The 43,385-nt window shown below is 71.4% G+C and carries 47 protein-coding genes and 1 pseudogene (1 of these 48 only partly in view); 30 read left to right on the top strand and 18 right to left on the bottom strand.

The window, feature by feature from the left end:
- The first annotated feature begins 238 nt into the window (after window positions 1-238).
- Entirely contained in the window at window positions 239-1,027 is a 789-nt protein-coding gene (locus ACFY3J_RS31695) for a hypothetical protein (RefSeq protein ID WP_384175894.1), read from the top strand.
- Between the two features lie 100 nt (window positions 1,028-1,127).
- A complete protein-coding gene (glmS, locus tag ACFY3J_RS31690) occupies window positions 1,128-2,975 on the top strand; it encodes a glutamine--fructose-6-phosphate transaminase (isomerizing) (protein ID WP_384175892.1) in 1,848 nt (615 codons plus the stop codon).
- On the opposite strand, the gene ACFY3J_RS31685 is transcribed toward glmS, so the two are convergent.
- Window positions 2,936-3,151, bottom strand: coding sequence for a DUF397 domain-containing protein (locus ACFY3J_RS31685; protein ID WP_384175890.1), 216 nt, complete (start codon window positions 3,149-3,151; stop codon window positions 2,936-2,938). The two genes, glmS and ACFY3J_RS31685, sit on opposite strands and share 40 nt — an antisense overlap.
- 8 nt (window positions 3,152-3,159) lie before the next feature.
- Window positions 3,160-3,963 (bottom strand): helix-turn-helix transcriptional regulator, encoded by an 804-nt coding sequence (locus ACFY3J_RS31680; RefSeq protein ID WP_390842268.1) that lies wholly within the window; start codon window positions 3,961-3,963, stop codon window positions 3,160-3,162.
- Between the two features lie 191 nt (window positions 3,964-4,154).
- Here ACFY3J_RS31680 and ACFY3J_RS31675 point away from each other — a divergent pair, with 191 nt between their 5' ends.
- The 9 genes from ACFY3J_RS31675 to ACFY3J_RS31635 all read left to right on the top strand — a co-directional run bounded on the left by ACFY3J_RS31675 (window position 4,155) and on the right by ACFY3J_RS31635 (window position 11,556).
- Window positions 4,155-4,568: an ATP-binding protein gene (locus tag ACFY3J_RS31675; RefSeq protein WP_384175888.1), complete on the top strand. Its 414-nt coding sequence runs from the start codon at window positions 4,155-4,157 to the stop codon at window positions 4,566-4,568.
- Between the two features lie 272 nt (window positions 4,569-4,840).
- Window positions 4,841-5,410: a hypothetical protein gene (locus tag ACFY3J_RS31670; protein WP_384175886.1), complete on the top strand. Its 570-nt coding sequence runs from the start codon at window positions 4,841-4,843 to the stop codon at window positions 5,408-5,410.
- 221 nt (window positions 5,411-5,631) lie between these two features.
- Window positions 5,632-6,159: a type II toxin-antitoxin system VapC family toxin gene (locus ACFY3J_RS31665; RefSeq protein ID WP_384175884.1), complete on the top strand. Its 528-nt coding sequence runs from the start codon at window positions 5,632-5,634 to the stop codon at window positions 6,157-6,159.
- Complete coding sequence (locus tag ACFY3J_RS31660; RefSeq protein WP_225077975.1) at window positions 6,156-6,527, top strand: holo-ACP synthase; 372 nt, start codon at window positions 6,156-6,158, stop codon at window positions 6,525-6,527. Before ACFY3J_RS31665 ends, ACFY3J_RS31660 begins: the two co-directional genes overlap by 4 nt.
- Before the next feature lie 69 nt (window positions 6,528-6,596).
- On the top strand, window positions 6,597-8,033 hold the full coding sequence (locus ACFY3J_RS31655) for an NAD(P)H-hydrate dehydratase (protein ID WP_384175882.1): 1,437 nt from the start codon (window positions 6,597-6,599) through the stop codon (window positions 8,031-8,033).
- Between the two features lie 126 nt (window positions 8,034-8,159).
- Window positions 8,160-9,368, top strand: a complete 1,209-nt coding sequence (gene alr / locus ACFY3J_RS31650; protein ID WP_384175880.1) for an alanine racemase — start codon at window positions 8,160-8,162, stop codon at window positions 9,366-9,368.
- 119 nt (window positions 9,369-9,487) lie between these two features.
- On the top strand, window positions 9,488-10,741 hold the full coding sequence (locus ACFY3J_RS31645) for an alpha/beta fold hydrolase (RefSeq protein ID WP_384175878.1): 1,254 nt from the start codon (window positions 9,488-9,490) through the stop codon (window positions 10,739-10,741).
- Window positions 10,710-11,228, top strand: coding sequence for a tRNA (adenosine(37)-N6)-threonylcarbamoyltransferase complex ATPase subunit type 1 TsaE (gene tsaE, locus ACFY3J_RS31640; protein ID WP_384175876.1), 519 nt, complete (start codon window positions 10,710-10,712; stop codon window positions 11,226-11,228). The genes ACFY3J_RS31645 and tsaE overlap by 32 nt, the downstream gene beginning before the upstream one ends.
- 130 nt (window positions 11,229-11,358) lie before the next feature.
- The gene (locus ACFY3J_RS31635; RefSeq protein WP_390842267.1) at window positions 11,359-11,556 is read left to right on the top strand and encodes a hypothetical protein; all 198 of its coding nucleotides are present in this window, start codon (window positions 11,359-11,361) and stop codon (window positions 11,554-11,556) included.
- A 275-nt stretch (window positions 11,557-11,831) separates the two neighbouring features.
- Here ACFY3J_RS31635 and ACFY3J_RS31630 read toward each other — a convergent pair whose 3' ends face one another.
- On the bottom strand, window positions 11,832-12,389 hold the full coding sequence (locus ACFY3J_RS31630) for a hypothetical protein (protein WP_384175872.1): 558 nt from the start codon (window positions 12,387-12,389) through the stop codon (window positions 11,832-11,834).
- 113 nt (window positions 12,390-12,502) lie between these two features.
- Here ACFY3J_RS31630 and tsaB point away from each other — a divergent pair, with 113 nt between their 5' ends.
- Genes tsaB through ACFY3J_RS31610 form a run of 4 tightly spaced genes read left to right on the top strand, consistent with a single transcriptional unit; the run spans window position 12,503 to window position 15,045 of the window.
- Window positions 12,503-13,156, top strand: coding sequence for a tRNA (adenosine(37)-N6)-threonylcarbamoyltransferase complex dimerization subunit type 1 TsaB (gene tsaB, locus ACFY3J_RS31625; RefSeq protein ID WP_384175870.1), 654 nt, complete (start codon window positions 12,503-12,505; stop codon window positions 13,154-13,156).
- A gap of 44 nt (window positions 13,157-13,200) precedes the next feature.
- Window positions 13,201-13,683: a ribosomal protein S18-alanine N-acetyltransferase gene (rimI, locus tag ACFY3J_RS31620; RefSeq protein ID WP_384176324.1), complete on the top strand. Its 483-nt coding sequence runs from the start codon at window positions 13,201-13,203 to the stop codon at window positions 13,681-13,683.
- Window positions 13,676-14,782 carry a tRNA (adenosine(37)-N6)-threonylcarbamoyltransferase complex transferase subunit TsaD gene (gene tsaD / locus ACFY3J_RS31615; protein ID WP_384175868.1) on the top strand — a complete coding sequence of 369 codons (1,107 nt, stop codon included), beginning with the start codon at window positions 13,676-13,678 and terminating at the stop codon, window positions 14,780-14,782. The genes rimI and tsaD overlap by 8 nt, the downstream gene beginning before the upstream one ends.
- Window positions 14,779-15,045: a hypothetical protein gene (locus tag ACFY3J_RS31610; protein WP_390842266.1), complete on the top strand. Its 267-nt coding sequence runs from the start codon at window positions 14,779-14,781 to the stop codon at window positions 15,043-15,045. The genes tsaD and ACFY3J_RS31610 overlap by 4 nt, the downstream gene beginning before the upstream one ends.
- Before the next feature lie 454 nt (window positions 15,046-15,499).
- Here the strand turns inward: ACFY3J_RS31610 and ACFY3J_RS31605 are convergent, their stop codons facing one another.
- The 4 genes from ACFY3J_RS31605 to ACFY3J_RS31590 form a co-directional block, all read right to left on the bottom strand.
- Window positions 15,500-17,812, bottom strand: coding sequence for a glycoside hydrolase family 3 N-terminal domain-containing protein (locus tag ACFY3J_RS31605; protein WP_390842265.1), 2,313 nt, complete (start codon window positions 17,810-17,812; stop codon window positions 15,500-15,502).
- A gap of 65 nt (window positions 17,813-17,877) precedes the next feature.
- Window positions 17,878-18,777 carry a carbohydrate ABC transporter permease gene (locus ACFY3J_RS31600; RefSeq protein WP_373996167.1) on the bottom strand — a complete coding sequence of 300 codons (900 nt, stop codon included), beginning with the start codon at window positions 18,775-18,777 and terminating at the stop codon, window positions 17,878-17,880.
- Window positions 18,778-18,781: 4 nt separating this feature from the next.
- Entirely contained in the window at window positions 18,782-19,678 is an 897-nt protein-coding gene (locus ACFY3J_RS31595; RefSeq protein WP_384175861.1) for a carbohydrate ABC transporter permease, read from the bottom strand.
- Window positions 19,675-20,985, bottom strand: a complete 1,311-nt coding sequence (locus tag ACFY3J_RS31590) for an ABC transporter substrate-binding protein (protein ID WP_384175858.1) — start codon at window positions 20,983-20,985, stop codon at window positions 19,675-19,677. The genes ACFY3J_RS31595 and ACFY3J_RS31590 overlap by 4 nt, the downstream gene beginning before the upstream one ends.
- Before the next feature lie 154 nt (window positions 20,986-21,139).
- Between ACFY3J_RS31590 and ACFY3J_RS31585 the strand changes: the two genes are divergently transcribed.
- Window positions 21,140-22,168, top strand: coding sequence for a LacI family DNA-binding transcriptional regulator (locus ACFY3J_RS31585; protein ID WP_141359310.1), 1,029 nt, complete (start codon window positions 21,140-21,142; stop codon window positions 22,166-22,168).
- A gap of 94 nt (window positions 22,169-22,262) precedes the next feature.
- Entirely contained in the window at window positions 22,263-23,348 is a 1,086-nt protein-coding gene (locus ACFY3J_RS31580) for an LCP family protein (RefSeq protein WP_390842264.1), read from the top strand.
- Between the two features lie 14 nt (window positions 23,349-23,362).
- Here the strand turns inward: ACFY3J_RS31580 and ACFY3J_RS31575 are convergent, their stop codons facing one another.
- Complete coding sequence (locus tag ACFY3J_RS31575) at window positions 23,363-24,571, bottom strand: methyltransferase domain-containing protein (RefSeq protein WP_390842263.1); 1,209 nt, start codon at window positions 24,569-24,571, stop codon at window positions 23,363-23,365.
- Between the two features lie 90 nt (window positions 24,572-24,661).
- Here ACFY3J_RS31575 and ACFY3J_RS31570 point away from each other — a divergent pair, with 90 nt between their 5' ends.
- The 6 genes from ACFY3J_RS31570 (at window position 24,662) to ACFY3J_RS31545 (ending at window position 29,605) form a co-directional block, all read left to right on the top strand.
- The gene (locus ACFY3J_RS31570; protein ID WP_384175850.1) at window positions 24,662-25,606 is read left to right on the top strand and encodes a polysaccharide deacetylase family protein; all 945 of its coding nucleotides are present in this window, start codon (window positions 24,662-24,664) and stop codon (window positions 25,604-25,606) included.
- Window positions 25,603-26,439: a polysaccharide deacetylase family protein gene (locus ACFY3J_RS31565; RefSeq protein WP_384175848.1), complete on the top strand. Its 837-nt coding sequence runs from the start codon at window positions 25,603-25,605 to the stop codon at window positions 26,437-26,439. The genes ACFY3J_RS31570 and ACFY3J_RS31565 overlap by 4 nt, the downstream gene beginning before the upstream one ends.
- Window positions 26,440-26,811: 372 nt before the next feature.
- Complete coding sequence (groES, locus tag ACFY3J_RS31560) at window positions 26,812-27,120, top strand: co-chaperone GroES (protein ID WP_100569792.1); 309 nt, start codon at window positions 26,812-26,814, stop codon at window positions 27,118-27,120.
- 130 nt (window positions 27,121-27,250) lie between these two features.
- Complete coding sequence (gene groL / locus ACFY3J_RS31555; RefSeq protein ID WP_141359302.1) at window positions 27,251-28,876, top strand: chaperonin GroEL; 1,626 nt, start codon at window positions 27,251-27,253, stop codon at window positions 28,874-28,876.
- A gap of 196 nt (window positions 28,877-29,072) precedes the next feature.
- Window positions 29,073-29,351: a type II toxin-antitoxin system Phd/YefM family antitoxin gene (locus tag ACFY3J_RS31550; protein WP_100569794.1), complete on the top strand. Its 279-nt coding sequence runs from the start codon at window positions 29,073-29,075 to the stop codon at window positions 29,349-29,351.
- Entirely contained in the window at window positions 29,348-29,605 is a 258-nt protein-coding gene (locus ACFY3J_RS31545) for a Txe/YoeB family addiction module toxin (RefSeq protein WP_112469145.1), read from the top strand. Before ACFY3J_RS31550 ends, ACFY3J_RS31545 begins: the two co-directional genes overlap by 4 nt.
- Window positions 29,606-29,666: 61 nt before the next feature.
- On the opposite strand, the gene ACFY3J_RS31540 is transcribed toward ACFY3J_RS31545, so the two are convergent.
- From ACFY3J_RS31540 to ACFY3J_RS31530, 3 genes are all read right to left on the bottom strand, one after another.
- Entirely contained in the window at window positions 29,667-30,224 is a 558-nt protein-coding gene (locus tag ACFY3J_RS31540; RefSeq protein WP_390842262.1) for an ATP-binding protein, read from the bottom strand.
- A gap of 174 nt (window positions 30,225-30,398) precedes the next feature.
- Entirely contained in the window at window positions 30,399-30,839 is a 441-nt protein-coding gene (locus tag ACFY3J_RS31535) for a hypothetical protein (RefSeq protein ID WP_384175842.1), read from the bottom strand.
- 155 nt (window positions 30,840-30,994) lie between these two features.
- On the bottom strand, window positions 30,995-31,327 hold the full coding sequence (locus tag ACFY3J_RS31530) for a hypothetical protein (RefSeq protein ID WP_384175840.1): 333 nt from the start codon (window positions 31,325-31,327) through the stop codon (window positions 30,995-30,997).
- Window positions 31,328-32,204: 877 nt separating this feature from the next.
- On the opposite strand from ACFY3J_RS31530, the gene ACFY3J_RS31525 reads away from it, so the two are divergent.
- Entirely contained in the window at window positions 32,205-33,050 is an 846-nt protein-coding gene (locus ACFY3J_RS31525; RefSeq protein WP_384175838.1) for a Scr1 family TA system antitoxin-like transcriptional regulator, read from the top strand.
- Window positions 33,047-33,253, top strand: a complete 207-nt coding sequence (locus ACFY3J_RS31520; protein WP_384175836.1) for a DUF397 domain-containing protein — start codon at window positions 33,047-33,049, stop codon at window positions 33,251-33,253. The genes ACFY3J_RS31525 and ACFY3J_RS31520 overlap by 4 nt, the downstream gene beginning before the upstream one ends.
- A gap of 101 nt (window positions 33,254-33,354) precedes the next feature.
- On the opposite strand, the gene ACFY3J_RS31515 is transcribed toward ACFY3J_RS31520, so the two are convergent.
- From ACFY3J_RS31515 to ACFY3J_RS31495, 5 genes and pseudogenes are all read right to left on the bottom strand, one after another.
- Window positions 33,355-33,795, bottom strand: a complete 441-nt coding sequence (locus ACFY3J_RS31515) for a DsbA family protein (protein ID WP_390842261.1) — start codon at window positions 33,793-33,795, stop codon at window positions 33,355-33,357.
- Window positions 33,796-33,917: 122 nt separating this feature from the next.
- Window positions 33,918-34,031 (bottom strand): annotated as a pseudogene (locus tag ACFY3J_RS31510) (hypothetical protein); the annotation flags it as partial.
- Between the two features lie 48 nt (window positions 34,032-34,079).
- The gene (locus ACFY3J_RS31505; protein ID WP_390842260.1) at window positions 34,080-35,291 is read right to left on the bottom strand and encodes an MFS transporter; all 1,212 of its coding nucleotides are present in this window, start codon (window positions 35,289-35,291) and stop codon (window positions 34,080-34,082) included.
- Window positions 35,292-35,411: 120 nt separating this feature from the next.
- Entirely contained in the window at window positions 35,412-35,804 is a 393-nt protein-coding gene (locus ACFY3J_RS31500; RefSeq protein ID WP_384176322.1) for a MerR family transcriptional regulator, read from the bottom strand.
- Window positions 35,805-36,020: 216 nt separating this feature from the next.
- Complete coding sequence (locus tag ACFY3J_RS31495; RefSeq protein ID WP_384175830.1) at window positions 36,021-37,376, bottom strand: MFS transporter; 1,356 nt, start codon at window positions 37,374-37,376, stop codon at window positions 36,021-36,023.
- Window positions 37,377-37,655: 279 nt separating this feature from the next.
- On the opposite strand from ACFY3J_RS31495, the gene ACFY3J_RS31490 reads away from it, so the two are divergent.
- The 5 genes from ACFY3J_RS31490 (at window position 37,656) to ACFY3J_RS31470 (ending at window position 41,751) form a co-directional block, all read left to right on the top strand.
- Window positions 37,656-38,348, top strand: coding sequence for a GntR family transcriptional regulator (locus ACFY3J_RS31490; protein ID WP_384175828.1), 693 nt, complete (start codon window positions 37,656-37,658; stop codon window positions 38,346-38,348).
- A gap of 127 nt (window positions 38,349-38,475) precedes the next feature.
- Window positions 38,476-39,318 (top strand): urea carboxylase-associated family protein, encoded by an 843-nt coding sequence (locus ACFY3J_RS31485; protein WP_390842259.1) that lies wholly within the window; start codon window positions 38,476-38,478, stop codon window positions 39,316-39,318.
- A gap of 14 nt (window positions 39,319-39,332) precedes the next feature.
- Complete coding sequence (locus ACFY3J_RS31480; protein ID WP_384175824.1) at window positions 39,333-40,112, top strand: LamB/YcsF family protein; 780 nt, start codon at window positions 39,333-39,335, stop codon at window positions 40,110-40,112.
- Window positions 40,109-40,810 carry an allophanate hydrolase subunit 1 gene (locus tag ACFY3J_RS31475; RefSeq protein WP_384175822.1) on the top strand — a complete coding sequence of 234 codons (702 nt, stop codon included), beginning with the start codon at window positions 40,109-40,111 and terminating at the stop codon, window positions 40,808-40,810. The genes ACFY3J_RS31480 and ACFY3J_RS31475 overlap by 4 nt, the downstream gene beginning before the upstream one ends.
- Window positions 40,807-41,751, top strand: a complete 945-nt coding sequence (locus tag ACFY3J_RS31470) for a biotin-dependent carboxyltransferase family protein (RefSeq protein WP_384175820.1) — start codon at window positions 40,807-40,809, stop codon at window positions 41,749-41,751. The genes ACFY3J_RS31475 and ACFY3J_RS31470 overlap by 4 nt, the downstream gene beginning before the upstream one ends.
- A 6-nt stretch (window positions 41,752-41,757) precedes the next feature.
- Here ACFY3J_RS31470 and ACFY3J_RS31465 read toward each other — a convergent pair whose 3' ends face one another.
- Together ACFY3J_RS31465 and ACFY3J_RS31460 are read right to left on the bottom strand one after the other, a co-directional pair.
- The gene (locus tag ACFY3J_RS31465; RefSeq protein ID WP_384175818.1) at window positions 41,758-42,465 is read right to left on the bottom strand and encodes an ester cyclase; all 708 of its coding nucleotides are present in this window, start codon (window positions 42,463-42,465) and stop codon (window positions 41,758-41,760) included.
- 156 nt (window positions 42,466-42,621) lie between these two features.
- Window positions 42,622-43,385: the 3' portion of an SDR family NAD(P)-dependent oxidoreductase gene (locus ACFY3J_RS31460; protein ID WP_384175816.1), read on the bottom strand. 10 nt of this gene lie beyond the right edge of the window; only the last 764 of its 774 coding nucleotides appear in the window; its start codon lies beyond the right edge, outside the window; its stop codon occupies window positions 42,622-42,624.

Genomic DNA, 43,385 nt, shown 5'->3' with positions numbered 1-43,385 from the left:
CGCTGGAACAGCTCCCACAACTCGTCCGGCACCAGCCGCTCAACGATCACTGTCACAGCCAACAGCCTAGCGAGCCAAATGAGATGACCTCTTAGGCGGGGAGCGGAGGTCACGTCGGCGTCACGGTCGGATACCGGGCGGCCGATTCATGATCATCTCTGGGTCCGCGGCACGTAGGGTGCGCGGTAACCCGCCCCGGAGACCGTCCGCCGGTCGTGAAGAGAAAGAGTGCCCTTCCGTGAGTTCCCCCGTGGTCCGCCGTACCGCGCTCGCCGCGTCCACCGCCGCTCTGGTCCTGCTCGCCACCGCCTGCGGCGGTTCCTCCGGCAGCGGAGACGAGAAGGCCGGGGACGGCAGGACCGCGCAGGCCGACAAGACCGCCTCCGCCGCCCCGGCCAAGGCGCTGGGCGCCGCCGAGCTGGAGAAGGCCGCGCTCACCCAGGCGGACGTCAAGAGCGGCAAGGTCACCACCAAGTTGCCGGCGACGGACGACGTCGCGCAGGACAAGGTGAAGACCGGCGACACCGCCTGCACGCCGCTCGCCCTCCTCCAGGCCGGCAGCTACGTGGGCACGCCCGCGGCCACCGTGAAGCGGTCGTGGCTGGGCGACGCGAAGAAGCCCCCGGCGGGCACCGACCCCCAGGTCGTCCTGCTGGCGGGACTCGACCGGTCGAAGGTCGTCGTGACCCTCGCCTCCTACGACGACGGCGGCGCCGAGCAGGCGATGAAGGACCTTCGGACGGCCGCCGAGAAGTGCGCCGGCGGGTACTCCTACACCGCGGCCGGCACCAAGACGGGGATCGACAAGGTGGCCGTGACCCAGGCGCCCGCGGGCGCCGACGAGGCGTTCGCCGTGACCCAGACCGTGAACGCCGAGGGCGTCAAGGCACCGGTGAAGGCCGTCGTCGTCCGCAAGGACGCCACCCTGGCCTACTTCCCCGCCGTCAACCTCGCGTCGGCCGCCTCGGGCAAGGACTTCGACTTCCCCGCGGAGCTCGTCGACGCGCAGCTCGCCAAGCTGAAGTGATCCGGAGGCCCACCGGGGCCCTTCCTGCCCCGGTGGGAATTTCCGATTTCGGGCACGAAGTAGCGACTTTCGTCGGGTGTGGGCCCGTAGGCTGCCGCCCATGTGCGGAATCGTGGGATACGTGGGGTCGCAGTCGGCACTCGAAGTCGTGATGGCCGGTCTGAAGCGGCTGGAGTACCGGGGTTACGACTCGGCCGGTGTCGCCGTGCTCGCGGACGGCGGGCTGGCGGCGGCGAAGCGGGCCGGGAAGCTGGTCAACCTGGAGAAGGAACTCGCGGACCGGCCGCTGCCGACCGGTTCCACGGGTATCGGGCACACCCGGTGGGCCACCCACGGCGGGCCCACCGACGGCAACGCCCACCCGCACCTCGACAACTCGGGGCGGGTCGCCGTCGTCCACAACGGCATCATCGAGAACTTCGCGGCGCTGCGGGCCGAGTTGGCCGAGCGCGGGCACGAACTGTACTCCGAGACCGACACCGAGGTCGTGGCGCACCTGCTCGCCGAGGAATTCTCGGTGAGCGCCGATCTCGCGGAGGCCATGCGGCTGGTGTGCCGGCGCCTGGAGGGCGCGTTCACGCTGGTCGCCGTGCACGCCGACGAGCCGGACGTGGTCGTGGGCGCCCGTCGCAACTCCCCGCTGGTCGTGGGCGTCGGTGAGGGCGAGGCCTTCCTCGCCTCCGACGTCGCCGCGTTCATCGCCCACACCCGCTCCGCGATCGAGCTGGGCCAGGACCAGGTCGTGGAGCTGCGCCGGGACGGGGTGACGGTCACCGGGTTCGACGGTCGGCCCGCCGACGTCCGCTCCTACGACGTCGACTGGGACGCGGCGGCCGCGGAGAAGGGCGGCTACGACTACTTCATGCTCAAGGAGATCGCCGAGCAGCCCAAGGCGGTCGCCGACACGCTGCTGGGCCGTATCGACGCGGGCGGCTCCCTGACGCTGGACGAGGTCCGCATCTCCGCCTCCGAGCTGCGTGAGATGGACAAGGTCGTCATCGTCGCCTGCGGTACGGCCTTCCACGCGGGCCTGATCGCCAAGTACGCCATCGAGCACTGGACCCGGATCCCCTGCGAGGTGGAACTCGCCAGCGAGTTCCGCTACCGGGACCCGATCCTGGACGCCCAGACCCTCGTCATCGCCATCTCCCAGTCCGGCGAGACCATGGACACGCTCATGGCGCTCCGGCACGCCCGCGAGCAGGGCTCCAAGGTGCTGGCCATCTGCAACACCAACGGCTCCACCATCCCGCGCGAGTCGGACGCGGTCCTCTACACCCACGCGGGTCCGGAGGTCGCGGTCGCCTCGACGAAGGCCTTCCTGACCCAGCTGGTGGCCTGCTATCTGGTGGCGCTGTACCTGGGTCAGGTCCGCGGCACCAAGTGGGGCGACGAGATCCAGGTGGTGATCCGCGACCTGTCGCAGATCGGCGGCGCGGTGGAGCGGGTCCTGGAGACGATGGAGCCGGTACGGGCGCTGGCGCGCTCGCTCGCGGACAAGAACACGGTGCTGTTCCTCGGGCGGCACGTGGGCTATCCGGTCGCCCTCGAAGGTGCCCTGAAACTCAAGGAGTTGGCGTACATGCACGCCGAGGGCTTCGCGGCGGGCGAGCTGAAGCACGGGCCGATCGCGCTGATCGACGAGGACCTGCCGGTGGTCGTGGTGGTGCCGTCCCCGCAGGGCCGGTCACTCCTCCACGACAAGATCGTCTCCAACATCCAGGAGATCCGCGCGAGGGGCGCCCGCACGATCGTGATCGCGGAGGAGGGCGACGAGGCGGTCGCCCCGTACGCCGACCACCTGATCCGCATCCCGGCCACCCCGACGCTGCTCCAGCCGCTGGTCGCCACGGTGCCGTTGCAGGTCTTCGCCTGCGAACTCGCCACCGCGCGGGGCAACGAGGTGGATCAGCCGCGGAACCTGGCGAAGTCCGTCACGGTGGAGTGACCCTTCAGGGCTTCAAGGAAGCTGGTGAAGGCCTCGGCCGGAAGTGTGACGATGGCTCCGGCCGGGGCCTTGGAGTCTCGGATGGCTATGTGGGTGGGGGAGTTGGCGATCTCGACGCAGTTGTTGCCATCGCCCTCGCCGGAGTAGGACGACTTCCGCCAGTCGGGGGTGGACATGGGGTGCCTCACAGCTCTCCTGCCAGCTCGTGGATGAAGTCACGCGACCGCTCGGGCTCAAGTGCCACGGCCTCCACTTTACGGAAACGTGCTCGATATGCGTTGAGCTGAGCTTCGGAATCGATGAAGACCGAGCCATGAGGCGCGTCACGTACCACCGTGTCCAGCTTGCGCAGTGGACCACCCACATAAGTCATGGTGCTTGAAGCCCGGGAGAAGCCGTCCAGGTCCAGGGGGATGACCCGCAGAGTGATGTGGTCCGCTTCGGAAAGCTCTGCCAGACGGGCAAGTTGAGCCCGTGAGACCGCACGGTCGCTGACCCTGATGCGCAGCGCCGCCTCGTGGATCACCGCCTCGTAGGGAACGGTGGCCTCCTGGCGTGCCATTCGGTGACGGACGCGCAACTCAATCTCGTCGGAGGTGAGTTCGGGAACTCTGGACGAGAAGACCGCGCGAGCGTAGTTCTCCGTCTGCAGAAGGCCCGGTACGAACAGGATGGCCACTTCGCGCAGGAACGAGCTGTGGTGATCCAGCTCGGACAGGTCCAGGAACGACGTGGGCAGCAGTCCCCGGTACTCCTCCCACCAACCGCGCGTCCGGTCGGTGGCCATCCCCACCAAGGCGTTGACGAACTCCTCGTCCGTACATGCGTAGTGGGACGCGAGGCGGCGAAGCCGCTGCTCACTCACGCCTGCGAGTCCGGACTCGATGTGGGTGATCTGGGCGGGGTTCACTCCGAGCAGCGCCGCTGCCTGGCGGGCATTGAGGCCTGCTGCCTCGCGGAGTCTGCGCAGTTCAGTTGCCAAACGCATCTGGCGTGCCGTTGCTTCGCGCCTCAAGGTCGACCGCTCCTCGGTTCAAGGGGCCCACAGGGACGACTCGTTCGGGGTCAGGTTACGGGATCGACTTGCGACATCTCTAGATTTAGATCTACCGTCGGTGACGCACCGTTCACGCTGCGGAATTGCGCCGCAACCGGCCGCCGACAGATCGGAGTTCAGGCATGCCCGAAACTGCTGCCGAACCCTGGGAATACTGCCTCTACATCCCCAACGACCTCCGCGCCGTCACCGTCAGTCGGCGTACGCTCCGGCTGATTCTCACCATGCATGGGCTGATCCGGCTGGTCGACGTGGCCGAGTTGCTCGCGACCGAGTTGGTGTCCAACGCCGTACGGCACACCAAGGGGCCCGCCGCGCTCCGACTGCGGTGGGCCGCGGGGGTGTTGCGGATCGGGGCGTGGGATGCCGACCCCGCGCCCCCCGAGCCGCCCGTGCCACTGGAACGGGTGGGCGAGGGAGAGGAGGGACGCGGGCTGGCGCTCGTGCGGGCCTGTTCCGACCTGTGGGGCTGGCAGCCCCTGGCCAGGGAGGGCAACCGCGGCAAGATCGTCTGGTGTGAACTGGCCGCCGCGTAGTGAAGGCTCAGCAGCGTGCGCTCAGGTGTCGTACGCGCTCACCCGGGAGCGCCATGAGAGGTGCTTCGGCAGGTACTCGGACCTGGCCTCGATCGGGATGCCGCCCGCTGAGGTCGCTGAGCGCACTGTCTGCACGGCTCGCCACTCTGTGGGAATGCGCGGGTGATCATGTGCGTCTCTTCCGGGTCAAAACGTCGGGGGTGAGCGGCACCATGGAGTCGGGCTCTGAGTACCGTGACGTCGCTAGCCCATGAGGGGGGAGGAGGTGCGGCATGAGCGTTGAGCTCGAACTGAGGCTACGGGGCCCGCACGCCGGCATGGACGCCCAGGAGTCGCTGCGCACCGTGCAGAGTGTGCTGTCGCTGCTGCGCGAGCTGGAGAACAGCGAGACCGCGCGGTCGAGCCGCCATGGCACCCGCTGGTCCTTCAATGAGCTCAGGCTGGGCAGCGTGACCTGTGTCCTTGAGCCGCTGCGCATCGCCGAACACTCCGACTACCAGGTCGTGGAACGGGTGCTGCGGACCGCCGTGACCGGGCTGGGCGAAGCCGAGACCGCGGAACGCATCCCGACCGGTTGGACCGCCCGCGCGGCATCGCTGGGGCAGCAGGTCGCCCGTTCCCTCGGAGCATCGCCCGATGTCGGCATGTTCGTCGCGGTACGTGCGGACGGCGTCGAAGTCCGAACGGCCGAGGTCACACAGAGGACCGCGTTCAATCTGCAAGCCGCCACGCGTGCGCGCCTGCGCACGTCGGCTCGCGGCGGGGACGTCTCAGCGGCCTGGTGGAGGGAAAGCATCGCCGTCCCCGGGCGGTGCTGCGCACCGAGGTCGGCGGGGAAGTAATTCCTGTCTATTTCGGTGATGATCTGGACACCGAGCTGCGGCGGGCCTGGCGACGTGACCGGGTGGAGGTCACCGGCGAGATCACCGAGAACGCACAGGGCCAGTGGTCCAGGTACGCGCGACGGAGATCGAGCTCCTTCCGACAGAGCCGCAGCTCTCGGACGACGAGCTGCGGGCGGGGTTCTGGCCGGACATGACCGGCGGCCAGGACGCGGTGGATTATGTGGAGGCTCTGCGTGGGGGAAACTGACCGCCCCGAGTCGGTCTACTTGGACAGCAACTGCTTCGTCGACTGGGCGCAGGGCACAGGCAGCGCACGCGAGGCGGAAAGCATGCTGCGGGCCGCCAAAGCCGGGTATGTACGGCTCTACACGTCCACCGTCACCCTTGCCGAGGCGCGAGGCACCACCGCGAGTGTCCATCGGCTCCATATCCGGACCTTGCTCCAGGAGCCCTACATCACGCTGGTGGAAGTGACCCGCCGAGTCGGCCTCATCGCCAACGACATCACGGCCGAGAAGCCGAAGATCAAGGGGCTCGACGCCATCCACCTGGGGTGCGCGACCTTCGCCCGGGCGAGGTTTACGTGTCGCGCAACTTCCGCGACTTCGCGCCCGGAGACGTGTGCAACGGCGTCTTGCTGCGGACGCCTTTCGAGTTCGGCGGCGCAGGACTGTTCCCGGCCTCCGAGGTCGACTGACAGTGGGACCGTGGCAGGTGAGGTGCGGCCCGTAGGGTGCTCCGCATGAGCATCATCGGGGTCGGTATCGACGTGGCCGAGATCGACCGGTTCGCGGCGTCGCTGGAGCGGACGCCCGGACTGGCGACGCGGCTGTTCGTGGAGAGCGAGTTGCTGCTGCCCGGCGGGGCACGCCGGGGCATGGCCTCGCTGGCCGCCCGCTTCGCCGCCAAGGAAGCGCTCGCCAAGGCGCTCGGCGCGCCCGCCGGACTGCTGTGGACCGACGCGGAGGTGTACGTCGAGGACTCCGGCCGGCCGCGGCTGCGGGTGACCGGCACGGTCGCCGCCAAGGCCGCGGAACTGGGCGTCTGCTCCTGGCACGTGTCCCTGAGCCACGACGCGGGAGTGGCCTCGGCGGTGGTGATCGCGGAGGGCTGACGCCTCCCGTCACCGCCCCGTCACCGGTCCGCGTGCGGGACCGGACGCATCCGGGGCAGACTCGACCGCATGCGTACCGCGTACAGCGTTGAGACGGTCAGGACAGCCGAGCGCGCGCTCATGGCGAGGCTCCCCGACGGCGCCCTCATGCAGCGGGCCGCCGCCGGACTCGCCGCCGCGAGCGCGGACTTGCTCGGGCGGGTGTACGGACGCCGGGTGGTGCTGCTGGTCGGCAGCGGCGACAACGGGGGCGACGCGCTGTACGCCGGGGCCCGGCTGGCCCGGCGCGGCGCCGGGGTGACCGCCGTGCTGCTCGCGCCCGACCGCACCCACCCCGGCGGTCTCGCCGCGCTGCGCCGGGCGGGCGGGAGCGTGGCCCGGGCCGACGGCGCCGAGGAGGCGGTCGACCGGGCCGACCTAGTCGTCGACGGCATCGTCGGCATCGGCGGCAAGGGCGGCCTGCGCGCCGACGCCGCGCCGCTGGCCGAGCGCGCGGCACGCTCCGGGGCGGCCGTCGTCGCCGTGGACCTGCCGAGCGGAGTGGAGGCGGACTCCGGCCAGGTGCTGGGCGCCGCCGTGCGCGCCGACCTGACCGTCACCTTCGGCACGCACAAGCCGGGGCTGCTCGTCGACCCGGCCCGCGAGTACGCCGGCACGGTCCGCCTCGTCGACATCGGCCTGGGCCCCGAGCTGCCCGCCGAACCCGAACTGGAGGCGCTTCAGCACGCCGACCTGGCCGCGCTGCTGCCGCGGCCCGCCGCCGAGAGCGACAAGTACCGGCGGGGTGTCGTCGGCATCGCCGCGGGCTCGGCCCGCTACCCGGGCGCGGCCGTGCTCGCCGTGTCCGGCGCGCTGCGCGGCGGGGCGGGCGCGGTGCGGTACGTCGGTCCGGCCGGGCGCGCCGTCATCGCCCGCTTCCCGGAGACGCTCGTGTCCGACCAGGGGCCGCACAAGGCGGGCCGCGTGCAGGCGTGGGTGACGGGACCGGGCGCCGGGGACGACACGGCCACCGTCGCCGAGGTGCTGGAGACCGACGTGCCCGTACTGATCGACGCGGACGGGCTGCGCCTCGCCGACCGCGACGCCGTACGCGCCCGTACCGCCCCGACCCTGATGACCCCGCACGCCGGAGAGGCCGCCGCCCTGCTCGGCGTGGCCCGCGAGCAGGTCGAGGGCGCGCGGCTGGCCTCCGTACGCGAACTCGCCGCCCGCTACCGGGCGACGGTCCTCCTCAAGGGCTCCACCACACTCGTCGCCGACCCGGACGGGAGCCCCGTACGGGTCAACCCGACCGGCACGTCCTGGCTCGCCACCGCCGGCAGCGGTGACGTCCTGTCAGGCCTCGCCGGTTCCCTGTTGGCCGCCGGTCTCTCCGCCCGCGACGCGGGCAGCGCGGCGGCCTATCTGCACGGACTGGCCGGCCGGCTCGCCGCGCACGGCGCGCCGATCGGCGCCCACGACATCGCGGAGACCATCCCGCGGGCCTGGCGGGACGTGCGGGACTGAGCGGCGAGCAGCGCGGCGGACGGGGCACGGCTGCGGACCGGAGCACCGACCGACGGCACATGTCGCGTCCGTCACCGACCCGCTTCTCGAATGGCCGTCCGGTGCCTCTGAGACACTGGGGGCGCGATGAACGACACAGCACACCCACAAACGGCGCCGCTGCGTGCCCGTGCCGAGATCGATCTGGCCGCCGTACGGGCCAACGTGCGGGCCCTGCGCGGGCGCGTGTCCGGCGCCGCCGTCATGGCCGTGGTCAAGTCCGACGCCTACGGCCACGGCGCGGTCCCGTGCGCCCGCGCGGCCGTCGAAGCCGGGGCGACCTGGCTGGGCACCGCCACGCCGGAGGAGGCTTTCGCCCTGCGCGCGGCCGGGCTGTCGCCCGCGCAGGCGCGGATCATGTGCTGGCTGTGGACGCCGGGCGGGCCCTGGCGGGAGGCGATCGAGGCCGACCTCGACATGTCCGTGAGTGACATGTGGGCCCTGGCGGAGGTCCGGGAGGCCGCCCGGCAGGCCGGCCGTCCCGCGCGCGTGCAGCTGAAGGCCGACACCGGACTCGGCCGCAACGGCTGCCAGCCCGCCGACTGGCCCGAACTCGTCGCCGAGGCCCTGCGCGCCGAGGCCGAGGGGCTGGTCCGCGTCACCGGACTGTGGTCCCACTTCGCCTGCGCCGACGAGCCGGGTCACCCCTCCATCGCCGCGCAGCTCGGCCTCTTCCGCGAGATGACCGCCCACGCCGAACAGCGCGGTCTGCGCCCGGAGGTGCGGCACATCGCCAACTCGCCCGCCGCGCTGACCCTCCCCGAGACCCACTTCGACCTCGTCCGCGCCGGGATCGCCGTCTACGGCGTCTCGCCCAGCGCCGAGCTCGGCACCCCGGCCGACTTCGGGCTGCGCCCCGCCATGACCCTGTTTGCCTCGCTGGCCCTGGTGAAGCACGTGCCGGGCGGCCACGGCATCAGCTACGGGCACCACTACGTCACCCCCGGCGAGACCACCCTCGGCCTGGTGCCCGTCGGCTACGCGGACGGCATCCCGCGCCACGCGTCCGGCACCGGGCCGGTCCTGGTCGGCGGTAAGTGGCGTACGGTCGCGGGACGGGTCGCCATGGACCAGTTCGTGGTCGACCTGGGCGGGGACGAGCCCGAGATCGGCTCCGAGGTCGTGCTCTTCGGCCCCGGAGACCGCGGCGAGCCCACCGCCGAGGACTGGGCGCAGGCCGCCGGCACCATCGCGTACGAGATCATCACGCGCATCGGAACACGCGTTCCCCGCGTCTATGTGAACGAGGCGCCGGACCGGGCAGGGGACGGGGAGCGGGCAGCACAGGACGGGTGACCCGTGCGGACACCCGGCCGGGGCACGCCCCCCGCGCGGGACGGCGGCACCCTTCGCGCCCACCGGGACCGGTGCCGGCCGGCGAGCGAACAGCAGTACGGCAACAAGAGGAGCGGTACGTGAGCGAGAGCAGTGCGGGGGCCGTCGCGAAGGCCGCCACGGCGGCCGTCGCCTCTGCCGCGGAGGCGGTCGGCGGCTGGCGGCGGGCGACCGGTATCGCCGGCGCCGCGATAGGCGTGGTGGCGGCGGGCGCCGCCGCCGGGGTCGCCATCGAGCGGATGACCGTCGGCCGCGGCATACGCCGCAAGGCCCGGCTCGCCCTGGACTCGGCGGGCCCCTACGGAGCCCTGCGCGGCACCCCGGGCAAGGCCCTGGCCGACGACGGCACCGAGCTCTACTACGAGGTCGACGACATCGACCCCGACTCCACCGCGAACCTCGGCCCGCGTCGCCGGCGGCTCTTCGGCCGCAAGGCCCCCGCCCCCGTCACCGTCGTCTTCAGCCACGGCTACTGCCTCAGCCAGGACTCCTGGCACTTCCAGCGCGCCGCCCTGCGCGGTGTCGTACGCACCGTGCACTGGGACCAGCGCAGCCACGGCCGGTCCGGGCGGGGCCTGACCCAGACCCGCGACGGCGTGGAACTGACCATCGACCAGCTCGGCCGCGATCTGAAGGCCGTCATCGACGCCGCCGCGCCCGAGGGGCCGCTCGTGCTGGTCGGGCACTCCATGGGCGGCATGACGATGATGGCGCTGGCCGACCAGTACCCCGAGCTGATCCGCGAGCGGGTCGTCGCCACCGCCTTCGTCGGCACCTCCTCCGGGCGGCTCGGCGAGGTCAACTTCGGACTGCCGGTGGCCGGCGTCAACGCGGTGCGCCGGGTGCTCCCCGGCGTGCTCAAGGCGCTCGGGCAGCGCGCCGAGCTGGTGGAGAAGGGGCGGCGGGCCACCACGGACCTGTTCGCCGGCATCATCAAGCGTTACTCGTTCGCCGGCCGGGACATCGACCCGGCGGTCGCCCGGTTCGCCGAGCGCATGATCGAGAGCACGCCGATCGACGTGGTCGCCGAGTTCTACCCGGCCTTCACCGACCACGACAAGACCGAGGCGCTCGCCCTCTTCGCGGACATGCCGGTGCTGGTCCTCGCCGGAGTGCAGGACCTCGTCACGCCCAGCGAGCACAGCGAGGCCATCGCCGACCTGCTCCCCGACGCGGAGCTGGTGCTGGTCCCGGACGCCGGGCACCTGGTGATCCTGGAGCATCCGGAGGTCGTCACGGACCGCCTCGCCGACCTGCTCGCCCGCGCGGGCGCGGTCCCGGCAGGCACTACCGTTGATGGCTATGGAAGCACCAGCAGCACGGCACACCCCTGACCCCGGGTCCGTCGAGATCACCGTCAACGCCCCCGAGCAGATGCGCGAGCTGGGCCGCCGGCTGGCCAAGCTGCTGCGCGCGGGCGACCTCGTGATGCTCAGCGGGGAGCTCGGCGCGGGCAAGACCACGCTGACCCGCGGACTCGGTGAGGGGCTCGACGTGCGTGGCGCCGTCACCTCCCCGACCTTCGTGATCGCCCGTGTGCACCCGGCCCTGGGCGACGGCCCGCCGCTCGTCCACGTCGACGCCTACCGCCTGTCCGGCGGGCTCGACGAGATGGAGGACCTCGACCTGGACGTGTCGCTGCCGGACTCGGTGGTCGTCGTGGAGTGGGGCGAGGGCAAGGTCGAGGAGCTGACCGACGAGCGGCTCCAGGTCGTGATCCACCGGGCCGTCGGAGACACCACGGACGAGGTGCGGCACGTGACGGTGACCGGGATCGGGGACCGCTGGACCACCGTCGACCTGGGCGTTCTGACCGCCTGAGGGCCGCCCGGACTTTCCGACAGGACGTCGGCAAGTCCTTGCGCCGGGTGCTCCGGGCATGGTCACATGGTGGTCAGCCCGTGGTTAGGCGTGCCTAACCACGTCCGCCCCCGGCCCTCAGGAGGCGTCCATGTCGGCCATGGAGAGCAACGAGCAGCAGCAGCGGCGGCACCAGACGAAACCGAAGCCGCGGCCGTACGCGGTGGGCGGTGTGTCCATGCGCGATCTGCTGGCCTCCTGCGCCGCCGCCGACGCGGTCTCCCGGCCGCCGCGCGCCCCGGAGCCGGCGGACCCCCGCGCGGTGGAGGAAGGCCGTGAAGCGGCGTAGCCCCATCGGATGACTTCGGCGGACGCGCCCGGTGAAGGACATGACCCCGCGAGGGTGCGTTCCGGTGGGCGACGACAGGACCTGGTGCCGCGGCAGGCTACGTTTGCCCGTAATGGAGCGGCGTCCGGTGCGTGCTCTGGGGGTCCCCCCTGCTCGAAGAGCTTGGGGGAGTGCCAGCCGGAAGTCCTCGTACTGGACCGTACTTGGGCTTTCGGCCGGTGCGGTGAGAGGGTGTGCCGGGCGTCGTGACGGGGCAAACGTTGCCTGTCGGGGCACTAGCGGATGACGACGACCTTCTGGCCGATCGTCGCGAACATCCACATCGCCTCGCCGTCCGCCCGGGACTCACGGATGCCGCCGGTCCTGATCGCCGGGTCGGACGTCGGCCAGGAGCCGTCCAACGCCGCGCTGAAACCGATGACCACCTCGTCCGTGCTGGTGAAACGCACGACGTGCTCGACGGGGACACCGTCGGTCCCGGTGATCGCCTTCGAACGCGACACCACGGCGTAGGTCCCCGGCGCCGGGTCGACGTTGCCGGGGCCGACCCGGAAGGTGTTCTGGACCGACCCGTCCGGGCCGACCAGCCACACCCGGTCGTCGTCCAGCGAGTACACGACCCGCTCGCCGGTCCCGGAGCCGCCGGGCAGGGCGGTCGGGCGCCGTTTGTCCCGGGGCGCCTTGGAGACGCTCGCCGCGGGCGTCGCCGTCGGGCCGGGCCGGCCGCTCAGGCTCCGCGGCACGGTCGCGTGCGCCTGATAGGCGAGGAAACCGACCGTGAGGACGGCCGCGGCGGTGAGCCCGGCCACGAACCCCGAACTGCTCCGTGCCACGGTCGTCCACCCCCGCCTCGGTCGTCACGAGCTGCCTCGCGGCGACCGTAGCAGCCGGAATCCGCCCGACCGGGGCGGCCGTGCCGGAGGCGCGGGAGCCGTAGGCTGTTTGCGTGCTCTTGCTCGCTCTGGATACCGCCACCCCCGCCGTCACCGTCGCCCTGCACGACGGAACGGCCGTCATCGCCTCCTCCAGCCAGGTGGACGCGCGCCGGCACGGAGAGCTCCTGCTGCCGGCCGTCGACCGGGTGCTCACCGAGGCCGGGCTCAAGCTGGACGCCGTCACGGCCGTCGTCGCCGGCGTCGGGCCCGGCCCGTACACCGGCCTGCGCGTCGGCCTGATGACCGCCGACACCCTCGGGCTCGCCCTCGGCGTGCCCGTGTACGGCGTGTGCACTCTCGACGGCCTCGCCTACGCGGCCGACCTCCCCGGCCCCTTCGTCGTGGCGACCGACGCCCGCCGCAAGGAGGTCTACTGGGCCCGGTACGCCGACTCGCGCACCCGGGTCACCGACCCGGCCGTGGACCGGCCGGCCGACATCGCCGACCGCGTCAGGGGTCTGCCCGCGGTCGGCGCGGGCGCGCTGCTGTACCCCGAGACCTTCCCGCAGGCGCACGAGCCCGAGCACGTGTCGGCCGCCGCCCTCGCCTCGCTGGCCGCCGAGAGGCTGGCCGCCGGTGAGGAGCTGCCCGCGCCCCGGCCGCTGTACCTGCGCCGGCCGGACGCCCAGGTGCCCAAGAACTACAAGGTGGTCACCCCGAAGTGACGGGACAGACGACGACCGGGTCCGCCCGGTGCGCACTGCGCGAGATGCGCTGGTGGGACATCGACCCGGTGCTGGAACTGGAGAAGGACCTGTTCCCGGAGGACGCCTGGTCCCGGGGCATGTTCTGGTCGGAGCTGGCGCACTCCAGGGGCCCGGAGGCGACCCGGCGCTACGTGGTGGCCGAGGACGGCGGCCGGATCGTCGGGTACGCCGGACTGGTCGCTTCCGGCGGCCAGGGCGACGTGCAGACCATCGCCGTCGCCCGCGACCACTGGAGCACCGGGCTCGGCGCCCGGCTGCTGACCGAGCTGCTGCGGGCCGCGACCGCCTTCGAGTGCGCCGAGGTGATGCTCGAGTGCCGCGTGGACAACGTCCGCGCGCAGAAGCTCTACGAGCGCTTCGGCTTCGAGCCCATCGGCTTCCGGCGCGGCTACTACCAGCCGGGGAACGTGGACGCCGTGGTGATGCGCCTGTCCGACCCGGCAACCTCCGTCAACGGTGTACAAGGAACCGAGATCCATGACTGACTTGAGGGACGAGCCGCTCGTCCTCGGCATCGAGACCTCCTGCGACGAGACCGGCGTCGGCATCGTCCGCGGCACCACCCTGCTGGCCGACGCGGTCGCCTCCAGCGTCGACGAGCACGCGCGGTTCGGCGGGGTCGTCCCGGAGGTGGCCTCCCGGGCCCACCTGGAGGCGATGGTGCCGACCATCGAGCGCGCGCTCAAGGAGGCGGGGGTCAGCGCCAGGGACCTGGACGGCATCGCGGTCACCGCGGGACCCGGCCTGGCCGGCGCCCTGCTCGTCGGCGTCTCGGCGGCCAAGGCGTACGCCTACGCCCTGGGCAAGCCGCTGTACGGCGTCAACCACCTCGCCTCGCACATCTGCGTGGACCAGCTGGAGCACGGCCCGCTGCCGGAGCCGACGATGGCGCTGCTGGTGTCCGGCGGACACTCCTCGCTCCTGCTGTCCACGGACATCACCGCGGACGTACGGCCCATGGGCGCGACGATCGACGACGCGGCGGGCGAGGCCTTCGACAAGATCGCGCGCGTGCTGGACCTGGGCTTCCCGGGCGGGCCGGTCATCGACCGGTACGCGACGGAGGGCGACCCGGCGGCGATCGCCTTCCCGCGCGGGCTGACGGGTCCGCGCGACCCCGCCTACGACTTCTCCTTCTCCGGCCTCAAGACGGCCGTGGCCCGCTGGATCGAGGCCAAGCGGGCGGCCGGGGAGGAGGTTCCGGTGCGTGACGTGGCCGCGTCCTTCCAGGAGGCGGTGGTGGACGTGCTGACCCGCAAGGCCGTACGGGCCTGCAAGGACGCGGGCGTCGACCATCTGATGATCGGCGGCGGCGTGGCCGCGAACTCGCGGCTGCGGGCCCTGGCACAGGAGCGGTGCGAGGCGGCCGGGATCCGGCTGCGCGTGCCCCGGCCCAAGCTGTGCACGGACAACGGCGCGATGGTGGCGGCGCTGGGCGCGGAGATGGTCAGCCGGGGCCGGGCGGCCTCCGACTGGGACCTGTCGGCGGACTCCTCCCTGCCGGTGACGGATCCGCATGTGCCGGGCACCGGGCACACCCATGACCATGTGCACGAGGTCGGCAAGGAGAACCTCTACTCGTGACGGTGGCGTTGATGTGGGAGGCCCGTGCGGTTCCGGGCCGGGGGGAGGAACTGATCGCCTGGGCGCGGCGGCAGGAGCTCACCGGGCGGCCCCTGCGCCGGGAGACCTTCCGCGCCCCGCAGGACCGGGTGCTGGTCATCACCTGGTGGGACGCGGAGTTCACCGCCGATCTGCCGGAACTTCCCGAGCCGGAAGGTGAGTTGGTCACGCGGGCCGTGCATCGGTGGCGATTCGAGTCGGTCGGCGGGGGCCAGGACGGCTGATTGGCCCGCGGCCCTCCCGATGGGCTATGATCATCACACGCAAGCGGCCAACTGAGGCCCGCGAGCAGTGCGTTGGTGGTCCAAGGAAAGACGTCCCGCTTCCTGCGGGGAGATGCAGGTGCAAGGCCTGCCCGGCGCTCCACGGAACCCCGCCCCCGGTTCATCCGGAGGGCGGGGTTCTTTTTTCGGCTTCGCCCACCTGCCCGCCCGTCTCGGTGAGTTGAGAGGTCCCGTCCCTGGGGTTCAGCCCCAGATCCCGGCGGGGGCTCTGCCCCTGCACCCCCGTTTTCCCACCCTCCCACTCGTCTCGGTGGGAGGGAGAGGGCCGCGCCCCGGACCCCGGTGCCGTCCCAATCGTCGGGTGGGCTGGTTCTTTCAGCCCGTCCGGCGATTGAGGACGACGCCGTTCAGGCCGAAGCGGGGGTCTGGGGGGCGGCAGCCCCCAGGGGGCGGGTCAAGCCGTCGGTGAGGTTTCCGTCCCGCAGTGCAGGCGGCGCTCCACGCCCACCTCGCGCACCGGCCCCGTCAGGGTCAGGTGCGCCGTGTGGCGGACGTCCGACGCCGACGTGGCCAGCCGCAGTTCCAGGGCGCCCGGCTCCACCACCCGCCGGCCCGTGCGGTCGGTGAACGCCGACAGGTCCGCGTGGAAGCGGAAGGTCACCCGGCGGGACTCGCCGGGGTCCAGCTCCAGCCGCCGGTAGCCGATCAGGCGGACGTCCGGACGGGTCACCGACGCCACCGGGTCGTGCAGGTACAGCTGCACGACCTCCGCGCCGGCCCGGTCACCGGTGTTGCGCACGGTCAGCGAGACGTCGTGCGAGCCGTCCGTGTCGATCTCGGTGACATCGTTGCCCTGGAAGTCCGACCATTCGAACGTCGTGTAGGACACCCCGTGCCCGAACGGGTACAGCGGCGTCGGGTCCAGGCTGCTCACCTCGCCCGCCAGGCCCAGCGGCGGCTGGAGGTACGTCCACGGCTGGCCGCCGGGCCCGCGCGGCACGCTCACCGGCAGCCGGCCCGAGGGGTTCACGCGGCCGGACAGGACGCCCGCGACCGCCGGTCCGCCCTCCTCGCCCGGGAAGAACGCCTGGACGGCCGCGCCCAGCCGCCCGTCCCAGCGGCCGAGCGCGTAGGGGCGGCCGGTGAGCAGGACGAGGACGACGGGGACGCCCGTCTCCACCAGCGCGTCCAGCAGCGCGCCCTGCACACCGGGCAGCGCGAGGTCCGCCACGTCGCAGCCCTCGCCCGACGTGCCCCGGCCGAACAGGCCCGAGCGGTCGCCGAGGACGGCCACGCACACGTCCGCCTCCCGCGCCCGGGCGACCGCCTCCTCGAAGCCCGAGGTGTCGGGCTCGGAGACGCCGCAGCCCTCCGTGAACGTCACCTTCGCGTCGGGCAGTTCGCCGCGCAGGGCGTCCAGCAGGGTGGGGATCTCGATGCCCATGGGCACTTCGGGGTGCTGCGTGCCCACGTGGGACGGGAAGGAGTAGCAGCCCAGCATCGCGAGGGCGTCCGCCGCCCGGGGGCCGACGACCGCGATCCGGGTGTCGGGGGAGAGGGGCAGTACCCCGTCCGGGTTGGCCAGCAGCACCACCGACTCCTCGGCCACCCGGCGGGCCACGGCCCGGTTCTCCGCCGAGTCCAGGTCGACGGACTCGGCCGGGGCGTCCGCGGCCCAGTCCTCGTCCAGCAGGCCCAGTTCGCACTTCTGGAGCAGGACGCGGTGGGCCGCGCGGTCCACCAGCGACTCCGGAACCGTGCCGTCCTGGACCGCCGCCACCAGTTCCTTGCCGTAGCACTTCAGCGTCGGCAACTCGACGTCGATCCCGGCGGCCAGGGCCAGGTGCGCCGACTCGGCGGGGGTGCCGGCGACGCGGTGCAGGGTCCGCAGGAAGTCGACGGCGAAGTAGTCGGCGACCACCGTTCCGGTGAAACCCCACTGCTCGCGCAGGAGTTCGGTGAGCAACCGCGGGTCCGCGGAGGCCGGGACGCCGTCCGTCTCCGTGTACGCGGCCATCACCGAGCGCGCGCCGCCCTCGCGCAGCGCCATCTCGAAGGGCGGGAGGGTGACGTCGGCGAACTCCCGGGTGCCGGCCCGCACCGGGGCCAGGTTGCGGGCGCCCGCCGAGGAGGCGTACCCGGCGAAGTGCTTCAGCGTGGACACGATGCCCGCCGACTCCAGGCCCCGCACGTACGCGCTGCCGATCGTGCCGACCAGATACGGGTCCTCGCCCGCGGTCTCCTCGACCCGGCCCCAGCGGGGATCGCGGACCACGTCCAGGACGGGCGCGAGCCCCTGGTGCACGCCCACCGAGCGCATGTCCCGCCCGATGCGGCCGGCCATCTCCTCCACCAGCGCCGGGTCGAACGTGGCGCCCCACGCCAGCGGGACCGGGTAGGCGGTCGCGCCCCAGGCGGTGAAGCCCGCCAGGCACTCCTCGTGCGCGACCGCGGGGATGCCGAAGCGGCCGGCCTCGGCGATCCGGCGCTGGGCGCGTGCCAGTGCCTGCGCGCCCAGCGCGGGATCCACGGGGGCGGTGCCGAAGGAGCGGGTGAGCTGGCCGAGTCCGAGGGTGATCAGCTCGTCCCAGTCGTAGTCCGTGTTCATCTGCTGCTGGTGCGGAGCGACGCCGTCGCCGTCCGTCGCGGCGCCCACCCACACGCCGTACAGCTGGGCGACCTTCTCCTCGATGGTCATCCGGGAGAGCAGGTCGTCGACGCGGGCGGCGGCGGGCAGGGCGGGGTCGCGCCAGGGGGCGGTGGTCATGAAACTCCTGTCGGGTCTGTCAATGAGGGGGATTCGGCTGCCGCGGGTCGGTCCCGGTCACTTGGTCACTTGCCGCCCACGCCCATCAGGCCGCCCACGAGGGCGCGCCGGGCCACCAGGTAGACGGCGAAGATCGGGATGCCGGAGAGGACGACGGAGGCGAGCAGTGCGGGGATGTTCACGCCGAACTCGCTGACGTAGTTGAACAGGCCGAGGGTCAGCACGCGCGGGCCGTCGGACTGGGTGAAGATCAGCGGGAAGAGGAAGCCGTTCCAGGCCTGGAGGGCGGAGTAGACGACGACCGTGCTGATGCCGCCCTTGGCCATCGGGATGACCAGCTGGAACAGCATCCGCGTGGGGGAGGCGCCGTCCAGCGCCATCGCCTCGTACAGCTCCTCGGATATGTCCCGCAGGGTGCCGGTGAGGATGAGCGTCGAGACCGGCATCGCGAACGCCGCCGTCGGCAGGATGACCGCGAGCAGGCTGTCGTAGAGGTTCAGCTTGGCGATCATCAGGTAGAGCGGGACGACGACCGCCTGGGCCGGGATCGCGACGCCGAGCAGGAACATGCGGAAGGCCGCGCCCGACCAGAAGCTGCGGGTGCGGACGGCGACGTAGGCGAGCGGGACGCACAGTACGAGGACGATGGCCACCACCGCCGCCGCGACGGTCACCGTGTTGGCGAGGAGGTGGCCGAAGCCGCTGTGCAGGACGGTGTTGTAGTTCTCCAGGGTCGGGTGCTCGGGCGGGTCGAGGGCGTTGCCCAGAGCCTCGTCCTGCCGGGTCAGCGAGGTCGAGATCATCGCGTAGATCGGGATGATCACGATGATCAGCCAGACGACCGAGCCGAGGCCGGCCAGCGGGTTCGGGCGCCTGGTCCAGTGGCGGCGGCGGTGCGTGGGGGCCGCGGTCACCGGCGTCCGGGGGGTGCGCAGCGGACGGCGCGGCAGCGTATCGTGTGACACTTCGTCACATTCCTTCCCTGGTGCTGCGCATGGCGCCGAAGCCGGTCAGCCGGACCAGCAGCAGCGACAGCGCGGTGGCGGCCACGACGAGGAAGGACGCGATGGCGCTCGCGTAGCCGAAGTCGTAGCTCTTGAAGCCCGCCTCGTACATCAGGTACGGCAGGATCGCGGTGTCCGTGCCGGGGCCGCCCTGGGTCAGGATCAGGACGGTCTCGAAGTACGTGAGCGAGCCGACGATCATCAGCACGCTGGACGTGGTCGCCGTGTTGCGCAGCTGGGGCAGGGTGATCGAGAAGAACTGGCGGTAGCGGCCGGCGCCGTCGATGGCCGCGGCCTGGTAGAGGACCTCGGGGATCTGCCGCGCCCCGCCCTGGTAGATCAGGGTGTGGAAGGGGATGAACTGCCAGCCGCCGACGAAGACGATCGCCAGGAAGGCGCCGGACGTCGAGCCGAACGTGTCCCCGCGGATGATGCCGAAGTTCGGGTCGAGCAGGGAGTAGAAGAGCAGTGCGATCGCCGTGGAGGACAGCAGGAACGGCGTGAAGAAGATCGCGGACAGCACCGCCCGGTTGCGCTGGCGGCCCGCCGCCCAGACGCCCAGCAGCAGCGAGACCACCGTCTGGAAGGTCCAGCTGACCACGGTGAGCAGCACGGTCACCGTGATGGACTGGGTCAGGCGCGGGTCGTGGAGCAGTTTCTGCCAGTTGGCCAGGCCCGCCGGTTCGGGGTCGCCCAGGCCGTTCCACTTGGTGAAGGACAGGTAGAAGGCCAGGACCATCGGGGCGATGGCGAAGAAGGCGAAGAACAGAACGCCGGGCAGGGCCCAGGCGGCGTGCGGGCGACCGGCCCGCACGCCCTTCCCGGGCCTGCCCTTCGTCCTGGTGGAGACCGTCGAACTCACTTCAGCCCCTGGAGCGCGGTGACGAACTGGCTCGGGCTCGACTTGCCCACGAACAGCTTGTTGATCTCGGTGAGCATCGGCGTGGAGATGTTCGGGTCGACTGCCTGGTCCCAGCTCAGGGTGAAGGCGGGGGCCTGCTGCACCATCGAGTACTGGAACTTGGCGAACTCGGGGTTGGGGGAGGCGTCCAGCAGGTTGGCCGCGTTGGACGTGGTCGGGATGTCGCCGTTGGCGATCAGGTCCTTGGCGTACTGCTCGGAGGCGCACTCCTTCAGGAAGGCGATCGCCGCGTCCTTGTTGGACGTACGGGCGTTCACCGACCAGTAGTTGGTCGGGTTGCCGACCACGTTGCGGATGTCGCCGGCGCCGCCGTCGTACTTCGGGAACGCGCACCAGCCCAGGCTCTTCTTGGCGAAGTCCGGGAACTCGCCGAGCTGCGTGGAGTACTCCCACGAGCCCATCAGGTGCATGGCCGCCTTGCCCTTGGCGAAGACCGCCGGCGCGCCCTTGTTGGTGTACGCCACCGAGCTGAAGCCCTTGCCGAAGGCGCCGTCGTCGATGAGCTGCTTGACCGTCTCGGCGGCCTTGAGGACGGCCGGGTCGCCCCAGCCGGAGGAGTCGCCGTTCTTGATCTTCTCGAAGACCTCGGGGCCGCCGATGCGGTCGACCAGGTACTCCAGCCACATCAGTTCCGGCCAGATGTCGGCGCCGCCGAGCGCGAACGGGGTGATCTTCGCCTTCTTCAGCTTGGCGTTGATGTCGAGCAGCTGGTCCCAGGTGGTGGGCGGCTGGAGCTTGTGCTCGGCGAAGATGGCCTTGTTGTAGAAGAGCATCACCGGCTGCATGCCGCGCATCGGGATACCGAAGTTGCGTCCGCTGAGCGCGCCGGCCGCGAGCACGGAGGGCAGGAAGCCGTCCTTGAGGACCGGGTCGGACTCGATGGTGTCGGTGAGGTCGATCAGCTGGCCCGCGTCCTTGTACGCCTTGATGGAGCCGCCGCCCCAGTTGAAGAACACGTCCGGGGCGTGGGGCGAGCCCATCGCGGTGCGCAGCTTGGCCGGGTAGTCCGAGCCGGGCACCTTCTCCAGCTTGATCCTGCCCTTCGCCTTCTTGGCCGCGGCGGAGGCGTTGAACCGGGTGACGGCCGCGGTCTGCACCTTCACGGCGTCGTCGCCGTACACCATCGCCGTGATCGTGCCGCCCGAGCTGCCGGAGCCGCCGCCGGAGCCGCAGGCGGTAAGTCCGGCGGCCGAGATGAGGGTGGTGGCGCCGGCGCCGAGAAACCAGCGCCTGCTGTAGGACTCCATGTGACGGCACCTCTCACGAATGTCGTGTTCCGAATGTTCGTCTGGCCGAACTGTTCGAATGGCCGAATGTTTCGTATGGCACTTCGAATGTTCCGGGAACCTAAAGCGGTCGAGGGGGTTCGTCAAGAGGTCTCGCAGAGATACGATCGCGGCCATGAAGCCGACGAAGACCGCAGGAACGCAGACCGCCACGCTCGCCGAGATTGCCCGCGAGGCCGGTGTGTCGGCTCCGACTGTTTCGAAGGTTCTCAACGGTCGTGCCGACGTCGCCCCGACCACCCGCTCCCGGGTCGAGGAGCTGCTGCGGGCGCACGGCTACCGGCGCCGGCGGGCTGAGGCGACCCGCTCGCCGCTGATCGACCTGGTCTTCCACGAGCTGGAGAGCGCCTGGGCGATGGAGGTCATCCGGGGCGTGGAGAACGTGGCGCGGGACGCGGGGCTGAGCGTCGTGCTCTCCGAGAGCGCGGGCCGGCTCACTCCCGGGCGGACCTGGGCCGACCAGGTCGCGGCCCGCCGGCCGCACGGCGTGGTCCTGGTGCTGTCCGGGCTCGACGAGTCCCAGCGGGCGCTGCTGACCAGCCGTTCCATCCCGTTCGTGGTGATGGACCCGGCCGGTGACCCGGGCGCCGACGTGCCCTCGATCGGCGCCACCAACTGGCAGGGCGGGCTGGCCGCCACCCGGCACCTGGTGGAGCTCGGGCACACCCGGATCGGCGCGATCAGCGGGCCGTCCCGGATGATGTGCAGCCGCGCCCGGGTGGACGGCTACCGGGCCGCGCTGGAGACGGCCGGGCTGCCGGTGGACCCGTCGCTGATCGTGACCGGCGACTTCCACCACGAGGCCGGCTACCGGCTGGGCCTGAAGCTGCTGCGCCGCGAGGACCGGCCGACCGCCGTCTTCGCGGGCAACGACCTCCAGGCGCTCGGCGTGTACGAGGCGGCGCGCGAACTGGGCCTGCGCGTCCCGGAGGACCTGAGCGTGGTCGGCTTCGACGACCTGCCGGTGGCGCGCTGGGTCGGGCCGCCGCTGACAACCGTGCGCCAGCCGCTGACGGAGATGGCCGAGGCGGCGGCGAAGCTGGTGCTGGACCTCGGGCGCGAGGAGGACTCGCCGGTGGCGACCCGGGTGGAGCTGGCCACGAGCCTGGTGGTGCGCAGCAGTACGGCGGCGCCCGCGAAGTGAAGCTCAAGTCCCGAAAGTTTCGGGGAAGATGAGATTTTCCGAAGAAATCGGTCGTGGGTGCCTCCCACCGTCGGGCTCCTCATGAGTCGGACGTATGTTCCTCCCCGTGAGGGGACACAACAGGGGACATGACAGGGGACAGGGCGACAGCGACAGCGGGGACGCGGGCGGAGGGGCCGGCCGGCGGTCACGGGCCCTGAAGGCCGTGGGCCTCGGCCTGTCGGGCGTCCTGGTGCTGGGCGTCGCGGCGGCGGGCTTCGCGTACTGGCACCTGAACCAGAACATCAAGAGCGTCGACATCAACAGCGCGCTCGGGGACGACCGCCCGCCCGGGTCGCGTACGGGACCGTCGGTCGACACGGCCGCCCTGCCCAGGGGGGCCCTCAACATCCTGGTCCTCGGCTCGGACTCGCGCAGTGGCGAGCAGAACGAGGAACTCGGCGGCGGCGACAGCGAGGGCGCACGCTCCGACACCGCGATGATCGTGCACATCGACGCCGGCCGGACCTCGGCCACCGTGGTGAGCATCCCGCGCGACACGCTGGTGACCCGCCCGTCCTGCCCGCTGGAGTCCGGCGGTTCCACGGCGGTGGCGAACTACACCATGTTCAACAGCGCGTACTCGGTGGGCGGACCGGTGTGCGCGGTCAAGACGGTCGAGACGCTCACCGGCATCCGCATGGACCACTACATCGAGATCGACTTCTCCGGCTTCGCGAAACTGGTGGACGCGATGGGCGGGGTCACCGTCACCACCGAGCTGGACATCGACGACGACAAGAGCCATCTGCACCTGAAGGCCGGCACCCACCATCTGAACGGCACCGAGGCCCTGGCCCTGGCCCGCACCCGGTACGGCGTGGGCGACGGCAGCGACCTGGGCCGCATAGGCCTCCAGCAGACGCTGGTCAAGGCGCTGCTGGAGGAGATCTCCGACTCCGGCCTGCTGGACGACCCCGCCGGGCTCTACCGGGTCGCCGACGCGGTGACCGGCAGCCTGACCACCGACACCGGCCTCGACTCGCTGGGCGAACTGACGACCCTCGGCGAGAGCCTGAAGGGCCTGTCGGCGCAGAACGTGAAGACGGTGACCATGCCGGTGGTGACGGCCCCGTGGAACCCCAACCGGGTGGTGGCGCAGGAACCGGACGCGGGCGAACTGTGGACGTCGCTGCGGTGAGCCGGTGAGCGGCGTCAGCCCGCCGGGTGGCCGAGCAGCATGGTGGGCGCCCCGGCGACCCGGGTGAGGAACACCGTCGCCGCGTTCCTGCCGTGCGGCTTCGGCAGGACCTTCCTGCGCAGTTCCTCCGGTTCGACCGCCGAGCCCCGCTTCTTCACGGTCAGCGCGCCCACCTCGCGCTCCCGCAGCAGGGCCTTCAGCCTCTTGACGTTGAAGGGGAGCCGGTCGGTGATCTCGTAGGCGGTGGCGTACGGGGTGGGGCGGAGTTCGTCGGCGGTCACGTACGCGATGGTCGCGTCGATCAGGCCGCCGTCGAGTTCCCGGGCGGCCTCGGCCACCAGGTGGGCACGGATCACGGCGCCGTCGGGCTCGTACAGGTAGCGGCCCGGGGTGCGGACCGGGGGGTCGGGCAGGCCGCGGCCGCGCAGGGTGCGCGGGCCGGGCAGCAGGGTGGCCCGGATGAGGCCCGGCTCGGTGCCGAACCACAGCACCGCCTCCTTCACGTCCCCGCCGTCGGAGATCCACTCGGCCTCGGCCTGCGTCGGGATCAGCTCGTGCGGGATGCCGGGGGCGATCTTCAGGGCCGCGCGGGGCGCCCGGAGCGCGGCGCCGACCGCCCAGGACAGCGGCGGCGAGTACGCCTCGGGGTCGAAGACGCGCCCGCCCGCGGCGCGGCCGCCACCCCGCCCTCCGCCCGCTCTGCGGGCCGGATCCACGAACACCGCGTCGTACGAGGCCGTGTCGACCTCCGTGACGTCCGCCTCCCGTACCTCGATCAGGTCCGCCACCCCGAGCGCCTCGGCGTTCGCGCGGGCCGCGGCGGCGGTCAGCGGGTCCCGGTCCACGGCCAGGACCCGGATCCCGGCGCGGGCGAGGGCGATCGCGTCGCCGCCGATCCCGCAGCACAGGTCCGCGACCGAGGCCACCCCCGACTCCCGCAGCCGGCCCGCCCGGTACGCCGCCACACTCGCCCGCGTCGACTGCTCCACCCCGTTCGGCGTGAAGAACATCCGCCCCGCGTCCTCGGCCCCGAACTTCGCGGCCGCCCGCTGCCGCAGCCGGGCCTGGCCGAGCGCCGCCGACACCAGTTCGGCGGGGTGCTCACGGCGCAGCCGGGTGGCGACCGCGAGTTCGTCGGCGGGTGGGGTGCCGCGCACCTCGTCGAGGAGGGCGCGGCCCTCGGGGGTGAGCAGCGAGGCGAAGGCGTGGAGGTGGTCGTTCACCGGCTCATTGTGGGCCAGTCGGTGGACGGTGTGCCTCCGGCCGCGGTGTCGTCCCGGCTTCCGGGTGGTGGCCTGCGAGGATCCGGCGCCATGAGGTCAGTAGTACAAAATGACAAAAAGGGTCCTGAAAGGGTGCCGAGTCGCGGGACCCGGATCCGCGGCGGGCTCGCGGTGCTCGCCGTCGCCGCCCTCGCCTCCGGCTGCGGGCAGCCGGAGGCGCAGGTGCGCCCGGCTCCCGGCCAGCAGCGCCCCCGGGCGCACCCCGCCCCCGCTGCCGCCCCCGGCTCCTTCGGCGACCGCCTGCACACCTCCTACGCGCAGCGGGTGGCCACCGCCAAGCGCTGGAGTCTGGAGCGGGTCCCGCTGATCCCCCCGCAGCCGCCCACGACGAAGTCGAAGGCCACCGCCCGCGCCGGTTTCGAGGTGAAACACCAGAAGGACTGGAACCTGCCCCCGGTCTTCACCACGGTCCCCACCAAGGACAAGGTCGTCTTCCTCACCATCGACGACGGAGCGGAGAAGGACCCGGAGTTCCTGCGGATGATGCGGGACCTGAAGATCCCGTACACCGCGTTCCTCACCGACGACCTCATCAAGGGCGACTACGGCTACTTCTGGAAGGTGCAGGGCTCCGGGGTCACCCTCAACAACCACACCCTGCACCACCGTTACCTGCCTGCCTTGTCCTACGAAGAGCAGAAGCGCGAGATCTGCGGCATGCAGGACATCATGGAGGAGCGGTTCGGCAAGCGCCCGAAGATGTTCCGCCCGCCCTACGGCAACTACAACCAGGACACCCTGCGCGCCGCCAAGTCCTGCGGCATCGAGTACGCGCCCCTCTGGAACGAGGAGGTCTACGTCGACCACTGGGAGTTCCGCGAGGACGGCCGGCGGTTGCGGCCCGGCGACATCGTGCTCACCCACTTCCGGGGCCGCAGCGAGTGGAACGGCACGATGGCCGACGACATGCGCCGGTTCCTGAACAAGGTCACGGCCGACGGGTACGCGGTGGCCCGGCTGGAGGACTACCTGTGAGACCGCGGCCCGTCCGGCCGCGGCACCTGGCCGTGGCCCTGCTCGCCGCCTCGCTGCTGACCGGCTGTGCCACGTCCGTCGACCCCATCGAGCGGCTCGGCCGCAAGGCGGCGCAGGGCGTACGGTCGCAGAGCCCGACGGCCGACCAGGCCTACCGGCGCTGGGGGCTCAGGGCACCGCTCGCCGCGCCGCCGAAGCCGCCGGCCCGTCCGCCGCGGCTCGCCGGCGCCGCCCCGTCCGCCGGCCTGCCCGAGGTCGTGGACCGCGTCGCGACCTCCGACCCGGTCGTCTTCCTCACCTACGACGACGGCGCGGAGAAGGATCCGCGGTTCGTCGACATGGTCCGTGAACTGCGGCTGCCGGTCAGCATGTTCCTCACGGACAGTGTCGTCGGGCCGGGGTACGGGCACTTCGCGCGCCTGATGTCGGTCGGCGCGGACCTCCAGAACCACACCCTGGACCACCCCTCGCTGCGCGGCCTGCCCTACGCGGGCCAGCGCGCCGAGATCTGCGGCCAGCGGGACAAGATCCGCTCCCGCTTCGGCGTCAGCCCCCGCCTCTTCCGCCCGCCCTACGGCAGGTACGACACGACGACCCTGCGCGCCGCCGCCGACTGCGGGGTCTCGGCGGTCGCCCTGTGGCGGGGCGTCACGACCGACACCGGCCTGCGCTTCAGGCACGGCCCCCACGAACTGCGCCCCGGCGACATCCTCCTCGTCGCCTCGGACGACGACGACCTCGACGGCCCGCCCCTGCGTGACCGCACGACCCGCCTGCTCCGCCGAATCCAGAAGAAGGGCCTGACGGTGGGCCGGCTGCAGGACTATCTCTGAGCTGCGGCGGGACTGTCTCCGGGCTGAGATTCTCGGCCGAGTCCGGCATCAAGCAGCCCGTCCGGCGCTTGAGGGCGAGGCCGTCCAGGCCGAAGGCGGGGGTCTGGGGGCGGCAGCCCCAGGGCGCTCGCACAGGCCCACAGCACCTTGAACAGACGTTCGCCAAACCGCACCCCACCCCCGACGCGCCACGAGGCAATTGGCACTCCGCTTGACCGAGTGCTAACGACGGTCATAGTCTCAGGTCTGGCACTCCCCCCTGGAGAGTGCCAACAAAGCGACGGGCAGGTCCGGCACCCGCGACGACGGATCGACCTGGTCGCCACCTCAGACAGTTAACCCCGTGAGATCTCCGAAGGGGGAGGTCGGATCGTGACGACCGCCAGCACCAAGGTTGCCATCAAGCCGCTCGAGGACCGCATCGTGGTCCAGCCGCTGGACGCCGAGCAGACCACGGCCTCTGGCCTGGTCATCCCGGACACCGCCAAGGAGAAGCCCCAGGAGGGCGTCGTCCTGGCCGTGGGCCCGGGCCGCTTCGAGGACGGCAACCGTCTTCCGCTCGATGTGAAGGTCGGCGACGTCGTGCTCTACAGCAAGTACGGCGGCACCGAGGTGAAGTACAACAACGAGGAGTACCTCGTCCTCTCGGCTCGCGACGTCCTCGCGATCATCGAGAAGTAGTTCACCCGCTTCTTCACGAAGCCGAAGCAATTCTGCTTGAGCTGCGCCCCTGGCCCCCCGCGACCGATAAGAAGCCGGGCGCCCGGGGCGCAGTGTCTTACCACCAGATTTCGAGAGGGCTCCCGCTGCCATGGCGAAGATCCTGAAGTTCGACGAGGACGCCCGTCGCGCCCTCGAGCGCGGCGTCAACAAGCTCGCCGACACGGTCAAGGTGACGATCGGCCCCAAGGGCCGCAACGTCGTCATCGACAAGAAGTTCGGCGCGCCCACCATCACCAACGACGGCGTCACCATCGCCCGTGAGGTCGAGATCGAGGACCCGTACGAGAACCTCGGCGCCCAGCTGGTGAAGGAGGTGGCGACCAAGACCAACGACATCGCGGGTGACGGCACCACCACCGCCACCGTGCTCGCCCAGGCGCTCGTGCGCGAGGGCCTGAAGAACGTCGCCGCGGGTGCCTCCCCGGCCGCGTTGAAGAAGGGCATCGACGCCGCGGTCAAGGCCGTCTCCGACGACCTGCACGCCTCGGCCCGCCCGATCGACGAGAAGTCCGACATCGCCGCCGTCGCCGCGCTGTCCGCCCAGGACCAGCAGGTCGGCGAGCTCATCGCCGAGGCGATGGACAAGGTCGGCAAGGACGGCGTCATCACCGTCGAGGAGTCCAACACCTTCGGTCTGGAGCTGGACTTCACCGAGGGCATGGCCTTCGACAAGGGCTACCTGTCCCCGTACTTCGTCACGGACCAGGAGCGTATGGAGGCCGTCCTCGACGACCCGTACATCCTGATCCACCAGGGCAAGATCTCCGCCATCGCGGACATGCTCCCGCTCCTCGAGAAGATCATTCAGGGCAACGCCTCGAAGCCGCTGCTGATCATCGCCGAGGACGTCGACGGCGAGGCCCTGTCGACCCTGGTCGTCAACAAGATCCGCGGCACGTTCAACGCCGTGGCCGTCAAGGCCCCCGGCTTCGGCGACCGCCGCAAGGCGATGCTCCAGGACATGGCGGTCCTCACCGGCGCCACCGTCATCTCCGAGGAGGTCGGCCTCAAGCTCGACCAGGCCGGTCTGGACGTCCTCGGCTCCGCCCGCCGCGTCACCGTCACCAAGGACGACACCACGATCGTCGACGGCGCCGGCAAGAAGGAGGACGTGGAGGGCCGCGTCTCCCAGATCAAGGCCGAGATCGAGAACACCGACTCCGACTGGGACCGCGAGAAGCTCCAGGAGCGCCTCGCGAAGCTGGCCGGCGGCGTGTGCGTGATCAAGGTCGGCGCCGCCACCGAGGTGGAGCTGAAGGAGAAGAAGCACCGTCTGGAGGACGCCATCTCCGCGACCCGCGCCGCGGTCGAGGAGGGCATCGTCTCCGGTGGTGGCTCCGCGCTCGTCCACGCCGTGAAGGTCCTGGAGGGCAACCTCGACAAGACCGGCGACGAGGCCACGGGTGTCGCGGTCGTCCGCCGCGCCGCCGTCGAGCCGCTGCGCTGGATCGCCGAGAACGCCGGCCTCGAGGGCTACGTCATCGTCTCCAAGGTGGCGGAGCTGGAGAAGGGCAGCGGCTACAACGCCGCCACCGGCGAGTACGGCGACCTGATCAAGGCCGGCGTCATCGACCCGGTCAAGGTCACCCGCTCCGCCCTGGAGAACGCCGCCTCCATCGCCTCCCTCCTGCTCACGACCGAGACCCTGGTCGTCGAGAAGAAGGAAGAGGAAGAGCCGGCCGCCGCGGGCCACGGCCACGGCCACGCCCACTGAACGCTCCGCTGAGCTGAGCCGAACCACCGGTGCCCGGTGCCCCTTCGAGGGTGCCGGGCACCGGTGCGTTGCGGTGCTCCTGCCGGTGCGGGCCCTTTTCCGGCCGGGAAACCATCAACTCACCCGATTGGTACCAGATGCTTGTACCAGTTGAGTGGTACGGTTTTCCCGTACGAGTCGTGTGGAGGAGGTGCCCGTGTCCATTACCGCCAGCGAGGCCCGAGCCAGGCTTTTCCCGTTGATCCAGCAGGTCAACGACGACCATGAGCCCGTCGAGATCACCTCCAGGGGCGGCAACGCCATACTGATGTCCGCCGACGACTTCCGTTCCTGGCAGGAGACCGTTTACCTGCTGCGTTCGCCGGCCAACGCCGCTCACCTCATGGCAGCCGTCGCCGCCGACAAGGCTGCCGACACACCGGTGATCACCAAGAGCATGGAGGAGCTGGAGGCTCTGGCGGAGGACGGGGAGTGAGGGACGTACGGTTCCGTCCCACTGGGTGGGAGGACCTCCTGTACTGGCAGTCCGCCGACAGGAAGCTGTTCCGCAAGCTCGTGCGTCTGATCGGCGAGATCCAGCGCGACCCCTTCACCGGCATCGGCAAACCGGAGCCGTTGAAGGGCGACCTGTCGGGCTACTGGTCACGCCGGATCGACGACGAGCACCGCCTTGTCTACCGGGCCACGGAGAAGGAAGTCGTGATCATCAAGGCCCGTTACCACTACTGACGTCCAGGTGCTCTGTCTTCCCTCCGGATCAGCCGCAGCCCGGTGCCTCTGCCGCCACGGGTCAGCTCAGCCCCATCTCCTGGCTCAGGGCGGTGAGTTCATCGGCCGCGTCATGCCGAAGTCGCTCGTCCTCCCCCGGGGAGGTGGGCGGTGCCGGTGTTGCCGGAGCCCTGGTGGCCATGACGGCCCAGACCGTCTTGCCGGGGGCGCTGGGCCGCGGGGTCGTGCCCCACGCCTCGGCGAGGGAGGCGACGAGGAGGAGCCCCTGGCCGCCGTCCTCCCCGGTTCCGACGTCTCGTGCCGCAGGCAGCCGCTCACCCCTGGCGTCGCTCACCTCCACGCGTACGCGCCCGCCGTCCTCCCTGCTCAGCCGCAGCTCGGCGTCCCGGCCAGGGACCAGGCCGTGGGTGACGGCGTTCGCGGCCAGCTCGGCCACGACCAGTTCCACGGCGTCGTGGGCGGGTGTGCCGTAGCCCCACCCCCAGGCATCCATCTGGTGGGAGGCGAGACGCCGGGCGAGGCGTGCGCCGCGTGGCGAGGCGGTGAAGCGGAGGGTGAAGGCCTGCTGTTCGGCGGCCGGTGGCAGCGGTGGACGCTGCCGGTCGGGGAAGGTCGTCATGGACCGAAGATCCCGTGCCCCGGCCTCTCCTCACCAGGTATGACACCCGCACGGACGGAACCTGTAGGGGTGCCGGGCGACCGAGTCGGGCCTGTAGGGGCCGACGGAGCACGCCGAAGGCGGCCCCCTCACCTTCCGGGGAGCCGCCTCCGTATCGGCCGTCGGCTTGTCGCCTCAGTCGGCCGTGTTCAGCCGGACCGCTCCGGAGCTTGTGCGGATGGTCAGCGCACAGGCGACGGCCACCGTGGCGCAGGCCGCTGCGAACAGCAGGGCGCCCGCCAGGTTGAAGCCCTCCGGGCTGCCGGCGGTGGCCAGGGACTCCACGGCGAGCACCGTTTGGCCGAGGCCCACCAGGGCCAGCCAGGCCACCGTCAGCGCACGCGGCGCCCAGGACCGTGCGCGCTCCAGGCCCAGCAGGGCCGCACCGCCGGTCAGGCCCACCAGCGTGAGCACCACCAGGGCAGCGTTCAGCGGGCTGAAGCCGGAGGGATCGGTGTGGTCGAGTTCCGCGGTGTCCGGCCCCAGCGTCAGAAAGGCGATCTCGAGCAGACCCGCGTAGGCGACCTGGAGCAGCAGGAGCGCGGGAGCGACGCGGCGCGTAAGAAAACGGATCATGCGGTGCTCCTGACAAGCTTCTTGGGTAGGTCCCGTGGATTGTTTCAACGCCGAGAGCGGTGCATGTGGTCGCCCTCGCCCTCGCCCTCGGTACGGTGGCGAGAGCGGCACGGCTCCCCTGCAACGGTCCGGCGGGACGGGCGTGGCGCACCACGTCAGTTGCACCGCTGGCAGCGTGTCTCGTCGCCGACGGGACGGAACAGCGTGGCCTGGACGTGATCGCCCTCGCACTCCCGCAGGCCGGCGAGCCGGGCCGCCGGGCGGCCAGGGGCGGATCGTCCGGGCGACAGCGTACCGGCGGGGGCGTACTGGGCGGGCGGTTCCGGCGGGGGCGGGACCTCGCGGAGGAGGTAGCGCAGCAGGCCGCCGGGGCGGTGGACCGGGGTGCCGTCGGAGGGCAGGCCGCGCAGGATGTGGGTGCGGACGGTGCTGGGGGTGTGTCCGGCGGTGAGCCAACGGGCGGTGAGCCGTGCCAGCTCCTCGTGCATGCCCCGGGGGATGCGGCGGAGGTCGGGGGAGAGGCGGGGGAAGGCGGCGACGAGGGCGCGGGCCTGGTCGGTGGCGGGGCCGTGTTCCGGCTGGAGTTCGGGCGTGGGCGAGGGCGCGGGCGCGGCGGGATGGTGGGAGGTGTTTTCCCCGGGGACTTTCCTTGGATGACCGTCGGTGGGCCGAGGAGTCGGGACACCGACGGTCGGATTTCGACGACTCGGTGCGACCTGCGGCGACACGGGGTACGCCGAGGTGGGTGCGGGTGCGGGAGCGGGTGTCTGGGCAAGGATCTTGGTGGCCTCGCCGCGACGTTGGAGACGAGCTGTTGGGTGACCCAGAGTCCACCGGGCACCTGCACGCGCCGCTCGTGCACGAAGCCCTCTTCCTTGAGCTGGCGCTTGGCGCGGGTGAAGGCGGTTGCGCCGATACGGGCGCGTTCGGCGGTGCGCGACAGTGACTCGCGCGCTCCCTGCGGGAGGGAGAGCTGCCAGGTCAGGAGACGGACGGCGTCCGAGGACAGGCGAGGGTGCCGGATGATGTCGTGGGAGAACTGGGTGAAGGCGCGCGGGGGCGCGATAAAGTGCCGGTAAATCACGGTGGAGGCCTTTTCCACTGGTGGTTCAGGCCCTCGCGAACGGTTGCAGCCGTTGCGGGGGCCGTCTTCGTTTGCGCCCGGCGTGGCGCGCGGAAGACGTGCTGTCGAGGGTGACCGTACCGCACGGAAAGTGTGCGCGTGGACGCGTTGAGTGAAGAAAGCTTTCGCATACGGCGTTCACCCGTACGAAGCAACGTGCCCTGGTCGGAGCGTGGTTGACGCTCGCGCGCCCTACTGTGCAATCGCAGCGAGACGGGTGCAAGGGCGAGGGAGCGAGGCGGATGGAGTCGGGTGCGGACTCGGGCGCGGGTGTGGCCGCGGAGACGGACTCCAACGGGGAGTTCCTGCGCTGTTTCGGCCGTCAGATGAAGCTGTTCCGGGAGGCCGCGGGGCTGACGCAGGCGCAGTTGGGCGAGCGGGTCGGGTACGGCGAGGCACAGATCGCGGCGGTGGAGCAGGGGCGGCGGATCCCGAGGCCCGAGTTGGTCGATGCGGTGGATCAGCAGACGGGGGCGCGGGGGGTGCTGGCGGCCATGAAGGGAGAGGTGGCCAAGGCTCGGTATCCGTCGTTCTTCCGGCGGTACGCGGAGTTGGAGGGCGAGGCGGTCGAGCTGCATGCGTACTCGAACCACGTCGTGAAGGGTCTTGTGCAGACGGATGAGTACGCGCGTGCGGTCTTCCGTATGTGGCGCCCCCTGCTGGACGAGGAGACGGTTGAGCAGCGTGTGGCCGCACGCATGGAGCGACAGAAGTTCTTCGCACGGCGCCCAGCCCCACTGCTCAGCTTCGTGATCGACGAGCACGTCCTGCGTCGTCCGCTGGGGGGTGCCCAAGTTCTCCGTGGCCAACTGGAACAGCTTCTGATCTATGGGCATCAGCGCAACGTGGAGATGCAGGTCATGCCGACCGGCCGTGAAGAACACGCCGGTTTGGCTGGGCCGTTGACATTGATCCACACGAGCGATGAGCGCAGGATGGCCTACGTGGAGGTACAGGGACTGAGTGCCCTGCACGCCGAGCCCAAGAAGGTCAGCCCGCTGGAATCGACCTACGGCGTTCTCCGAGCGCAGGCGCTGACTCCCAGGGAGTCGCTGATCTTCATCGAGAAGTTGTTGGGAGAGCTATGAAGGCAAGCAGCCCCGGGCCTGCCGTCGGCGAACTGAACTGGTTCAAGAGCAGCTACAGCGCGGGTGACGGCGGAGACTGTGTCGAGGTCGCCGACGCTGGCACGGCCGTACTGATCCGCGACTCCAAGCGGCCGGACGCGGCGGTTCTCAACGTCCCCGCCGGCCAGTGGATGGCGTTTGTGCGGATGGCCGTACGCGGTTGACTCGACGGAGGGGCGGCAGGGATCCATTGCGTTCCCTGCCGCCCCACTGCACCCGAAGGCGGCTCAGCAGCAGGGTCGCTGTCGCGTCCGTGATCGGCGTGTCAGCAGCCGTCGGTGCCGCAGGTGGGGCCCTGTTCGTGGCCTCCACGAGCCTGTGCGTCCAGTACGGCCTTGCGGATACGGGTGGGGTCGGGGACCCCCTCGATGCGGGTGTGGCCGTCGATGATCAGCGTCGGTACGACCGTGATGCGGTGCGCCGCGGCCTCGCGCAGCGCGTCCTGGTGCGTCTCCGTAAAGGTCCCCTGCTCCAGGGCCGCGGTGAACTCGCCGCTGTCGAGGCCGAGTTCAGCGGCGATCTCGCTCAGTACGTCGATCCGTCCGATGTCCCGGTTCTCCTGGAAGAAGGCTCGAAGGACGCGCGGCGTGTACTGGCCGCCCCTGCCGTGGGCGGCGGCGTATTGGTGTCCCTCGAAGGCCAGGCGCGTGTAGGGCTGCGGGGAGACGGTGGGCAGGGTGATGTCGACACCCAGCCGTTCGGCCATCGGATACACCCCGGCTCCCACGTGGTGGGCAGGTAGGGATCCTCGGGTCGCAAGGTGGGGGTCGGGTACGGGCGCAGTTCGAAGGGCATCCACTGGATGTCCACATCCAGGTCGGAGGTGGCTTCCTTGAGGGGTTCCTCGGCGAGCAGGCAGAACGGGCAGACGTAGTCCGACCAGACGCGGATGGTGACCGGCGCCGAGGAGGGGCGGGCGTTGGGCTGAGGGTGGCTGTTCATGAGACGCCTTTCTGCTTCTGTGCCGAATGCGGGTGTGCGGCCGGTTCTTCAGCGGCCGGTGGGGAACGCGGTGCGGCGGGAGAGGAGAACCGCGCCGAACGGGACGAGGGCTGCGGCGCCCATCGCGACGGGGAGGCCCGTGGCTCCCGCGCCTTCGACGAGGACGCCGCCGATGACACCGCCGATGGCGATGGCCAGGTTGAACGCGACGGTGAACACCGATACGGCCACATCCGTGTCCGGGCCGGCGGCCTCGGCCAGCGCGGTCTGCATCTGGGTGGCGGCACCGCCGAAGCCCAGGCCCCACAGCACCAGGCCCACCACGGCCGGCACGCCCGACACCGCACCGGTGCCCAGAAGCACCGCGGCCGCGAGGAACAGCGCCAGCGCGCCCAGGGTGATCCGGCGCAGCGCCCGGTCCACGACCGTGGCCGTGATCACCAGGCCGAGCAGCGAGGCGATACCGAAGATCAGCAGCGCCAGGTCGACGTCCAGGGAGATGCCAAAGCCGTGGAGGTAGGGGCCGACGTAGGTGTAGAGCACGTTGTGGGCGAACATCCAGGTCACGACGGTGACCAGAATCGGCACCACGCCCGGGATCGCGGCGACCTTCAGCAGCGGCTTGCGCGCCTGCCGTTCCTGACCCGGCGCGTCCGGAACGACCAGCAGCGCCCACACGATGGTGACCACGGACAGCGCCGACATCACACCGAACGCCCAGCGCCAGTCGGTCACGCTGCCGAGCCAGGACCCGACCGGTGTACCGACGGCCAGGGCGATGGGGGTACCGGCCATCGCCACGGCCAGGGCCCGCCCGGCGAACCGCTCGGGGACGATGCGCCGCGCGTAACCGGCCAGCATGCTCCACAGCAGGCCCGCGAAGGCACCCGCGAGCAGCCGGGCCACCAGGGCCACCGCCAGCGAGGGAGCCAGCGCGGTGACCGTGTTGGTGACGAGGAAGCCGGCCAGCCCGCCGATCAGCACCGGCTTGCGGCGCAGGCCGCGCGTCATCGCGGTGGCGGGGATCGCGGCGAGCACGGTGCCCAGCGCGTACACGCTCACCAGCTGCCCCGCCGTCCCCTGGGAAATCCTCAGACCGGAGGCCAGTCCCGACGGCAGACCCGCTGGAAGCGTCTCCGTCATGATCACGACGAACGTGGTGCAGGCCATCACCAGCAGCGCTCCCCAGGTGAGCCGGTCGGCAGTCGGGTGTGCCTGCTCGGTGGTCGTGGAGACGTTGCTGGTCGACAAGTCGTTCATGCCAGGCACCGTAGAACCTGACGTGCATGTCAGGTTCAAGGGGCTGCGGTGTGACGTTCGCCGCTGATGCCCGTCCGGTCTCCTGGGCAGGGCCGCGCGGATGCGCTCGTCCGCGCCACGCTACGGCGCCATCCTGTCCGTCGGCGTGCTGCCGTTCACCTGCGAGGCTGCGTCGATCACGGTGTCCAGCAGGGCGCGGGAGCGCTGCAAGTCCTCGATCATGCGGTCGATACGCGCACGCTCCGCCGTCAGCTCGGTCACCAGGTGCCCGTCCGCCGTCGCCGACGGCCCTCCGTCGCTGTCGCGCATGCAGGGCAGCAGCTTCGCGATCTTGGAACTGCAGAGCCCCGCCGCGTACAGCTCCTGGATCCGCCGTACCCGATCCACTGCCGTGTCGGCGTACTCCCGATGCCCGCCGGGCGTCCGCTCAGCCGACAGCAGCCCCTCCTGCTCGTAGTAGCGCAGCGAGCGTTCACTCACCCCCGTGCGACGAGCCAGCTCACCGATGCGCATGACGCAGATCACCACTCTCGTACGGTTGAAGCTGACATGCGTGTCAGCTTCAACCGTAGCCGCACGACGTGGGCAGCAGCCGCCGGCCGTACCGGTCTGCGACTCCCTACGGCCGGACGTGGCTGACGTGCGTGAGGGGTGGCGGGGAGCACGCCGGCTCCCCGCCACCCCTCACGCTTGCCGCGTCAGCCGGCGGATGACTCCCTTGTCCCCGACTCACGTCGCGCTGGACGCCTCCAGGGACACCCCCCGCGTCTCCGGGGCCATCGCGATCGACGCCACCGTGCCCACCGCCGACACGACACCGGCCAGTAGCAGCGTCGCTCCCACTCCCCAGTGCTCCAGGGCCAGCGGGGTCAGGAAGGTGCCGACGGCGGCCGCGATGCGGCTGAAGCCGGTGCCGACGCCGACCGCGGTGGCCCGGATCTCCGTCGGGAACAGCTCGTTCGGGTAGATCCACTGGAGCAGCGTGGGGCCGCCGATGGCGATCGCGTACGCCGCGAACAGCAGTCCGGCCCAGACCGCGGGCAGCCCCGGGAAGACACCGAGGACCAGCAGCGGGACCGTGGCCGCGGCGAAGGTCCAGACGAGGACGGGACGCCGTCCCGCGCGGTTCAGCAGCGGCAGGAAGACCACACAGCCGACCAGGAACACCAGGCTGATGGCGACCGAGCCGAGGGTGCCGCTGTTGCCGGCCAGGCCCATCGCGGCGAGCAGTTGGGGGCCGAAGGCGTAGATGGCGTAGATCGGCATCACGGAGCAGGCCCAGAAGACGGAGACGAAGGCGGTGCGCCTGCCGTAGGCGCCGCGGAAGACCGCCGAGAAGCGGGCGGGCTCGGCCGGGGTGCCCAGGTCGGCGACGCCCGCGCCGGGGCCGAACACCTTCCGCATCACCGCTTCGGCCTCCTCGACCCTGCCCTGGGAGAGCAGCCAGCGGGGCGACTCGGGGGTGCCGATGCGCAGCAGGACCAGGATCGCGGCGGGAACGGCGGGGCAGGCGAGCAGCCAGCGCCAGCCGTCGGGGCCGAGGCGCAGCAGCAGGTCGCCGATGAGGTAGGCGGCCGCGCTGCCCACGGACCACATCACGGTGAGCAGGCCGAGCATCGCGCCGCGGTGCTTGCGCGGTGAGAACTCGGCGAGCAGGGACGTGGCGATCGGGTAGTCGGCGCCGACGGCGACACCGATCAGGAAGCGCAGCACGAGCAGCTGCTCGGGGCCGTTCACGAAGGCCTGGGCGACGGAGAAGACGACGATCGCCGCGAGGTCGATCGTGTACATGATGTGGCGGCCGAAGCGGTCGGTGACGTAGCCGAAGACGGTTCCGCCGATCAGCAGGCCGCACAGCGCGGCCGCGGCGAGGAGGCCTTCCCACAGGCCGCTGAGGTGCCAGCGCGGGCCGATCTGGGTGAGCGCGACGCCGATCACGCCGAGGATGAGCCCGTCGAGGAAGGGCCCGCCCGCCGAGTAGACGGTCAGCCTGCGGTGGAACGAGGTGAGCGCGCTGTCCTCGAGCAGGTCGCGGCCGCTGCTCCGGGGTGCGTCGGTGCGGGATGGGGCGGAAACCGGCGGCATGAGCCACCTCCGTGGCGGGTCGGGAGAGGGAAGGGCGGAGTCGTGAGGGGGTGAGCCGCGGCTGGATGTCGTCCGCCGCCGGCGTCGACCACGGGGATGGGGCCTGCGGTGGCGGAAAAAGTAGAAATGATTGAACGATCCTGTCAAGGGTCGGGACGATCGACGATCGGTGCCGGCGCGGAAAACCCCTGTGATGCTGGGCTTTCTGCGGCAGAAATCGAATACATGTGATCGGTGAAACTCTGGATTGATGAACAATCCTGGGGTACTGTCGCCGGCATGTCCGAAGAACAGAGCACCGCCGGGACCCCCGAACCCGGCGATGTCGCGGCGGAAGCGGTCGCCGACCGGCTCCGCGACCGGATCAGCCGGGGCGAGCTGCCGCCGGGCCTGCCGCTGCGGGACGCGGCGCTCGCCGCGGAACTGGGTGTCTCGCGCAACACGCTCCGCGAGGCCGTACGTCTGCTCGTGCACGAGGGCCTGGCGGTCCACCGGCTCTACAAGGGCGCCGCCGTCAAGCGGCTCGACGTGGCCGATGTGCACGACATATACGCCGCCCGCCGCTGCTTCGAGCTGCGCGCGGTCGAGGAGAGCGTGTACGCCTCCGAGGAGGCGCTGGCCGCGCTCGAGGAACGGGTCTCGGCTCAGGAAGCGGCGGCACGGGCGGGGCACTGGAGCGAGGTCAGCACCTGGTCGCTGGACTTCCACCGTGCCGTCGTCCGGCTGCTCGGCAGCCGGCGGCTCGACCGGTTCTTCGACACGATCGTCGCGCAGCTGCGCCTGGCCTTCGCCGAGGTACCGCGCGAGCCCGAGTTCCAGACGCAGTGGGTGCCGCGCGACCGCGAGGTGTGCGATCTGCTGCGTACCGGGCAGCGCGCTCAGGCCGCGGAGGCGCTGCGGCGCTACCTCGACGACTCGGAGCGCGCGGTCGTCGACATGGTGCGGGCCGCTGCGGCGCGCCGCGAGACCTGACAGGCCGCACTCCCGCCTCCTCCCAGCGGCCGCTCGCGGCCCACCCCACGCCATCAGCCATCAGCCACCAGCCACCCGGCACCAGCCACCAGCCACCAAGAAGGCACCAAAGAGAAGAGGTACCCCCATGGCCACCACCGCAGCCGCCTACCAGGCGACGAAGGGCGGTCCGCTCGACGTGGACCGCGCGTTCTACGACCGGGTCTCGAGGACCGAGGGCGGCCGCGAGCTCGTCGACAGCTTCGTCATACCGATCCGTTCGGGCCGCGCCTGGGAGGTTCCGGCCGGGCACCTGTGCCGCCTGGTCACCGTCGACGGGCCGCAGGTCGGCGACCTGAACATCTGGAACCGCAACGATCCCCGCGAGCGCATGTGGGCCGCCCGTACCCGCCAGCTCCAGCGCGCCCACGTGAGCACGTACGACCGGATCTGGTCGAACCTGCCCTTCCTGCGTCCACTGCTGACGATCACCGACGACACGCTCGCCGGCTACGGCCGCGACGCCGAGGGCGGGCGCGTGCACGATCTGCTCGGCACCCGCTGCGACCCGTACGTGAACCGCATGCTGACGGGCGAGGACTTCGACTTCCACTGCCACTCCAACCTGGTGCGGTCGGTGCTCCCCTACGGGCTCACGGAGTTCGACGTGCACGACGTGCTGAACGTCTTCCAGTGCACCGGGCTCAACGAGGACGACCAGTACTTCATGAAGGACTGCCCGGCCCGCCCCGGCGACCACTTCGAGTTCTTCGCCGAACTCGACCTGCTGTGCGCGCTGTCCACCTGCCCCGGCGGCGACCTGTCGGTCCCGATGTGGGGCCCGGACGCCCACGACCCCGTGGAGGTGTGCCACCCGATCGGCGTCGAGGTCTACAAGGTCGACCCCGAGCTGCTCGCGGACTGGTCGTTGCCGCAGGTGGCCGAGTACCGCAACCTGCACGGCATGACCCGTCCCGAGTGGCAGAGCTGAGGCGAGGAACACCCGTGATCGACCTCAACAGTGACCTCGGCGAGGGCTTCGGGCAGTGGCGGCTCGGTGACGACGACGCCCTGCTGTCCCTCGTCACCAGCGCCAACGTGGCCTGCGGCTTCCACGCGGGCGACCCGACCGTGATGCGCCGGACGTGCGAGCGGGCCGCCGAGCGCGGCGTCGCCATCGGCGCCCAGGTGGGCTACCGGGACCTGGCGGGCTTCGGGCGCCGCTTCATCGACGTCGATCCCGGCGAGCTGGTCAACGACGTCGTCTACCAGATCGCGGCGCTCGACGGCTTCGCCCGCCTCGCCGGTACCCGCGTCGCGTACGTCAAGCCGCACGGCGCCCTCTACAACGCGATCGTCCACCACGAGGCGCAGGCCGCCGCCGTCGCGGAGGCCGTGCGCCGCTACGACCCGGAGCTTTTGGTGCTGGGCCTGCCCGGCAGCGTCTGGCTGCGTACCGCCGAGGCGGCCGGGCTCACCCCGGTCCACGAGGCGTTCGCGGACCGGGCGTACACCCCCGAGGGCACCCTGGTCTCGCGCCGCGAACCCGGCGCGGTGCTGCACGACCCGGAGGCGATCGTGCGGCGCTGCCTGCGCATGGTGACCGAGGGCGTGGTGGAGGCCGTGGACGGCAGCGACGTACCGCTGTCCGTACGGTCGTTGTGCGTGCACGGCGACACGGCCGGCGCGGTCGCGATCGCGCGCCGGCTGCGTGACGAGCTGGAGCGGGCCGGTCTTGCCCCGACGTCGTTCGCCGTGCCGAAGCCGCTGACGGTGCCGGCGTGAGCGTCGGGATCCGCCGGGTCGGCAGCCACGCCCTGCTGGCCGAGGCCGACGGCCTGGAGCAGGTACTGGCGCTGCGCGGCGCGCTGGACGCGGACCGCCCGCGCGGCGTCCGCGAACTGGTCGCGGCCGCCCGCACGCTGCTCGTCACCTACGATCCCGCGATCACCAGCCACCCGGCCGTGGCCGCGGCCGTGACGGAGCGCGCGGCGGCCCTCGGCCCGGCGGGACACACCACGCCCGGCACCCCCTCGGCACCCGCCGGATCAGCCGGATCAGCCGGATCTGCCGAGTCCGCCGAGCCGGTCCGTGAGGAGATCGTCACGCTCGCCGTCCGCTACGACGGCGAGGACCTGTCCGACGTGGCCGAGCTGACGGGGCTGGGCGTGGGCGAGGTGATCGCCCGGCACACCGCACCGCTCTACACGGTGGCCTTCGCGGGCTTCGCCCCCGGCTTCGGCTACCTCACGGGCACCGATCCGCTGCTGAGGCTGCCGCGCCGCTCCGAGCCGCGGACCGCGGTGCCGGCCGGTTCGGTCGCCGTCGCCGGGGGTTTCACGGGGGTCTACCCGCGCTCCTCGCCGGGTGGCTGGCAGCTGCTCGGCACCACGGACGCCGTGCTGTGGGACGAGTGGCGCGATCCACCGGCACTGCTGGTCCCCGGCAGCCACGTCCGCTTCGTCCCCCAGGAGATACGGTGACGACCTCAGAAGCGACGCCGACGGCGGCCGACGCCCCGGCGACGAGCGTCGCGGCCACGGGTTCCCGCCTGGAGGTCCTGGCGCCCGGTCCGCTCGCCACGGTCCAGGATCTGGGCCGGCCCGGCTGGGCCCACCTCGGGGTCCCGGGTTCCGGTGCCGCCGACCGGGACTCGCTGGCCCTCGCCAACCGGCTCGTGGGCAATTCCCAGGACGCGGCCGGAATCGAGACCACCTTCGGTGGCCTGCGGGTGCGCGTGCACTGCCGGACGCCATCGGGGGCGCCGTCGGTGCTGTACGCGGCCCTGACGGGGGCGCCGTGCCCGGCCACCGTCGACGGCCGGTCCGTTCCGGTCGACGCGCCGTTCCCGCTGCACGACGGTCAGACGCTGCAGCTGGTCGTGCCCGGCTCGGGGCTGCGGACGTACCTCGCCGTGCGCGGCGGGCTCGACACACCACTACTCCTGGGCTCCCGCTCCACCGACCTGCTCTCCGGCATCGGACTCCGGCCCCTGCGCACCGGCGACCGGCTGCCGGTCGGCCGCCCCGTGCTCCCCTTCCCGGGCGTGGACCTGGCGCCGCGCACGGCACCCCCGCGCGAGTTCACGCTGCGCGTGGTGCGCGGGCCGCGTGACGACTGGTTCGACGACGCCTCGTACGCGGCGCTGCTCGGCGCCCGCTGGGAGGCGACCAGCCGCAGCAACCGGATCGGCATCCGCCTCGACGGCCCGGCCCTGACGCGTGTCCGTGACGGGGAGCTCCCGGCCGAGGGCATGGTGCCGGGCGCCCTCCAGGTCCCGCCGAACGGCAGACCGGTGCTGTTCCTCACCGACCACCCCGTCACCGGCGGCTACCCGGTCATCGCGGTCGTCGACGCCACCGACCTGCCCCTGGCCGGACAGATCCCACCGGGCGCCGCCGTCCGCTTCCGCGCCATCCGGTGAGTCTCGCTAGTGCTCCAACTCGTCGAGCGCCCCCAGCTGTTGCAGCAGTCCCAACTGGTCGTGCTGCCACCACAGCTCGGCGATCCTGCCGTTGCCGCCGAAGCGGAAGACCGTCATGCCGGTCATGGTGACCCGCCTGCCGGTGGGCGGGATGCCGAGGAACTCGCCCTGGTGCGTGGCGGTCCAGCTCCAGCGGGCGCAGACCCGGTTGCCCTGCGCCACCAGGTCCTCGACCGTGAAGGAGGCGTCGAAGGCGTCGCGCCACATGCGGAAGTCGCGGCGGATGGCGTCCAGGCCGATGGTGACCTGGGGGTTGACGGGGTCGTGGCTGTGGCAGTCCTCGTCGATCAGGTCGTTGAGCGGCGGCAGCTCACCGGCGGTCGTGAGGGTGCCGTAGAAACGGCGTACGGCGATCTCGCAGAGCTGCTCGTCCCGGACGACGTCCAGGTCCGTGAAGGTGGGCGTCCCGTCGCAGAGGGCGACCAGGTCCCGGAAGATCTCGTCGGTCTCCGGCAGGTGCGAGCTCCGCATCGCCTCCTCGTACGACGGGAACTCCACCAGCTCGACGACGTGGGCTCCGTCCGACCGGTCCTTGCCGACGACCGCGTGCGTCGCGGTCCGCCTGCCCCCGGTCTTCTCGACCCAGCTGTCCAGCAGCCGGTTCATCTCCTCGAACCGGCTGGTCCTGCAGTCGATGAGCTGTACGAAGGTCATGACGCGCCTCCGGTCCCCCGGCCTGGTCCGGCTCTCCGTCAAGGATGTCCAGGAAGGAAGGATGTCCGTGATGTCCGAGAAGCCCATTTTCCCACCCGGGCGCCGTCGTCACCTCCGTACGTCACCTCCGTACGTCACCACGTCACTTCCGTGACGTCACTGCGGGCCGTACTTGCGGCCCGTCTTCGAGGTGATCCCGCCCAGCAGGCCGCGCGGCGTCACCTTCACCAGGCCCATCAGCGCCTTGTACCGGGGGTCCGGGATGGACAGGGTCTTGCCGTGGGCCAGATCCGTCAGGGCCGCCGCGACCAGCTTGTCCGCGTCCAGCCACATCCAGTTCGGGATGTTGTCCGTGCCCATGCCGGCCCGCTGGTGGAACTCGGTGCGCACGAATCCGGGGCACAGCGCCATCAGCCGTACGCCGCTGCCGGCCAGATCGCGCGCCGCGCCCTGGGTGAACTGCACGACCCACGCCTTCGACGCGCCGTACGTGCCGCGCGGTACGAAGGCGGCCACCGAGGCCACGTTCACGACCCCGCCCCGGCCGCGCTCGCGCATCGCCGCGGTCGCCGCCGACGTCAACCGCAGCACCGCCTCGACATGCACCTTGATCATCCTGAGCTCGTCGGACATCGACACGTCCAGGAAACGGCCCTTGTTTCCGAAGCCCGCGTTGTTGACCAGCAGGTCCACGGGGTCCTTGCGGTCGCCCAGCCGAGTGGCGACCGCCTCGATGCCCGTGTCCGTCGCCAGGTCGGCCGTCAGCACCTCCGCCTCGATGCCGTGCCGGTCGTGCAGTTCGGTGGCCTGCTCCGTCAGGCGCGCGGTGTCGCGCGCCACCAGCACCAGGTTGTGCCCGTCGGCCGCCAGCCGCCGCGCGAAGGCGGCGCCGATGCCCGCGGTCGATCCCGTAATCAGAG

Source organism: Streptomyces sp. NPDC001231 (genome assembly GCF_042896885.1).
Taxonomy (GTDB): domain Bacteria; phylum Actinomycetota; class Actinomycetes; order Streptomycetales; family Streptomycetaceae; genus Streptomyces.
Note: the sequence above shows the minus strand (reverse complement) of the source record. Positions and strands in the feature narration are given on the sequence as shown.

Excerpts from the sequence above, each read along its gene's own strand:
- glmS (WP_384175892.1), top strand. The coding sequence starts at position 1,128 with ATGTGCGGAATCGTGGGATACGTGGGGTCGCAGTCGGCACTCGAAGTC.
- ACFY3J_RS31685 (WP_384175890.1), bottom strand. The coding sequence starts at position 3,151 with ATGTCCACCCCCGACTGGCGGAAGTCGTCCTACTCCGGCGAGGGCGAT.
- ACFY3J_RS31680 (WP_390842268.1), bottom strand. The coding sequence starts at position 3,963 with ATGCGTTTGGCAACTGAACTGCGCAGACTCCGCGAGGCAGCAGGCCTC.
- ACFY3J_RS31675 (WP_384175888.1), top strand. The coding sequence starts at position 4,155 with ATGCCCGAAACTGCTGCCGAACCCTGGGAATACTGCCTCTACATCCCC.
- ACFY3J_RS31670 (WP_384175886.1), top strand. The coding sequence starts at position 4,841 with ATGAGCGTTGAGCTCGAACTGAGGCTACGGGGCCCGCACGCCGGCATG.
- ACFY3J_RS31665 (WP_384175884.1), top strand. The coding sequence starts at position 5,632 with ATGTGGAGGCTCTGCGTGGGGGAAACTGACCGCCCCGAGTCGGTCTAC.
- ACFY3J_RS31660 (WP_225077975.1), top strand. The coding sequence starts at position 6,156 with ATGAGCATCATCGGGGTCGGTATCGACGTGGCCGAGATCGACCGGTTC.
- ACFY3J_RS31655 (WP_384175882.1), top strand. The coding sequence starts at position 6,597 with ATGCGTACCGCGTACAGCGTTGAGACGGTCAGGACAGCCGAGCGCGCG.
- alr (WP_384175880.1), top strand. The coding sequence starts at position 8,160 with ATGAACGACACAGCACACCCACAAACGGCGCCGCTGCGTGCCCGTGCC.
- tsaE (WP_384175876.1), top strand. The coding sequence starts at position 10,710 with ATGGAAGCACCAGCAGCACGGCACACCCCTGACCCCGGGTCCGTCGAG.
- ACFY3J_RS31635 (WP_390842267.1), top strand. The coding sequence starts at position 11,359 with ATGTCGGCCATGGAGAGCAACGAGCAGCAGCAGCGGCGGCACCAGACG.
- rimI (WP_384176324.1), top strand. The coding sequence starts at position 13,201 with ATGCGCTGGTGGGACATCGACCCGGTGCTGGAACTGGAGAAGGACCTG.
- tsaD (WP_384175868.1), top strand. The coding sequence starts at position 13,676 with ATGACTGACTTGAGGGACGAGCCGCTCGTCCTCGGCATCGAGACCTCC.
- ACFY3J_RS31605 (WP_390842265.1), bottom strand. The coding sequence starts at position 17,812 with ATGACCACCGCCCCCTGGCGCGACCCCGCCCTGCCCGCCGCCGCCCGC.
- ACFY3J_RS31590 (WP_384175858.1), bottom strand. The coding sequence starts at position 20,985 with ATGGAGTCCTACAGCAGGCGCTGGTTTCTCGGCGCCGGCGCCACCACC.
- ACFY3J_RS31585 (WP_141359310.1), top strand. The coding sequence starts at position 21,140 with ATGAAGCCGACGAAGACCGCAGGAACGCAGACCGCCACGCTCGCCGAG.
- ACFY3J_RS31580 (WP_390842264.1), top strand. The coding sequence starts at position 22,263 with ATGTTCCTCCCCGTGAGGGGACACAACAGGGGACATGACAGGGGACAG.
- ACFY3J_RS31570 (WP_384175850.1), top strand. The coding sequence starts at position 24,662 with ATGAGGTCAGTAGTACAAAATGACAAAAAGGGTCCTGAAAGGGTGCCG.
- groL (WP_141359302.1), top strand. The coding sequence starts at position 27,251 with ATGGCGAAGATCCTGAAGTTCGACGAGGACGCCCGTCGCGCCCTCGAG.
- ACFY3J_RS31540 (WP_390842262.1), bottom strand. The coding sequence starts at position 30,224 with ATGACGACCTTCCCCGACCGGCAGCGTCCACCGCTGCCACCGGCCGCC.
- ACFY3J_RS31535 (WP_384175842.1), bottom strand. The coding sequence starts at position 30,839 with ATGATCCGTTTTCTTACGCGCCGCGTCGCTCCCGCGCTCCTGCTGCTC.
- ACFY3J_RS31530 (WP_384175840.1), bottom strand. The coding sequence starts at position 31,327 with ATGCACGAGGAGCTGGCACGGCTCACCGCCCGTTGGCTCACCGCCGGA.
- ACFY3J_RS31525 (WP_384175838.1), top strand. The coding sequence starts at position 32,205 with ATGGAGTCGGGTGCGGACTCGGGCGCGGGTGTGGCCGCGGAGACGGAC.
- ACFY3J_RS31520 (WP_384175836.1), top strand. The coding sequence starts at position 33,047 with ATGAAGGCAAGCAGCCCCGGGCCTGCCGTCGGCGAACTGAACTGGTTC.
- ACFY3J_RS31515 (WP_390842261.1), bottom strand. The coding sequence starts at position 33,795 with ATGGCCGAACGGCTGGGTGTCGACATCACCCTGCCCACCGTCTCCCCG.
- ACFY3J_RS31505 (WP_390842260.1), bottom strand. The coding sequence starts at position 35,291 with ATGAACGACTTGTCGACCAGCAACGTCTCCACGACCACCGAGCAGGCA.
- ACFY3J_RS31500 (WP_384176322.1), bottom strand. The coding sequence starts at position 35,804 with ATGCGCATCGGTGAGCTGGCTCGTCGCACGGGGGTGAGTGAACGCTCG.
- ACFY3J_RS31495 (WP_384175830.1), bottom strand. The coding sequence starts at position 37,376 with ATGCCGCCGGTTTCCGCCCCATCCCGCACCGACGCACCCCGGAGCAGC.
- ACFY3J_RS31490 (WP_384175828.1), top strand. The coding sequence starts at position 37,656 with ATGTCCGAAGAACAGAGCACCGCCGGGACCCCCGAACCCGGCGATGTC.
- ACFY3J_RS31485 (WP_390842259.1), top strand. The coding sequence starts at position 38,476 with ATGGCCACCACCGCAGCCGCCTACCAGGCGACGAAGGGCGGTCCGCTC.
- ACFY3J_RS31465 (WP_384175818.1), bottom strand. The coding sequence starts at position 42,465 with ATGACCTTCGTACAGCTCATCGACTGCAGGACCAGCCGGTTCGAGGAG.